Source organism: Nocardia sp. NRRL WC-3656, from assembly GCF_000720265.1.
GTDB lineage: Bacteria > Actinomycetota > Actinomycetes > Mycobacteriales > Mycobacteriaceae > Nocardia > Nocardia nova.
Genome location: NZ_JOJF01000004.1, coordinates 115344 through 172843, shown reverse-complemented (window position 1 = coordinate 172843; position 57500 = coordinate 115344). Strand labels below are relative to the sequence as shown.

Annotated in this window: 56 protein-coding genes (1 of these 56 only partly in view); 36 read left to right on the top strand and 20 right to left on the bottom strand. The window is 67.6% G+C overall.

Annotated elements, in window-relative coordinates; genetic code table 11:
- Nucleotides 1-69, bottom strand: the start of a protein-coding gene (locus tag IG65_RS0107895) for an LLM class F420-dependent oxidoreductase (RefSeq protein WP_030514182.1). It extends 726 nt beyond the left edge of the window; only the first 69 of its 795 coding nucleotides appear in the window; it begins with the start codon at nucleotides 67-69; the stop codon falls past the left edge of the window.
- Nucleotides 70-237: 168 nt separating this feature from the next.
- Here IG65_RS0107895 and IG65_RS0107890 point away from each other — a divergent pair, with 168 nt between their 5' ends.
- Nucleotides 238-1317 (top strand): ABC transporter ATP-binding protein, encoded by a 1080-nt coding sequence (locus tag IG65_RS0107890; RefSeq protein WP_030514181.1) that lies wholly within the window; start codon nucleotides 238-240, stop codon nucleotides 1315-1317.
- 97 nt (nucleotides 1318-1414) lie between these two features.
- Here IG65_RS0107890 and IG65_RS0107885 read toward each other — a convergent pair whose 3' ends face one another.
- A complete protein-coding gene (locus IG65_RS0107885) occupies nucleotides 1415-1933 on the bottom strand; it encodes a helix-turn-helix domain-containing protein (protein WP_036523644.1) in 519 nt (172 codons plus the stop codon).
- A 108-nt stretch (nucleotides 1934-2041) separates the two neighbouring features.
- Here IG65_RS0107885 and IG65_RS0107880 point away from each other — a divergent pair, with 108 nt between their 5' ends.
- A complete protein-coding gene (locus tag IG65_RS0107880; protein WP_030514179.1) occupies nucleotides 2042-3211 on the top strand; it encodes a thiolase family protein in 1170 nt (389 codons plus the stop codon).
- Nucleotides 3212-3214: 3 nt separating this feature from the next.
- Here IG65_RS0107880 and IG65_RS0107875 read toward each other — a convergent pair whose 3' ends face one another.
- The gene (locus tag IG65_RS0107875; RefSeq protein WP_030514178.1) at nucleotides 3215-3559 is read right to left on the bottom strand and encodes a hypothetical protein; all 345 of its coding nucleotides are present in this window, start codon (nucleotides 3557-3559) and stop codon (nucleotides 3215-3217) included.
- Nucleotides 3560-3652: 93 nt separating this feature from the next.
- On the opposite strand from IG65_RS0107875, the gene IG65_RS0107870 reads away from it, so the two are divergent.
- On the top strand, nucleotides 3653-4624 hold the full coding sequence (locus tag IG65_RS0107870) for an o-succinylbenzoate synthase (RefSeq protein ID WP_030514177.1): 972 nt from the start codon (nucleotides 3653-3655) through the stop codon (nucleotides 4622-4624).
- Nucleotides 4625-4746: 122 nt separating this feature from the next.
- Nucleotides 4747-5544, top strand: a complete 798-nt coding sequence (locus tag IG65_RS0107865; RefSeq protein ID WP_030514176.1) for a VOC family protein — start codon at nucleotides 4747-4749, stop codon at nucleotides 5542-5544.
- Nucleotides 5545-5586: 42 nt separating this feature from the next.
- Here IG65_RS0107865 and IG65_RS0107860 read toward each other — a convergent pair whose 3' ends face one another.
- On the bottom strand, nucleotides 5587-6099 hold the full coding sequence (locus IG65_RS0107860) for a TIGR04338 family metallohydrolase (RefSeq protein WP_030514175.1): 513 nt from the start codon (nucleotides 6097-6099) through the stop codon (nucleotides 5587-5589).
- A 64-nt stretch (nucleotides 6100-6163) separates the two neighbouring features.
- Nucleotides 6164-7003 (bottom strand): DUF2786 domain-containing protein, encoded by an 840-nt coding sequence (locus IG65_RS0107855; protein WP_030514174.1) that lies wholly within the window; start codon nucleotides 7001-7003, stop codon nucleotides 6164-6166.
- A gap of 323 nt (nucleotides 7004-7326) precedes the next feature.
- Here IG65_RS0107855 and IG65_RS0107850 point away from each other — a divergent pair, with 323 nt between their 5' ends.
- From IG65_RS0107850 to IG65_RS0107805, 10 genes are all read left to right on the top strand, one after another.
- Nucleotides 7327-8589 (top strand): extracellular solute-binding protein, encoded by a 1263-nt coding sequence (locus IG65_RS0107850; protein ID WP_030514173.1) that lies wholly within the window; start codon nucleotides 7327-7329, stop codon nucleotides 8587-8589.
- Nucleotides 8590-8675: 86 nt separating this feature from the next.
- On the top strand, nucleotides 8676-9659 hold the full coding sequence (locus IG65_RS0107845; protein ID WP_051043442.1) for a carbohydrate ABC transporter permease: 984 nt from the start codon (nucleotides 8676-8678) through the stop codon (nucleotides 9657-9659).
- Nucleotides 9659-10510 carry a carbohydrate ABC transporter permease gene (locus IG65_RS0107840; protein WP_030514171.1) on the top strand — a complete coding sequence of 284 codons (852 nt, stop codon included), beginning with the start codon at nucleotides 9659-9661 and terminating at the stop codon, nucleotides 10508-10510. Before IG65_RS0107845 ends, IG65_RS0107840 begins: the two co-directional genes overlap by 1 nt.
- A gap of 397 nt (nucleotides 10511-10907) precedes the next feature.
- Complete coding sequence (locus IG65_RS0107835; RefSeq protein WP_228796154.1) at nucleotides 10908-11267, top strand: DoxX family protein; 360 nt, start codon at nucleotides 10908-10910, stop codon at nucleotides 11265-11267.
- A gap of 52 nt (nucleotides 11268-11319) precedes the next feature.
- Nucleotides 11320-11754: a VOC family protein gene (locus tag IG65_RS0107830; protein ID WP_030514169.1), complete on the top strand. Its 435-nt coding sequence runs from the start codon at nucleotides 11320-11322 to the stop codon at nucleotides 11752-11754.
- A 518-nt stretch (nucleotides 11755-12272) separates the two neighbouring features.
- Nucleotides 12273-12740, top strand: a complete 468-nt coding sequence (locus IG65_RS0107825) for a nuclear transport factor 2 family protein (RefSeq protein ID WP_030514168.1) — start codon at nucleotides 12273-12275, stop codon at nucleotides 12738-12740.
- A 291-nt stretch (nucleotides 12741-13031) separates the two neighbouring features.
- Nucleotides 13032-13421 (top strand): hypothetical protein, encoded by a 390-nt coding sequence (locus IG65_RS0107820; RefSeq protein WP_030514167.1) that lies wholly within the window; start codon nucleotides 13032-13034, stop codon nucleotides 13419-13421.
- Between the two features lie 309 nt (nucleotides 13422-13730).
- On the top strand, nucleotides 13731-16028 hold the full coding sequence (locus IG65_RS0107815) for a transglycosylase domain-containing protein (RefSeq protein ID WP_030514166.1): 2298 nt from the start codon (nucleotides 13731-13733) through the stop codon (nucleotides 16026-16028).
- Between the two features lie 111 nt (nucleotides 16029-16139).
- Nucleotides 16140-16643: a GyrI-like domain-containing protein gene (locus tag IG65_RS0107810; protein WP_051755519.1), complete on the top strand. Its 504-nt coding sequence runs from the start codon at nucleotides 16140-16142 to the stop codon at nucleotides 16641-16643.
- 6 nt (nucleotides 16644-16649) lie between these two features.
- Nucleotides 16650-17075, top strand: coding sequence for a GyrI-like domain-containing protein (locus IG65_RS0107805; protein ID WP_030514164.1), 426 nt, complete (start codon nucleotides 16650-16652; stop codon nucleotides 17073-17075).
- Nucleotides 17076-17326: 251 nt separating this feature from the next.
- On the opposite strand, the gene IG65_RS0107800 is transcribed toward IG65_RS0107805, so the two are convergent.
- Together IG65_RS0107800 and IG65_RS0107795 are read right to left on the bottom strand one after the other, a co-directional pair.
- Nucleotides 17327-18421, bottom strand: a complete 1095-nt coding sequence (locus IG65_RS0107800; protein WP_030514163.1) for an inositol-3-phosphate synthase — start codon at nucleotides 18419-18421, stop codon at nucleotides 17327-17329.
- On the bottom strand, nucleotides 18414-18971 hold the full coding sequence (locus tag IG65_RS0107795) for a PadR family transcriptional regulator (protein WP_030514162.1): 558 nt from the start codon (nucleotides 18969-18971) through the stop codon (nucleotides 18414-18416). Before IG65_RS0107795 ends, IG65_RS0107800 begins: the two co-directional genes overlap by 8 nt.
- Nucleotides 18972-19117: 146 nt before the next feature.
- Here IG65_RS0107795 and IG65_RS0107790 point away from each other — a divergent pair, with 146 nt between their 5' ends.
- The 4 genes from IG65_RS0107790 (at nucleotide 19118) to IG65_RS0107775 (ending at nucleotide 25039) form a co-directional block, all read left to right on the top strand.
- Nucleotides 19118-19531: a DUF5318 domain-containing protein gene (locus IG65_RS0107790; RefSeq protein WP_030514161.1), complete on the top strand. Its 414-nt coding sequence runs from the start codon at nucleotides 19118-19120 to the stop codon at nucleotides 19529-19531.
- A 359-nt stretch (nucleotides 19532-19890) separates the two neighbouring features.
- Entirely contained in the window at nucleotides 19891-22545 is a 2655-nt protein-coding gene (locus tag IG65_RS34465) for a transglycosylase domain-containing protein (protein ID WP_231509087.1), read from the top strand.
- Nucleotides 22546-22574: 29 nt separating this feature from the next.
- On the top strand, nucleotides 22575-24290 hold the full coding sequence (locus IG65_RS0107780; protein WP_051755581.1) for a glycosyltransferase family 87 protein: 1716 nt from the start codon (nucleotides 22575-22577) through the stop codon (nucleotides 24288-24290).
- Nucleotides 24287-25039 carry an isocitrate lyase/phosphoenolpyruvate mutase family protein gene (locus IG65_RS0107775; protein WP_030514158.1) on the top strand — a complete coding sequence of 251 codons (753 nt, stop codon included), beginning with the start codon at nucleotides 24287-24289 and terminating at the stop codon, nucleotides 25037-25039. Before IG65_RS0107780 ends, IG65_RS0107775 begins: the two co-directional genes overlap by 4 nt.
- Nucleotides 25040-25180: 141 nt before the next feature.
- Here IG65_RS0107775 and IG65_RS0107770 read toward each other — a convergent pair whose 3' ends face one another.
- Complete coding sequence (locus tag IG65_RS0107770; RefSeq protein ID WP_030514157.1) at nucleotides 25181-26269, bottom strand: alkene reductase; 1089 nt, start codon at nucleotides 26267-26269, stop codon at nucleotides 25181-25183.
- 48 nt (nucleotides 26270-26317) lie between these two features.
- On the opposite strand from IG65_RS0107770, the gene IG65_RS0107765 reads away from it, so the two are divergent.
- Nucleotides 26318-26683, top strand: a complete 366-nt coding sequence (locus IG65_RS0107765; RefSeq protein WP_030514156.1) for a MerR family transcriptional regulator — start codon at nucleotides 26318-26320, stop codon at nucleotides 26681-26683.
- Between the two features lie 24 nt (nucleotides 26684-26707).
- Here IG65_RS0107765 and IG65_RS0107760 read toward each other — a convergent pair whose 3' ends face one another.
- Nucleotides 26708-27652, bottom strand: a complete 945-nt coding sequence (locus IG65_RS0107760; RefSeq protein ID WP_231509086.1) for a DMT family transporter — start codon at nucleotides 27650-27652, stop codon at nucleotides 26708-26710.
- A gap of 83 nt (nucleotides 27653-27735) precedes the next feature.
- On the opposite strand from IG65_RS0107760, the gene IG65_RS0107755 reads away from it, so the two are divergent.
- A complete protein-coding gene (locus IG65_RS0107755) occupies nucleotides 27736-28275 on the top strand; it encodes an ABATE domain-containing protein (protein WP_030514154.1) in 540 nt (179 codons plus the stop codon).
- A gap of 1 nt (nucleotide 28276) precedes the next feature.
- Here IG65_RS0107755 and IG65_RS0107750 read toward each other — a convergent pair whose 3' ends face one another.
- A complete protein-coding gene (locus IG65_RS0107750; protein ID WP_030514153.1) occupies nucleotides 28277-29641 on the bottom strand; it encodes a glycosyltransferase 87 family protein in 1365 nt (454 codons plus the stop codon).
- Between the two features lie 260 nt (nucleotides 29642-29901).
- Between IG65_RS0107750 and rpsF the strand changes: the two genes are divergently transcribed.
- The 5 genes from rpsF to dnaB all read left to right on the top strand — a co-directional run bounded on the left by rpsF (nucleotide 29902) and on the right by dnaB (nucleotide 35068).
- Nucleotides 29902-30192, top strand: a complete 291-nt coding sequence (rpsF, locus tag IG65_RS0107740; RefSeq protein WP_030514152.1) for a 30S ribosomal protein S6 — start codon at nucleotides 29902-29904, stop codon at nucleotides 30190-30192.
- 110 nt (nucleotides 30193-30302) lie between these two features.
- Complete coding sequence (locus IG65_RS0107735; protein ID WP_030514151.1) at nucleotides 30303-30848, top strand: single-stranded DNA-binding protein; 546 nt, start codon at nucleotides 30303-30305, stop codon at nucleotides 30846-30848.
- 58 nt (nucleotides 30849-30906) lie between these two features.
- Nucleotides 30907-31179, top strand: coding sequence for a 30S ribosomal protein S18 (gene rpsR, locus IG65_RS0107730; protein ID WP_025353551.1), 273 nt, complete (start codon nucleotides 30907-30909; stop codon nucleotides 31177-31179).
- 16 nt (nucleotides 31180-31195) lie between these two features.
- Nucleotides 31196-31651: a 50S ribosomal protein L9 gene (rplI, locus tag IG65_RS0107725; RefSeq protein WP_030514150.1), complete on the top strand. Its 456-nt coding sequence runs from the start codon at nucleotides 31196-31198 to the stop codon at nucleotides 31649-31651.
- Nucleotides 31652-32437: 786 nt separating this feature from the next.
- Nucleotides 32438-35068 (top strand): replicative DNA helicase, encoded by a 2631-nt coding sequence (gene dnaB / locus IG65_RS0107715; protein WP_030514149.1) that lies wholly within the window; start codon nucleotides 32438-32440, stop codon nucleotides 35066-35068.
- Here dnaB and IG65_RS0107710 read toward each other — a convergent pair.
- Complete coding sequence (locus IG65_RS0107710; protein WP_036523638.1) at nucleotides 35037-35888, bottom strand: helix-turn-helix domain-containing protein; 852 nt, start codon at nucleotides 35886-35888, stop codon at nucleotides 35037-35039. The genes dnaB and IG65_RS0107710 overlap by 32 nt on opposite strands.
- Nucleotides 35889-35934: 46 nt before the next feature.
- Nucleotides 35935-36519 carry a helix-turn-helix domain-containing protein gene (locus IG65_RS0107705; RefSeq protein WP_030514147.1) on the bottom strand — a complete coding sequence of 195 codons (585 nt, stop codon included), beginning with the start codon at nucleotides 36517-36519 and terminating at the stop codon, nucleotides 35935-35937.
- Between the two features lie 251 nt (nucleotides 36520-36770).
- Between IG65_RS0107705 and IG65_RS0107700 the strand changes: the two genes are divergently transcribed.
- The gene (locus IG65_RS0107700; RefSeq protein WP_030514146.1) at nucleotides 36771-38456 is read left to right on the top strand and encodes a cutinase family protein; all 1686 of its coding nucleotides are present in this window, start codon (nucleotides 36771-36773) and stop codon (nucleotides 38454-38456) included.
- Between the two features lie 54 nt (nucleotides 38457-38510).
- Here IG65_RS0107700 and IG65_RS0107695 read toward each other — a convergent pair whose 3' ends face one another.
- The 3 genes from IG65_RS0107695 to IG65_RS0107685 all read right to left on the bottom strand — a co-directional run bounded on the left by IG65_RS0107695 (nucleotide 38511) and on the right by IG65_RS0107685 (nucleotide 41294).
- A complete protein-coding gene (locus IG65_RS0107695) occupies nucleotides 38511-39530 on the bottom strand; it encodes an LLM class flavin-dependent oxidoreductase (RefSeq protein ID WP_030514145.1) in 1020 nt (339 codons plus the stop codon).
- A 33-nt stretch (nucleotides 39531-39563) separates the two neighbouring features.
- On the bottom strand, nucleotides 39564-39920 hold the full coding sequence (locus tag IG65_RS0107690) for a helix-turn-helix transcriptional regulator (protein ID WP_231509085.1): 357 nt from the start codon (nucleotides 39918-39920) through the stop codon (nucleotides 39564-39566).
- A 105-nt stretch (nucleotides 39921-40025) separates the two neighbouring features.
- Nucleotides 40026-41294, bottom strand: coding sequence for an MFS transporter (locus tag IG65_RS0107685; RefSeq protein ID WP_036523636.1), 1269 nt, complete (start codon nucleotides 41292-41294; stop codon nucleotides 40026-40028).
- Between the two features lie 189 nt (nucleotides 41295-41483).
- Between IG65_RS0107685 and IG65_RS0107680 the strand changes: the two genes are divergently transcribed.
- A complete protein-coding gene (locus IG65_RS0107680; protein WP_030514142.1) occupies nucleotides 41484-43019 on the top strand; it encodes an FAD-binding protein in 1536 nt (511 codons plus the stop codon).
- Here IG65_RS0107680 and IG65_RS0107675 read toward each other — a convergent pair.
- The gene (locus IG65_RS0107675; RefSeq protein ID WP_030514141.1) at nucleotides 43016-43606 is read right to left on the bottom strand and encodes a helix-turn-helix domain-containing protein; all 591 of its coding nucleotides are present in this window, start codon (nucleotides 43604-43606) and stop codon (nucleotides 43016-43018) included. The two genes, IG65_RS0107680 and IG65_RS0107675, sit on opposite strands and share 4 nt — an antisense overlap.
- A 78-nt stretch (nucleotides 43607-43684) precedes the next feature.
- Between IG65_RS0107675 and IG65_RS0107670 the strand changes: the two genes are divergently transcribed.
- Together IG65_RS0107670 and IG65_RS0107665 are read left to right on the top strand one after the other, a co-directional pair.
- Nucleotides 43685-44707, top strand: coding sequence for an NAD(P)/FAD-dependent oxidoreductase (locus IG65_RS0107670; protein ID WP_036523716.1), 1023 nt, complete (start codon nucleotides 43685-43687; stop codon nucleotides 44705-44707).
- Between the two features lie 26 nt (nucleotides 44708-44733).
- On the top strand, nucleotides 44734-45429 hold the full coding sequence (locus tag IG65_RS0107665; RefSeq protein ID WP_030514139.1) for a bifunctional 2-polyprenyl-6-hydroxyphenol methylase/3-demethylubiquinol 3-O-methyltransferase UbiG: 696 nt from the start codon (nucleotides 44734-44736) through the stop codon (nucleotides 45427-45429).
- A gap of 11 nt (nucleotides 45430-45440) precedes the next feature.
- Here IG65_RS0107665 and IG65_RS0107660 read toward each other — a convergent pair whose 3' ends face one another.
- On the bottom strand, nucleotides 45441-45971 hold the full coding sequence (locus IG65_RS0107660) for an NUDIX hydrolase (protein ID WP_030514138.1): 531 nt from the start codon (nucleotides 45969-45971) through the stop codon (nucleotides 45441-45443).
- Between the two features lie 96 nt (nucleotides 45972-46067).
- Between IG65_RS0107660 and IG65_RS0107655 the strand changes: the two genes are divergently transcribed.
- The 3 genes from IG65_RS0107655 to IG65_RS0107645 are packed head-to-tail and all read left to right on the top strand — an operon-like array spanning nucleotide 46068 to nucleotide 48704.
- Entirely contained in the window at nucleotides 46068-46739 is a 672-nt protein-coding gene (locus IG65_RS0107655; protein WP_030514137.1) for a class I SAM-dependent methyltransferase, read from the top strand.
- Nucleotides 46740-46751: 12 nt separating this feature from the next.
- Nucleotides 46752-48314 carry an NAD(P)/FAD-dependent oxidoreductase gene (locus IG65_RS0107650; RefSeq protein WP_030514136.1) on the top strand — a complete coding sequence of 521 codons (1563 nt, stop codon included), beginning with the start codon at nucleotides 46752-46754 and terminating at the stop codon, nucleotides 48312-48314.
- 36 nt (nucleotides 48315-48350) lie between these two features.
- Nucleotides 48351-48704 carry a VOC family protein gene (locus IG65_RS0107645; protein ID WP_030514135.1) on the top strand — a complete coding sequence of 118 codons (354 nt, stop codon included), beginning with the start codon at nucleotides 48351-48353 and terminating at the stop codon, nucleotides 48702-48704.
- A 12-nt stretch (nucleotides 48705-48716) separates the two neighbouring features.
- Here IG65_RS0107645 and IG65_RS0107640 read toward each other — a convergent pair whose 3' ends face one another.
- On the bottom strand, nucleotides 48717-49277 hold the full coding sequence (locus IG65_RS0107640; protein ID WP_030514134.1) for a dihydrofolate reductase family protein: 561 nt from the start codon (nucleotides 49275-49277) through the stop codon (nucleotides 48717-48719).
- Between the two features lie 126 nt (nucleotides 49278-49403).
- Entirely contained in the window at nucleotides 49404-50003 is a 600-nt protein-coding gene (locus tag IG65_RS0107635) for a GDSL-type esterase/lipase family protein (protein ID WP_231509084.1), read from the bottom strand.
- 114 nt (nucleotides 50004-50117) lie between these two features.
- On the opposite strand from IG65_RS0107635, the gene IG65_RS0107630 reads away from it, so the two are divergent.
- From IG65_RS0107630 to IG65_RS0107620, 3 genes are all read left to right on the top strand, one after another.
- Nucleotides 50118-50891, top strand: a complete 774-nt coding sequence (locus IG65_RS0107630; protein WP_030514132.1) for a 2OG-Fe(II) oxygenase — start codon at nucleotides 50118-50120, stop codon at nucleotides 50889-50891.
- A complete protein-coding gene (locus tag IG65_RS0107625) occupies nucleotides 50878-51648 on the top strand; it encodes an SDR family NAD(P)-dependent oxidoreductase (RefSeq protein ID WP_231509083.1) in 771 nt (256 codons plus the stop codon). The genes IG65_RS0107630 and IG65_RS0107625 overlap by 14 nt, the downstream gene beginning before the upstream one ends.
- Nucleotides 51649-51896: 248 nt before the next feature.
- On the top strand, nucleotides 51897-54269 hold the full coding sequence (locus tag IG65_RS0107620) for a lysylphosphatidylglycerol synthase transmembrane domain-containing protein (RefSeq protein WP_030514130.1): 2373 nt from the start codon (nucleotides 51897-51899) through the stop codon (nucleotides 54267-54269).
- A gap of 157 nt (nucleotides 54270-54426) precedes the next feature.
- Here the strand turns inward: IG65_RS0107620 and fadD5 are convergent, their stop codons facing one another.
- On the bottom strand, nucleotides 54427-55992 hold the full coding sequence (gene fadD5 / locus IG65_RS0107615) for a fatty-acid--CoA ligase FadD5 (RefSeq protein ID WP_030514129.1): 1566 nt from the start codon (nucleotides 55990-55992) through the stop codon (nucleotides 54427-54429).
- A 417-nt stretch (nucleotides 55993-56409) separates the two neighbouring features.
- Between fadD5 and IG65_RS0107610 the strand changes: the two genes are divergently transcribed.
- Nucleotides 56410-57381, top strand: a complete 972-nt coding sequence (locus IG65_RS0107610) for a nitronate monooxygenase family protein (protein WP_030514128.1) — start codon at nucleotides 56410-56412, stop codon at nucleotides 57379-57381.
- Nucleotides 57382-57500 lie beyond the last annotated feature (119 nt).

Sequence of the window (57500 nt, the reverse complement as noted above, 5' to 3'; positions counted from 1 at the left end):
CCGGATCAGCCCGTAGTCGGGAGCATGTTGCGGCTGTAGCTGAACTCCGATGCGAACCGGTCGAGTCATCCGATGCTCCTTCGTCTCGTGAGCTGCTCTCGCGGCCGGTCAGCGGCCCTTGACGAGGCTACTCGCCCGCTGCACCCCGCGCGGGCCGCTGGGTTACTGTGGGGCGCGCACCGACCCCTCTACTCGGATCGTCCGGCACGTTCCTGCCGGTGAAGGGATTGATTCACCATGGCCACGGTCACCTTCGACCACGCCACCCGGCTCTACCCGGGTGGGACCAAACCCGCCGTCGACAAGCTGAATCTCGAGATCGCCGACGGCGAATTCCTGGTACTGGTCGGACCGTCCGGATGCGGCAAATCCACCTCGCTGCGCATGCTGGCCGGACTCGAGGAGGTCAACGACGGCCGCATTCTGATCGGCGAGAAGGATGTCACCGACGCCGAACCCAAACAGCGCGATATCGCGATGGTCTTCCAGAACTACGCGCTGTACCCGCATATGACGGTCGCGGAGAACATGGGTTTCGCGCTCAAGATGGCCAAGATCGGTAAGGCCGAGCGCACGCAGCGCGTACTGGAGGCGGCGAAACTGCTCGACCTCGAGGACTTCCTGGACCGCAAGCCCAAGGCGCTGTCCGGCGGTCAGCGTCAGCGGGTCGCGATGGGACGCGCGATCGTGCGGCAGCCGCAGGTATTCCTGATGGACGAACCGCTGTCGAATCTGGACGCGAAACTGCGCGTGCAGACCCGCACGCAGATCGCCCAGTTGCAGCGCCGGCTCGGCACCACCACGGTCTACGTCACCCACGACCAGGTGGAGGCGATGACCATGGGCGACCGGGTGGCGGTGCTCAAGGACGGACTGCTGCAGCAGTGCGCCTCACCCCGGGATCTGTATCGGGATCCGGCGAATCTGTTCGTCGCGGGCTTCATGGGCTCCCCGGCGATGAACCTGTTCACCCTGCCGGTGTCGGACGGTTCGGTGACCGTCGGCGGACATTCGATCGCGCTGCCGCGCACGGTGGCCGACGCCGCGGGCGAGACCGTGGTGGTCGGCATCCGGCCGGAGCATTTCGATCCGGCCGGCGGTTCCGACGGCATCGCCATGGAGATCGATGTGGTCGAGGAGCTGGGTTCGGACGCCTACATCTACGGCCGCACCCTGGGCGAGGCCGGCGGAGATCAGACGATCGTCGCCCGCGCCGACTGGCGCAATCCACCGCAGAAGGGCGACAAGCTGACGCTCACCAGCGATGCGGAGCACACCTATTTCTTCGACCCGGCCAGCGGTAAGCGACTGACCTAGGATCCGAATATCGTTGCCCTCGAGCGCTTCCGGGTGCTCGAGGGCACGATCGTCACAGCCCACGCACCGGTCCGCCCGACGACCCGCGCCGATCGTCTCATCGCTGTGCGGTCACATCGCGGGCTCCGACGCGCGCCCGGCGCCAGTCCTGGTTGACCCGGACCCGGATGTCCTCGAGCGCGACCTCGTCACCGCCGGCGCTGCGCAACTCCACCCGCACCGGTTCACCGGTGGTGTCCTCGATCCGCTCGAGCGGCGGCACTCCGCCCTGCAGATATTTGTCCCCCCACTGCCACAGCGCGAAGATCGCCGGCAGCAGATCCCGGCCCATCTCGGTGAGCACATACTCGTTGCGGGTGCGCTTACCCTCTTCCCGATACGGCTGTTTGCGCAGCAGTCCCGCGTCGGTCAGTTTGCGCAGCGCCGCGGCCGCGGCGGCGTCGGTGATACCCACCCGCGCCGCGAAACCGTCGAAGCGGGTGGTGCCGTAGATGGATTCGCGCAGAATCAGCATCGTCGAGCGTGCGCCGACGATATCCAGCGCCTTCACGATGGAACAGCCGTCCGGCTTCCACGAATTCAGATCACGCAGGGGTCCTTCCAACTTCACGGGCATGACGACGATCATACCAACTCTGACTTGTCACAACTAATGCCAGCTCCTAACCTGGCTTTAGAGCGACTGAGTCAGATGTCGCAACGGCGCGATACCGGAGGAATCGCCATGAGAGACGCAGTGATCGTCGAGGCCGTACGCACCCCGATCGGCAAGGGCAAAGCCACCGGAGCGCTGCACGAACTGCATCCGGTCGACCTGTTCGCCCACAGCCTGCGCGAGGTCGTGCGACGCAGCGGGATCGATCCGGTGCTGATCGACGACGTCATCGGCGGTGTGGTCACCCAGGTCGGCGAGCAGTCGGTCAACATCACCCGCCGGGCCGCGCTCGCGGCCGGATATCCGGAATCCGTTCCGGCCACCACGGTCGACCGGCAGTGCGGTAGCAGCCAGCAGGCCATCCACTTCGCCGCCCAGGGCGTGCTGGCCGGGGCCTACGACATCGTCGTCGCCGGCGGTCTGGAGTCGATGAGCCGGGTGCCGATGGGGTCGAGCGTGGCGGGCGCCACCGATATCAACGGCGTGGCCTTCGCCGAGCGGTATCCGGACGAGCTGGTACCGCAGGGGATCAGCGCGGAACTGATCGCGGCGCGCTGGGGCATCTCGCGCACCGCCATGGACGAATTCTCGCTCGCCAGTCACGAAAAGGCCGCCACCGCAACGAAGAACGGATCCTTCGAGGCACAACTGGCGCCGTTGGCCGGGTTGAGCACCGACGAGGGCATTCGCGTCGGCAGCACCCTGGAAACCCTGGCCGGGCTGCGGCCGGCCTACTACAGCGAGGCCTATGCCGCCCGATTCCCCGAGATCGGCTGGAACGTGACCGCCGCCAATGCGAGTCAGATCAACGACGGCAGCGCGGCGGTGCTGATCATGACCAGCGAGAAGGCGGCGCAACTGGGCCTGCGGCCACTGGCCCGGCTGCACAGTTTCGCGGTCGCGGGCGACGATCCGCTGCTGATGCTCACCGCGGTGATCCCGGCGACTCGGAAGGTGTTGCAGCGCTCGGGCCTGTCGTTGGCCGATATCGACCTGTTCGAGGTCAACGAGGCCTTCGCCTCGGTGGTACTGGCCTGGGCCGCCGATACCGGCGCGGATCTGTCCCGGGTGAACGTCAACGGCGGCGCGATCGCGCTGGGGCATCCGCTCGGCGCCTCCGGTGCGCGGCTGGCGACCACGCTGGTCCACGCACTGCACGAACGCGGGTCCCGCTTCGGACTGCAAACCATGTGCGAGGCAGGCGGTTTGGCGAACGCGACCATCTACGAGCGGCTCTGAGCCTCAGACCGACACCACGACCAGCGCCGCCGCGAAACCGAGCAGCCATGCCTCGGCCAGCAGCGGCAGGATGAGCAGCGCGTAAGGCCAGGCCGGGCGGCGTTCCCGCAACGCCCGCAGGGTCCACCGCCCGGCCAGCAGCAGCGCACCGGCCAGGGACAGGAACGCCACGGCGTAGGCCAGCGGCAGATGACTGTCCCCCGGACGAGTGCGCTGCCGCGCCATATCCCGGTACGGCAGGCCGTACCGCCAGATCACCCACGCCACACCGCAACCGGCCAGATAGACCGCGGCACTCAGCACGGCATCGCCGCGCCGCAGCGGCGGGCGAGCCGGCCAGAACTCCATGGCTACTTATGGAAACTCCCTCCGGCCGGTGCTCGCAAGCACCACTGGTCGGCCGCCGGTCCGTCGCCGTTTCGCAAGGTTAGGCTGGCCCGGGTGAGCGATCTGGATCCGGCGTCGGCCCTGGTTTACGCGATTCCGCTGCGTACTCGCTTCCGCGGCATCACCGTCCGTGAGGGGATGCTGCTCGAAGGACCGCGCGGCTGGGGTGAGTTCTGCCCGTTCGTCGAATACGACGACCGCGAGGCCGCGAACTGGCTCGCCACCACGGTCGAGCAGATCGAGGAAGGCTGGCCGGAACCGGTCCGGGATCGCATTCCGGTCAATTGCACCGTTCCCGCGGTCGGACCCGAGCGCGCGCATTCCATCGTCGCCGAATCCGGTTGCCGCACCGCGAAAGTCAAGATCGCCGATCATCCCGACTCGCTCGCCGAGGATATCGAGCGGGTCGCGGCCGTCCGCGATGCGCTGGGCCGCGACGGCGCCGTCCGGGTCGACGCCAACGCGGTCTGGGATGTCGATACCGCGGTCACCAACTTGCGGCAGATCAACCGTGCCGCACAGGGTTTGGAATACGCCGAGCAACCGTGCCGGACGATCGAGGAGCTGGCGGCGGTCCGGCGGCGGGTCGACATTCCCATCGCCGCGGACGAATCCATCCGGCGTGCCGAGGATCCGCTGCGGGTCGCGGTGGCGGGAGCGGCCGATATCGCCGTACTGAAATGCACGCCGCTCGGCGGCGTCCGGCGGGCACTGCGGGTGGCGCAGGCGGCGGGACTGCCGTGCGTGATCTCCTCGGCACTGGAGACGAGCGTCGGACTGTCGGCCCAGCTCGCACTGGCCGGCGCCCTGCCGGAACTCGATCACGCCTGCGGGCTGGGCACCGTCAACCTGTTCACCGGCGACGTGGTCGCGGATTCACTGCGCCCCGTCGACGGATATCTGAGCGTTCCGCGCACCCCGCCGACCCCGGATCCCGCACTGCTGGAACGCTTCCGCCATCCCGATCCGGAGCGCACGGCGTGGTGGCGAAGCCGGCTGGAGCGGGTGCTGCGGCTCCTGGATTGATCGCGGCCTCCCACGCCTCGGCGGGTGCGGGACGAGGGTTTTCCCACCCGCCCGTCTGTGATTAGCTGATCGTGTGCCATCGGCAGTTCTCACGTGCTCGAACACACGATAGGAGTTCCGCAATGCCCACTCGTGATTCTGCGTGGCCGCAGGGTACGCCCTGCTGGATCGACTGTTCGGTCGACGATCCGCAGGCTGCCCGCGACTTCTACTCCGGTTTGCTGGGGTGGGAGATCATGGACAGCCCGCCCGAGGCCGGGGGATATCTGATGGCGATGCTGAACGGTAAACCGGCCGCCGGAATCGGCCCCAAGATGGGCGAGGCGCCGATGCCCTCGGTGTGGACCACCTACCTCGCCGCCGACGACGTCGACGCGGTCGCCGAGGCCATCGGCGCGGCCGGGGGAACCGTGTTCGTCCCGCCCTTCGATGTCATGGACGTGGGCCGCATGTGCGTGGCCGCCGACCCGACCGGCGGCATCTTCGGCGTCTGGCAGGCCAAGGCCCACACCGGTGCCGGTATCTACAACGAACCCGGCTCCTACTGCTGGAACGAACTGCACACCGGCGACTACGCCACCGCACAGGAGTTCTACCGCCGCGTCTTCGGCTGGACCTTCGACGAAATCGGCGACGGTGAGAACTTCGTCTATTCCACCTTCTCCCCGCCCGGCGCGGACGTCGCCGGCGGCGTCATGGACGCCGGCAGCGCACCCGGCGACAACCCGCCCTACTGGCTCACCTGGTTCCAGGTCGCCGGGACGGACGAAAAGCTCTCCCGCGCAACCGAACTCGGCGCCACGGCACTGATGGGACCGGACGACACCCCGTTCGGCCGCTCCGCCGTCGTCCAGGCTCCCCAGGGCGAGATCTTCGGCCTCATCGACCCGACGGTACGGGCGGAGGCGCCCGGGCAGTAGCGCTCGTGTCCCGGGCCGTGCGGTACGGCCCGGGACATCGATTCAGCCCACTCGGGCGCCACAGTCGTGCAGAGTGGCGCGCAGAAGAAGGGCGGCTTCCGGGCCGATGATCCCGTCGACCAACTCGAGGTAGCGCGTGCAGAATTCCGGGCCGTGCGGGGCGAGGTCGGCGCCGGGCGGCTCCAAGTGGTGGGCGATCTCGTGGAGTATGACCAATTCGCGCAGCGCCCACGCGGTTCCGCCGGTGTGCAGGGGTACGGCCAGGACGGCGCGGCCGGTTTCGTAGTGCGCCGCGGCGGTGCCCGCGCGGGCACGCACCGCGAGCGGCGTTTCGGCCCGAAGCCATTGCGCGCGTACCCAATTCAATGCAAGGACTCGGTCCACATAGCTCTGGACCGACTCGACCGAGGCGAACTTCCGCTCGATCGGCAGCGTGAGCTGCGATCCGTGCAAGTCGACCGTGCGAGCCCCGAATTCCTCGGCTCGTTCGAACATCCGCCGCACCAGACCCTCGGCATCGTAGACGCGGCTGCGCTGCGAATCCCGCGGCGTCACAACTGCGGCTCGCGGTGCGACGGGCACATCAGGACGGCGCCGCATTGCGCCGCTCTCGTGCGGCTCATGCTCCGGGCGCTTCGAGACGCCCTCGCCCGGTAGGCAATTCCGGGGATAGACCCAGCCGTGCGCTTCGGCCGGCACGATCCCCGGCACGTCGCGCGGCCGGCGAGTACCCCGTGGATTCCTGCGGGCCGCGCCAGGTGCCGCGGGCATCGGAGGTGCGGGAGTAGAAATCGGTGAGCTCGAGGTCCTTGTTGCGCAGGGCCAGCGCGGTGCCCGCGGCCGATTCCGCGGAGCCGGGATCGTCGCGCACCGCCTCGGCCTCCACATCCGCCTTCACCTGCGCCAGCCGGCGGCCGATCCGATCGGCGAACGCCATCTGGAAATTCAGCCGAGCCGTCACCGCTGCGACAGGGGCCTGTATGCGACGCTGCACTCTGCGACCCCAGCGCGTCTCGACCACGACCTTGTCCACGGTCGCCGATTTGTAGGCGCCGGATTTGATGTAGTGGTCCGACGCCCGCACCATCTGCACCAGCAGGCTCGTGTACAGCGCCTCGCAGGTCGCGATATCGGTGTCGAAGCCGTAGGCGTACACCTGCGTGGACGTGCGGGTCACATCGCAGCGCACATCGTTGGCCGCGGCGATCGCCACGAACAACTGCACGTAGGTGCGCAGCCCTTTCTTCCCCGCCTCGCCGATCGGGACGACCTTCTGCATCGGTGTCGGGCGGCGTTCGCGGCCGGCGATATGGGCACGGGCCACCGCCAGGTCGATCGACGAACGGGTCGCGAGGCGCTGGGCAGCCGCCATGAACGCCTCGGCCTCGTGCTCGTTGTCGGTCGACTCGGCCTGACGCAACAGCCCACCGATCCGGGTGAGCAACTTGTCCTCGGGCATCTGGGTCGACATCGAGCGCCAGGATACGAGAACGCACCGACATCCCCACACGATCGGGCGGGGGCGGACGCCGAATCCCACCCGGCGGTAGCACCCGCCCGGAGACGGCAGCTCGCGTAACCATGGAGGGTGGGGGCGGACGCCGAATCCCACGCAGCAGCCGAACAATGTATCTTGCCTTGTGCAACCGGCGCAGTGTGCGGGCGCTCACGCTTGGCACCTGTGTTCGTTACGACCCTGGAGTATCGATGGCTTTGAACAAGGCGTCCTCGAACAAGGCGCGTAAGGTTCGCGCGCGCGCCGCGTCACGACGCTCGTCCCTCGTGTCCCGCGCCGCACTGGCCACCGCGTCGGTGGCACTGCTCACCGCCGGGTTGACGAGCGCCTGTTCGAGCGGCGACGGCAGCAACCCGACCGGCCAGAACCTGGGCGGGCGCGGTCCGATCACCTACGTCGAGGGTAAGGACACCACCGAGACGGGTGCGGTCAAGCAGCTCATCGACCGGTGGAACGCCGCCCATCCGAACGAGCAGGTGACGTTCAAAGAGCAGTCCAACGACGCCTCCCAGCAGTACGACGACCTGGCCCAGCACATGCGGGCCAAACAGTCCGACTACGACGTGATGGCGCTGGACGTGCCGTGGACCGCCGAGTTCGCGGCCAAGGGCTGGATTCAGCCGCTGAAGGACTCCTTCGCCCTCGACACCTCCACGCTGCTCTCGCCGACCGTCGCCAGCGCGACCTACCAGGGCACCCTCTACGCCGCGCCGCGCAACACCAACGGCGGCCTGCTGTACTACCGCAAGGATCTGGTTCCGAATCCGCCGAAGACCTGGCCGGAACTGCTGGCCGACTGCAATATCGCGCGCGATCACGGAATCGGCTGCTACGCAGGGCAGTTCGCGCCCTACGAAGGTCTGACCGTGAACGCGGCCGAGGTGATCAACGCCTACGGCGGCTCGTTCGTCGGCCCGGACGGCAAGACCGCGACCGTGAACTCCCCACAGTCGCGCGCCGGCCTGCAGGTGCTCACCGACGCCTACAAGAACGGCGACATCCCCAAGGAGGCCATCTCCTTCAAGGAGCCGGAGAGCCAGAACGCCTTCGCCTCGGGCAAGCTGCTGTTCCTGCGCACCTGGCCCAACTTCTACGGTGTGGCCCAGGCCGACTCCTCCGCGGTGAAGGGCAATTTCGGCGTCTCCCCGCTGCCCGGCAAGGACGGCATCGGCGCCTCCACGCTCGGTGGTTACAACGCCGCCATCAGCGCCTACTCCAAGAACAAGGCCACCGCGCTGGACTTCCTGCGCTTCCTGATCAGCGAGGATGCCCAGCGCATCGTCGCCGAGGGTGCGTTCCCGTCGGTGCGGTCGTCGATGTACGACGATCCGGCGCTGATCGCGAAGTTCCCGTATCTGCCCGCGCTGAAGGATTCGATCGCCAGCGCTGTGCCGCGCCCGGTGACCCCCTTCTACCCGGCGGTGTCGAAGGCCATCCAGGACAACGCATATGCTGCGTTGACCGGTAAGAAATCAGTCGATGACGCGATCATCGGCATGCAGAAGGGCATCGAAGCCGCCGGCTCCTGACCCTGTCCGCAGTCTGCCCCGTAGGAGAGTTGAACGTGTCGAGTCCTTCGGGTGCGACCGATCTCGCGCCACCCGACGATCTGCCGGTGAGCCCGAAACCGAAGCGCGACAGTAACTCCCGGGGCTTACGGCTCCCGCAGGGGTCGGGGCGCGCGTGGTTGTTCGTCGCACCGGTGCTGGTGGCGCTCGCGGTCGTCATCGGCTATCCGGTGGTGCGCGCGGTGTGGATGTCGTTCCAGAAGGACGCCGGGCTCGACCCCGCCACCGGCATGTTCGTCGAGGGCGGCAGCGCCGGGTTCAGCAACTACACGCACTGGCTGCTGCAGCAGTGCACCCTGCCCGGCGGCGGAACCGAGCCGTGCCCCACCGGCAACCTGGGTTCGCAGTTCTGGGCGGCCATCGGGATCACCCTGCTGTTCACGGTGATCACCGTGACGCTCGAGGCGACCATCGGCCTCGGCATGGCGACCGTGATGGGCAAGACCTTCCGCGGCCGCGCGCTGCTGCGTGCCGCGGTGCTGATCCCCTGGGCCATCCCGACCGCGGTGACCGCCCGGTTGTGGGAGTTCATGTTCCAGTACAACGGCGTGGTCAACCGGGTGCTGCACACGCACATCCTGTGGCAGACCGATCCGTGGTGGTCGCGATTCGCGGTGATCATCGCCGACGTCTGGAAGACCACCCCGTTCATGGCGTTGCTGATTCTCGCCGGACTGCAGGTGATCCCGAACGACGTGTACGAGGCGGCCAAGGTCGACGGCGCCTCCGCATGGCAGCGCTTCACCCACATCACGCTGCCGCTGCTGAAGCCCGCACTGCTGGTCGCGGTGCTGTTCCGGACCATGGACGCGCTGCGCCTCTACGACCTGCCGGCCATCATGATGCAGGGCAACCCGGCGACCCGGACCATTTCGATCCTCGTGGTCGATCAGGTGCGGCAGGGCTCCAACAGCGCGGCCGCACTGTCGGTGCTCACCTTCCTGATGATTTTCGCGGTGGCATTCGTGCTGGTGAAGATACTGGGCGCCAATGCGGTGGCGACGCAGGAAGAACAGCGGAAGGCACACTGATGACCACTGCTACCTCTGGGCGCAAACCGTGGCGGTCCGCGCGGGTGTACGTCGGTGCGCTGATCGTGCTGATCTGGGGTCTGGCCCCGTTCTACTGGATGGCGGTGACCGCCTTCCGCGATCCGGGCTACACCTTCGACAACACCCCGTGGCCCACCCACCTGACCTTCGAGAACTTCCGCAACGCGTTCGACACCAGCCGCGGCAACGACTTCGGGCGGGCGCTGACCAACAGCGTCGTCATCGGCGCGACCACCACCGTGATCGCACTGCTGATCGGCATGATGGCCGCCTACGCCCTGGCGCGCATGGCCTTTCGCGGTAAGACCCTCGTCGCCGGCTTGATCCTGAGCGCCTCGATGTTCCCGGTGGTCGTCCTGGTGACGCCGCTGTTCCAGCTGTTCACCAACATCGGCTGGATCGGGCACTACCAGGCGATGATCATCCCGAACATCTCGTTCGTGCTGCCGATGACGGTCTACGTCCTGGCCTCGTTCTTCGCCGAGCTGCCCTGGGAGCTCGAGGAAGCGGCCCGGATCGACGGCGCGAGCCGCTTCCAGGCGTTCCGGCTGGTGATGCTGCCGCTGGCCGCGCCCGCGGTTTTCACCACGGCGATCCTGGCGTTCATCGCCGCGGTGAACGAGTACCTGCTGGCCAGTCTGCTCTCGGTCGACCGGACCGAACCCGTGACGGTCGCGATCGCGCGGTTCTCCGGTAACGATCCGCTGGTGCAGCCGTATGCGGCGATCATGGCGGCGGGCATCATCGTCACCGTGCCGCTGGTGATCATGGTGTTGCTGTTCCAGCGCCGCATCATCTCCGGCCTCACCGCGGGCGGCGTCAAGAGCTGAGCTCGCCCAGGCACCGGCGCTGGTCATGAGACGCGACCGTACCGGGTGATCTGTGGTCATTTGCCATCTATTCGTGAAGAAATTCGGCCCACGTGTGTCTGTGGGCCGACCGGCCGGGCCACTGCAGGGTAGACGGGCGCATGGGTGCGGCGGGCGCCGTGTTCTGGTGCGGGCGAGGCTTCGCGCGCTTGTAGGTTGAGAAAAGTCGAGGGGTGGCACCGCGTAGCGGGGTCACTCGACGTGGCAGTCCGATACCGCCGCTCATGTCGAGCCGCCTCAGATCACCGAGTTGGGCTTGCTCACCTGACATTTGCGAGGCGCGTTTCGTCGTGTTGGTGAGAGAACAGATCCGACAGGCAAAAACCGCAGCACAGAGAGCTACCCGATGAATGTCTTCTTGTGGATCGTGCAGGGACTCCTCGCCGCGATGTTCGGCTTGTCCGGCTTGGGGAAGCTACTCCAACCGAAGGACAAACTGGCCGAGAGATACCCCTGGGCACACGACTTCTCGCAACCGACCGTCTGGTTCATCGGCGGCATCGAGATACTCGGCGCAATCGGGCTGATCGCACCGGCTGCAACCGGAATCTCACCCATCCTGACCCCCATTGCCGCAACCGGACTGGCGGTCTTCGCGGTTGCGGCGGCGGTCCTTCACATCCGCCGCAACGAAGTACAAGGAGTGGTAATCGTAGCGGTCCTCTTCGCACTGTCCGCACTCGTCGCATGGGGTCGATTCGGACCCTACGGCTGGTAAACCCCGATGCAGGTTCGGTTCAACGGTTACCTCAGTACTACTGGAGATGATCATGCCCACAATCTCGCCCCATCTCGTCGTCGACAATGCCATCGAAGCCGCGGATTGGTATCGCGACGTCTTCGGTGCAGTGGAGCTCAGCCGAATTCCGTTGCCGGGCGGTGGCGTTCTGGCGATCGGCCTGCGCATCGGCGACACCGAGGTCCACCTCGCCGGCGAACATCCGGATATGGGGATCGTATCGCCGTCGACCCTGGGCGGCCACTACCTGGCGTTGCAGGTCGAAACCGACGATGTGGAGGCCACATTCGAACGCGCCCTCGGGGCCGGTGCGATCGAGTTCCATCCGCTGTCGGACACCTTCTACGGTGACCGGGCGGGGCAGTTCATCGACCCCTACGGTCACCGCTGGGGTGTATACAAGCACATCCGCGAAGTCTCGGCCGACGAGATCGCGGCCGCGGTCGCGAAGATGTTCGCAGCCTGATCGTTCAGTGATCCCCCGGCCCGCGCCGCCCGATGGCAGCGCGGGCTCGGCTCACTCGTAATCCCGGGCACGGCCGGCGATCACGGATCCCATGGCCACCCGCCCGCTGGCGACAGTGCCGGGACAATACGAGGAATAGGCGTAAGACACGACGGGTCTTTCTTGCTGACGGATGCAGGGATCGGCGTTTCTCATCCTGCCGCCGAAGCACCCGCCCCAGAGGCCCACACTCGCCGGGCGTCACCAACTTCATGACCCACACCAGGTCATTCGCCTACGCGCACCACCGACAGAAGCGCACGGCAGGGTCGGCCTCTTTCGGTCGGTGCGTCCTTCACCGAAATCGACGAATCAGCGACCCGATGTGTGGGGCGGCCGGCCTGACATTCCGGACGGCTATGTCGTCGGAATGTAGTGACCCTTTCTCACAACGCCGGATCAGCTCATCGCCTGGAGCGCTGCGCTCGCAGCGCTGCCGCCAGCGCCGAAACCACTCGTCAATTCCCGAGGAGCCAATCATGACCGTATCCAACGACCGCGGGTCACGCGCTGACCGTATCGAGCTGGATGAAGTCGAGATTCGCCGGCACATCGACAAGCTGGTCGAAGGACTGCGAGCCAAGGATCTCGAGTCCCTGAGGCATCTGTACGCAGCCGACGTCGTGTCCTTCGATGTCGAGCCGCCACTCCAGCATGTCGGGATAGCGGCGAAACTCGAGAACTGGGCGAAAGTGTTCCTGTTCTTCGAGAGCGTGACCTATGAGTTTCGCGACCTGACGCTCACCGTAGGCGGCGAGGTGGCATTCGGGCACGGCTTCGGCCGGCTCAGCGGCACGCTGAAGAACGGAACGGTGACGGACGGTATCTGGGTCCGCGGCACCTTCTGCCTCCGCAAGATCGACGACACCTGGTTGATCACGCACGATCAGGGGTCGGTGCCGCTCGACATCCGGAGCGGGAAAGGCGTGGTCGACCTCGAGCCCTGACGGGTCGCGGGATTTTTGTCGGGAGCCGTCGCTGTGCGGGCTTTCGCACTGTCGTGGGTCGTGTTTCAGAAGTCGGTGAGGGCGGGCGTGTTCCCACCTCCGCCGGTCCACCGGACCGATGTTGTCCGGACTCACCGGGGTGCAACCAGATTCGGGACCGGGACAGCCCGGGCGAACGCTCCCGCGACGCTGCCCGCACCTCCGTGCCGGGCGATCCGACGCAGCGAGTAACGGGGCCACCGCGACTGTCGCGACGATCACCGCGTCTGCGGTGACACCGAAGATGTAAGTGTGCGAAATGTCCCCCGCGACAACGGCGATCACAGCTCCGCCCAGCGCGCCGAAGGACAACGCCGCGACGGCGAGCGCGATCGGCCCCCGGCAGATGCCGACCAACGCGAGGCTTACGGCAAGACCGACTCCACCGCCGGTCAACAGCTGGGACAGTCGAGCACGTCCGGCGAGTCGACCGTCCGCCCGAAGACCGACGACCACGCCGAGCGCCGCGGCGTGCAACACCGCGGTGCCCAGCCCAGCGGACTCCTGGACAGCCGGGATCAGAGTTCCCCAAACGGCCATCACAACGCCGAGGCCGGCGAAGTAACCCGTCAACAAGCCACGACTCCGTACGACGTCGTCGGGTATTTCGACGACCCGCGTATCGGCGGCAGACGGATATGACAATTCCCGCCTCTTGCCAGGCGGCAGAGGCACACGGACTGCGGGGTAATCGCTATGGGTATCCCGGCAGTCGTCGCCGTGTGGACCACTTGTTGTGTTCGGTCCCCCGGCGAGGAAGCCGGAGTGGCCACGATGCGGTTGCGGTCACGGTCGGTCGGCTCACACCGATGTGCCGTCGGCTGGTCCTGCGAGGTTTTCAAGGGATACCACGGTTTACTGGGTAGTAGCTGATCTGGTTGACCGCCAGTGCGGGCCGTAGTCTGGTTGCGATCGTTGTTTCTCGCTGGTTCGCCGACGCTCCGGGAGGAGATGATCGTGAGCTCGACCCGCAAACCGCGGCGCGGCCGCCCGGAAACGGCGCCTTATGCCTCGATTGCCGGGTGGAAGCAACTCGACGGTGTGTCCCGGCCGAACAGCGGGCGTCCCCGCCGCCGCGAGAAACCGGCCGGCGCCCGCGAACGCCCGCCGCGCACACGCGGTCAGCGGATTCGGCGTCTGCTGCTGGCCCTGTTCCTGATCTTCGTCGCGATTCCGTCGTTGCTGTTGGTGCTCGCGTACTGGAGCGCCGAGATACCCGATCCGAGTGCGGTGCAGACCAATCAGATCGCCACCGTAACCGCCGCCGACGGAACGACCGTCCTGGCGAAAATCGTTCCCCCCGAAGGCAATCGCACGCCGGTGCCGCTGTCGGAGGTACCGCAGACCATGCGCGACGCCATGCTTTCGGCCGAGGATCGCGACTTCTACCGCAATCCCGGATTCTCGGCGTCGGCCTTCCTGCGCGCGGCGCGCGACAATCTGCTCGGCCGCGACGACGCGGGCGGTGGATCCACCATCACCCAGCAGTACGTCAAGAACGCCTTCCTCAGCTCGGAGCGCACCCTGTCGCGCAAGATGCGGGAGCTGGTGATCTCGGCGAAGATGGCGCGGCAGTGGAGTAAGGACGACATTCTCGCCGCGTACCTCAACACCATCTACTACGGCCGGGATGCCTACGGGATCGCGGCGGCCGCGCGCGCCTACTTCGACAAACCGGTCTCGCAGCTGACCCTGGCCGAGGGCGCGGTCCTGGCCGCGGTGGTGCGCACGCCGTCGATCCTGGACCCCGAGACGCACCTCGACCAGCTGAAAGCCCGGTGGAACTACGTGCTCGACGGCATGGTCGGGATGGGCGTGCTGACACTCGGCGAACGCGACAAGGTGCAATTCCCGACGATCGCGCCCGCACCCAAACCCGACGACGACGCCGCCCGCGGCCCCGCCGGGCTCATCCGCACCCAGGTGCTGAAGGAGTTGCGCGCGGCGGGGATCAGCGATCAGGAGATCAACACCGGCGCACTGCAGATCACGACGACCATCGACGCCAAAGCGCAGCAGGCCGCGCTGGACGCGGTGCACCGCACCCTCGACGGCCAGCCGCCGCAGCTGCGCAGTGCGGTGGTGTCGATCGATCCGCGTTCGGGTGCGATCCGGGCCTACTACGGCGGCGAGGACGGAGTCGGCTACGACTTCGCCCAGGCTCCCCTGCAGACCGGGTCCTCCTTCAAGACCTTCGCCGTGCTGGCGGCGCTGCAGCAGGGCTTCACACTGACGTCCCAGCTGGACAGTTCGCCGGTCGTGGTCAACGGGGTGCGGGTGACCAACGTCGAGGGTGAATCCTGCGGAACCTGTAGTCTCGCCGAGGCCTACAAGCGTTCGCTGAACACCAGCTTCATCCGGCTCACCCAAGCCATCGGGCCCCGGGCGGTGGCCGATGCCGCCCACCAGGCCGGTATCCCCCAGCAGATCCCGGGCGTACCGGGCACCTCACTGTCGGAACCCGACGGGCAGCCGGCGCCGACGGTCGTCCTCGGCGTGTACTCGGTGCGGCCCATCGATATGGCGTCGGCCTATGCCACCATCGCGGCGTCGGGCAGCTATCACCAGCCGTACTTCGTGCAGCGAGTGGTGGCCGGTGACGGCCGGGTACTGCTCGATCGCGGGGCCCCCGGGGGCGGGCAGCTGCCGCCGCCGCAGCAGCGCTTCCCGCGCGGGGTCACCGATGCGGCCACCAAGGCGATGCAGCCCATCCCGGCGTATTCGAACGGCCACACGCTGGCCGGGCGTCCGTCGGCGGCCAAGACCGGGACGACGCAGCTCGGAGACACCGGCGAGAACAAGGACGCCTGGATGATCGGTTTCACCCCGTCGCTGTCCACCGCGGTGTGGGTGGGTACCGATCAGCCGGAGCCGATCCGCACGGCGGGCGGCGGCATGATCTACGGCTCCGGGCTGCCGTCCGACATCTGGAAGCGCACCATGGACGGCGCGCTCGCCGGCACTCCGGTCGAGCAGTTCGCGAATCCCGATCCGAGCGCCGCGGCCGGGCCGTTCGCGGCGCCCCCGCCACCGAATTCGGCGGGGCCGTTCACGGAGCCGGAGCCCCAGACCGCGGCGCCGCAGCCGACCGGGAACGCGCCGTTCGACGTCCTGCAACCGCCGTCGCAGTCGGAGCGGCAGCCACCGCCGGTGATCGTCATTCCGCCCGCTCCGCCGCCACCGCCACCACCCCCGCCGCCGCGGCAGGTGGAGATCTTTCCGGGGCTGACCGTCCCGGTTCCGGGATGACGGTCCGATCCGGCACGCTGTGATGAAACGAATTGGAGTAATCCGGCCATCACCCAGCACACGCCGATAGGGTGGAACGGGGTTGAACACGAGACATTAGGGGCGACACGGGTGGATTTCGAAGTGGTGGAGCGCCACGAGACACTGGTGGCGGGCACGGTGCTACGCAGTCCGGCGCTGGCGGTCGAGGGACCGCGCCGGCAGAAGGTGGAAGAGGCGTGGAAGCGAACTCTGGCGCGCCGGTTACCCGGCCCGCCGGCGACCGCATATGTCGACCACGCGCCCGAGATCGGTTCCTATCTGACCCATATCGTCGGCTACCGGTGCGAGGGCCTCGACGATCTGCAGCCCGGTGATGTGCTGGCCCGCGTCCCCGCGGCGAAGTTCGCGCGCTTCCTGCGCACCGGCGACAACCTGGGCGACACCATCGTCTCGATCTGGCGCGCGGTCTGGGATCTGGAAGCGGCCGGCGCGCTGGTGCGGGCCTACACCGGCGATTTCGAGCACTACCCGGAGGCGCGCACGGTCGAGGTGTTCGTCGCCCTGCAGAGCGATCCGCTGACCGACGCGTTGAACAACGGCGTGGCCCAAGCCGATTCCGGCGAGAACAGGTAGGGACTCGTGGACTTCGAAATCGTCACCCTGGAACCGAGCCTCGTCGGGGGACTCACCGTCCCGCTGGCCGGGCGCGAGGTGACCGCACGAGATCTGGATTTGGTGAACTTCACCTGGGACCGCTACCTGTCGCGGGAGAAGAACGTCCCGCGCGTCGCGGCCTACATCGGCCAGGACGACCACGCCGTCGCGGTCCTCGGCTACGAACTCGGCGGACTCGACGAACTCGACACCGGCGACGTGATCACCCGCATTCCCGCGGGCCGCTACGCCAAATTCGTCGTCTCCGACAAGCCCTACGACCTGCTCCGCACCGCCTGGGCCAAGGTCGCCAAGGCCGAAAGCGCCGGCACGATCACCCGCTCCCACACCGCGGAGATCGAACGCTACACCGGCCCCACCTCGGTCGAAGTGTACGTCTCCCTCGACTGACCGCAGGACGAAAAGCAACGAATCAGGCTGGGCCCCCGCGATTTCCGCAGGGGCCCAGCCTGATTTCGAAGCCTGATATTCACAGCGGCATTCGCGCCTGACGCAACCCCGCACGGGCCGACCTCGAGGAGGCCCCGTTCGCGGCCGGCTCGCCGATGCGGTGCCGTGGCGTACGCGACGAAGGAGCAAGCCACGGTGCCGCATCGGCGAGCCCTAGGGGCCGCGAACCCGCCGAGCGAAGCGAGGCCGAACTACTCAGCGCCGATGATGAACGCTTCCAGCTGGGTGCGCGCGACGTCGTCGGCGAGCTGCTTCGGCGGGGACTTCATCAGGTAGGCCGAGGCCGGGATGACGGGTCCGCCGATGCCGCGGTCCTTGGCGATCTTGGCGGCGCGCACGGCGTCGATGATGATGCCGGCCGAGTTCGGCGAGTCCCACACCTCGAGCTTGTACTCCAGGTTCAGCGGCACGTCACCGAAGGCGCGGCCCTCGAGGCGCACGTAGGCCCACTTGCGGTCGTCGAGCCAGCCGACGTGGTCGGACGGGCCGATGTGCACGTCGTTGGCGCCCAACTCCTTCTTCAGGTTGCTGGTGACCGCCTGGGTCTTGGAGATCTTCTTCGACTCCAGGCGCTCGCGCTCGAGCATGTTCTTGAAGTCCATGTTGCCGCCGACGTTGAGCTGCATGGTGCGGTCCAGCTGCACGCCGCGGTCCTCGAACAGCTTGGCCATCACGCGGTGGGTGATGGTCGCGCCGACCTGAGACTTGATGTCGTCACCGACGATCGGCACGCCGGCGTCGACGAACTTCTGCGCCCAGGCCGGGTCGGAGGCGATGAAGACGGGCAGCGCGTTCACGAATGCGACGTTGGCGTCGATGGCACACTGCGCGTAGAACTTGTCGGCATCTTCCGAACCGACGGGCAGGTACGAAACCAGCACGTCGACCTTGGCATCCTTCAGCGTCTGCACGACGTCGACCGGCTCGGCCTCGGAGAGCTCGATGGTCTGCGCGTAGTACTTGCCGATGCCGTCGAGAGTCGGGCCCCGCTGGACGGTGACGCCGGTCGGCGGCACGTCGGAGATCTTGATGGTGTTGTTCTCGCTGGCGAAGATCGCATCGGACAGGTCGAATCCGACCTTCTTCGCGTCGACGTCGAATGCGGCGACGAACTTCACATCGCGCACGTGGTACTGGCCGAACTTGACGTGCATGAGGCCGGGCACAGTCACGTTCTCGTCTGCGTCCTTGTAGTACTGCACGCCCTGGACCAGCGAGGAGGCGCAGTTGCCCACGCCGACGATGGCCACGCGAATCTCATTGGCAGCCGGGTTGACATCACTCATGGCCGACATTTCCCTCTTTCTGTGGTGCCGCCTTCATTGATTGCTCCGCTGCAATCAACTCGTTGAGCCAGCGCACTTCGCGCTCGCTTGATTCGAGACCGAGTTGATGGAGCTGGCGGGTGTAGCGATCCAGTGTTCCGCTGGCGCGTTTGATCGCCTCCCGCAGTCCTTCTCGGCGCTCCTCGACCTGCCGTCGTCTGCCCTCGAGGATCCGCATCCGCGCCTCGGCGGGGGTGCGGCTGAAGAAGGCGAGATGAACGCCGAAGCCGTCATCGGTGTAGTTCTGCGGTCCGGTGTCGGCGAGCAGTTCACCGAACCGCTCGCGACCCGATTCGGTCAGTTGGTAGACCCGGCGGGCCCGGCGGGTGACCGCGCCGGCCGGACTCTCCTCGGCGATCAGACCGTCGGCCTGCATGCGCCGCAGCGTCGGGTACAGCGACCCGTAGGAGAAGGCCCGGAACGGCCCCAACAGGCCCGTCAACCGTTTGCGCAGCTCGTAGCCGTGCATGGGTGACTCCAGGAGCAGCCCGAGAATCGCGAGTTCGAGCACGGGCCTCACCTCCTGACTGTATTGAACAGACCTAACCGATGGATGCGATTACAAACTATATCGGACCGATATAGTGAGTGGAAAGGAACGTGTGGCTTCTCTCGGTGGCATGCCGTGCCCCCGCCGACGCAAGTACTCTGGGACCCGTGCGAATTCAGCGGCAGGTGGTCGACTATGCGCTCCGGCGCAGGTCGCTGCTGGCCGATGTCTATGCGGGCCGTGTGGACGTCGCCGAGGTATGTGATGCGAATCCGTACCTGCTGCGTGCGGCGAAATTCCACGGGCGGGGGAGCGAGGTCACCTGTCCGATCTGCCGAAAAGAGCAGCTCACGCTCGTTTCGTGGGTCTACGGCGATGGATTGGGACCGATCGCGGGTTCGGCCCGAACCCCCGAGGAACTGGTGCGGCTGGCCGAGACTCGGGAAGAGTTCTCGGTGCACGTGGTCGAGGTGTGCCGGACCTGTAGTTGGAATCATCTGGTGCAGTCGTATGTGCTGGGGCACACCCCGGCACCGCGGCGCCGTCGTGGTGGCGGCGCTCGTCGGACTGCCGCCGAATGACGGGCACACTCGACTGATATGTGGAGCGGTTCCCATACCGGCCGACGACGGCCGCGCACGCCCGCACCGAGCTATCCGGACCGTATCGAGTTATGGAGATCCAGGCTGTGACTTCGCCTTACGACGATGGACCGAACGGCGGTCGGCCCCCGCGCGGCCCGCAATCCGGACCCGGTGGTCAACCACCGCGTCCGGCAGGCGGCAACCCGCCCGGCGCCCGGCCGCTACCGCCGCGTCGCCAGGCACCGCCCCCGGGACCGGGCGGTCCCCGCGGCGGCCAGCCGGGCGGACCGCCGAATCCGGCCGGTGGCCCACCGCGACGCCCCGGCCCGCCGCCCGGCGGTGACCGCACGCCGCCGATGCGCGGCCCGGCCGGTGGCCCGCCACGCACGGGCGGACAGCCCACGGTGCGCGGCGGTCAGCCGAATCCGGCCGGTGGCCCGCCGCGGCGTCCCGCGAACCCGGCACCGCGTCCGGGTGCGGGGGCAACGCAGAAGATCGCCAAACCGGGCGAGCAGAAACCTCAGGCCACCCAGAAGATCGCGGCCGGAACCCTCGGTGAGGCGATGGCGCAGCGCGGCCCGCGCTCGACCGCGGCCAACCGGTCGGCTCCGGGTGGCGCCGGGACGCGCCCCGGATCCGGTCCGGGCACCGGCGGACGCCGCGCGGTCGCCGGAGGTACGCCCCCGTCGGGTCCGCCGCCGCGCAAGGGCAACGGCGGCGGTGACGGTCCGGGTGGGTCGGCGGGCAGGGGCCCGAAGACCAAGAAGAAATCGCCGTGGCGCATCGTGCGCCGAGTGATCTATGTCCTGGTGGCATTGGCCATCGTGGTGCCGAGCGCGGTCTTCCTGATCGCGTACACGACGGTCTCGATACCCCAGCCGGGCGACCTCAAAACCCCTCAGGTCGCCACGATCCTGGCCTCCGACGGCACCACGCAGATCAGCAGAATCGTTCCGCCGGAAGGTAACCGGACCGACGTCACCATCGACCAGATCCCGCCGCACGTGCGCAATGCGGTGATCGCGGCCGAGGACCGGGACTTCTACTCCAACCCGGGCTTCTCCATCAGCGGTTTCGCCCGCGCCGCGCGCGACAACCTGATGGGCAAGGACACCGCCGGTGGTGGTTCGACGATCACCCAGCAGTACGTCAAGAACGCGATGGTCGGCAATCAGCATTCGCTGAGCCGCAAGATGCGCGAGCTGGTGATCTCGGCGAAGATGGCGCGGCAGTGGAGTAAGGACGACATCCTCACCGCGTATCTGAACACGATTCCGTTCGGTCGCGGCACCTTCGGCATCGACGCCGCGGCCAAGGCCTACTTCGGCAAGTCGGTCGAACAGCTGACGGTCGAAGAGGGCGCGATGCTGGCCGCCACCATCAACCAGCCGTACGGCCTGGACCCGGAGAACAACCCGAAGGGCGCCGAACAGCGCTGGAACTACGTCCTCGACGGCATGGTCAAGGCCGGTTCCGTACCCGCCGCCGAACGCGCCAAGATGGTGTACCCGAAGGTTCTGCCGTCCAGCGCCAACAGCGACGACAGCGAGAACAAGACCGCGGGCCCCAACGGCTTGATCAAGCGGCAGGTGCTCAGCGAGCTGTCCGAGGCCGGCATCAGCGATACCCAGCTGAACACCGAGGGTCTGCAGATCACCACGACGATCGATCAGAAGGCCCAGCAGGCGGCGATCGATTCCGTGCACAAGAACATGCAGGGTGAACGCGACGAGGTCCGGACCGCGGTCGTCTCGGTCGATCCGAAAACCGGTGCGGTGCGCGCCTATTACGGTGGCGACAACGCGACCGGCTGGGACTTCGCCAATGCCGGGTTGCAGTCCGGCTCGACCTTCAAGGTCTTCGGCCTGGCCGAGAATCTCGAACTCGGCAAGCCGCTGTCGACGATGTACGACAGCTCCGATCTGACCGTCAACGGCATCAAGATCACCAACGCCGAAGGCGAAACCTGCGGTACCTGCACCATCGCCGAGGCACTCAAGCGGTCGCTGAACACCAGCTTCTACCGCATGGAACTCGATATGCCGGACGGCCCGGCCAAGATCGCGGCGATGGCGCATCGGATGGGCATCCCCGACACGATTCCGGGTGTTGGCCAGACCCTGACCGAACCCGATGGTTCCGGGCCCAACAACGGCATCATCCTGGGTCAGTACCAGGTGCGGCCGCTGGATATGGCCTCCGCGTACGCGACCATCGCGGCCTCGGGTGTGTATCACAAGCCGCATTTCGTGCAGAAGGTCGTCACGGCCGACGGTCAGGTGCTGCTCGACCGCGGACAGGTCGCCGGGGAGCAGCGGATCTCCGCAGCGGTCGCCGACAACCTCTCGTCGGCGATGCAACCGATCGCCGCGTCCTCCCGCAACCACGGCCTGGCCGGCGGCCGGCCGTCCGGCTCCAAGACCGGTACCACCCAGCTCGGTGACACCGGTCAGAACAAGGACGCGTGGATGATCGGCTTCACCCCGTCGCTGTCGACAGCGGTCTGGGCGGGTACCGCGGACGGTGTCGCGCTGAAGACGCCCGGCGGCTCGATCATGTACGGCTCCGGCCTGCCGTCGGATATCTGGAAGGACACCATGGACGGCGCGCTCGAGGGCACGCCGAAGGAGAACTTCCCGAAGCCGGCCGCGATCGGCGGCCAAGCCGGTGTGCCGTCCTTCTCGGCGCCCTACACCGCGCCGAGCACCACGCAGCAGGAGTATCAGCCGCCGGTCGTGGTGAAGCCGTCGCAGGTCGAGATCCTGCCGGGCATCACCATTCCGGTGCCGGGCATCCAGCCGAACCCGCGCTCACAACCGCAGCAGAACCAGCCGCAGTCGCAGGACACGGGGCCGCTGCCGGGGCAACCGGTGGCGCCCGCCGACGGCACGTCACCGAGCACCTCCAACTCCGGTGACACCAGCGGCAATTCACGGTCCCAGCGTCCGGGTGCGGGCGTCGGCAACAGTACCGACGGGACAGGAGACGGGTACACCAACAGTCACCGGTAGCCTCGGGTGGCGTGAGTGAACAACAGCCGGTGGCGGCCTCGACGTTCGGTGACGAAGGTGTCGAGACCGCCACCGGTTTCGTTTCCGCGGCGCCCCTCGCGGCGGATCGGAGGTCGGCGGCCCGCCGGGACAAACCCAGCCGCACCGATTCGATGACCGCGCAGTTGAGCAGCACGATCGGTGGCCCGGTCGGCGACCACGCCCTGATCGGCCGGGCCCGCTTCTGGACTCCGCTGCGCATCCTGCTGGCCTTCGCGGTGGTGTTCCTTGCCTTCGGCTGGGCCGGTAAGGCCGGCTGCATCCAGCAGACGACCACCTCGGAGGGCCATCTCACCCTCGACTGGAACAACGGCCGCCAGTACGTGGCCATGTGCTACTCGGATACGGTGCCGCTCTACGGCGCCGAACATCTCGACGAGGGCGCGTTCCCCTACAAGAAGAAGTGGACCGAGGTCGGTCCCGACGGCAAGCTGCAGACCCGGTACATGGAGTATCCGGTGCTGTCGGGCCTCTACCAGTACCTGGCGATGGAGGTCGCCAACATCTGGATGTCGCTGCCGTTGCCGAAGGCGCTGTCGGTGGTGGTGTATTTCAACGTCGTCGCCGTGGGACTGGCACTGGCCTGGCTGGTGACGGTGTGGGCGTCGGCGATGCTCTCGGGCCGCCGCATCTGGGATGCCGCGCTGGTGGCCCTCTCACCGCTGGTGCTCGTGCACATATTCACCAATTTCGACGCCCTGGCAACGGCTTTCGCGGCCACGGGCCTGCTGGCGTGGGCCAGGCGGCGACCGGTCCTGGCCGGAATCCTGCTCGGGCTGGGCGGTGCGGCCAAGCTGTATCCGCTGTTGCTGCTCGGTCCGATCGTGGTGCTGTGCCTGCGCGTCGACTGCCGCGACCGCTTGCCGGGCCTGCGAGAACAGCTGCGGCGCAACCGCAACAACGTGATCGGCGCGCTGCGCGACTATCTGGCCGGGGCGCGGATCAGCCCCCTGCGCGCGGCGCTGGTGACGGTGGTCTCGGCGGTGCTGGCCTGGCTGGCGGTGAATCTGCCCATCGCCGTGCCGTTCACCGAGGGCTGGTGGGAATTCTTCCGGCTCAACAGTGAACGCCATGCCGATCCGGATTCGCTCTACAACGTGGTCACCTCCTTCACCGGCTGGCAGGGGTTCGACGGTCCACTCGCCTCCTCCGACACTCCGACCGCACTGAATATGGTGTCGCTGGTGTTGTTCGCGGCCGCCTGCGCGGTGATCGGCTACATCGCGCTGACCGCCGCCCGCCGGCCCCGGGTGGCACAGCTGGCTTTCCTGGTGGTGGCGGCGTTCCTGCTGACCAACAAGGTGTGGAGTCCGCAGTATTCGCTGTGGCTGGTGCCGCTGGCGGTGCTGGCCCTGCCGCACCGGCGAATCCTGCTGGCATGGATGACGATCGACGCGCTGGTGTGGTTCCCGCGCATGTACTACTACCTCGGCACCGAGGACAAGGGCGTCCCCGAGCAGTGGTTCACCAGCGCGGTCCTGATCCGCGACCTCGCGGTCGTGGGCCTGTGCGCGTTGGTGGTCCGCCAGATCTACCGGCCCGACCTGGACCTCGTGCGAAGCGACGGCGCCGACGATCCGGTGGGCGGAATTCTGGACCGCGCGCAGGATCCGGCGCTGCCGTGGCTGCCGTCGGCCCTGCAACCCAAGGCGCCGTATCCGGCCTCTGGCGCGAACACCCGCTCATGGGCCAGGATCGACACATGACCGCATTGAGCGAGCAGGCGACCACCTTCCTCGAGTTGCACCGCCCCGGCGACCCGGCGATTCTGCCGACCGTCTGGGACGCGTGGTCGGCGAATCTGGTGCAGGCGGCCGGTTTCGCCGCACTGACCGTCGGCAGCCATCCGCTGGCGGATTCGCTGGGCAAATCGGATCAGGAAGGGATGACCTATCCCGAGTCGATGGCCCGGGTTCGCGAGATCACCGCGGCGGTGGACATTCCCGTCTCGGTCGATATCGAATCCGGCTACGGCCTGAAGCCCGCACAACTGATCGACGGACTGCTGGAGGCGGGCGCGGTCGGCCTCAACATCGAGGATTCGGTGCACAGCGAGGGTGGCCGCCTGCGCGAGCCGAGCGAGCACGCCGACTTCGTTGCCGGACTGCGGCAGGCGGCCGATGCCGCCGGTGTGCACGTGGTGGTCAACGCCCGCACCGATCTGTTCCTGCGCGAGGACCAGAACACCCCGGATCGCGTCGAGCGGGTGCTGGAGCGGATGCGGCTGGCGGCCGACGCGGGTGCCGACGTGCTGTATCCGCTGGGCCAGCGTGATCCGGAGATCCTGCGCCGGCTCTGTGCCGAACTTCCGTTGCCCGTCAACGCCATCGGTCTGCCGGATCAGGGCGATCGCGCCTGGTTCGCCGAATTGGGTGTTGCCCGAGTCAGTTTCGGGCCTTTCCTGCAACGCGCACTGAGCACCGAGGCGAACCGGTTGCTGGCGCGCTGGCAGTAATCCCGGAACCCCGGCACCGAACCGGGTGCGGTTCTGTGACAATGGAACACGCCGATGCCCGTCGCAACGCATGCCACGAAGCCCGAGATGAGCGAGCCGACGGCATGCGAACGGGGCGGTCATCGGCGCTGTGATCACCGTTCAAGCGACCCGCTCGTCGCGGTCGGTCCAGGACGGGTAGTCCGTGTATCCGATCGGTCCCCGGCCGTAGAGACCGTCCTCGCGCACCGGTGCCGGCGCTCGCCCGTGCCGAATCCGCGACACCAGATCGGGGTTGGCGATGAAGGCGCGCCCGAAGGACACCAGATCCGCTCGGCCCTCGGCGAGTACCCGCTCGGCCGCCGCCGGTGTGGTCGGCGCGCGGTTCTCGCCGACATTGGCGATGAGTGTGCCGTTCCAGCGCGGGCGCAGATCGTCGAGCGCCGGATAGTCGTCGTTGTCGGTGAGGTGCAGATAGGCGAGATCTCGCCCGGCGAGTTCACCCACCAGGGCGCGATAGAGCGGCGCCGGATCTGCCTCGCGCATCCCGAACTGCGGATTACCGGGGGACAGCCGGATCCCGACTCGATGCGAACCCGCGACCGCGGCAACGGCATCGGTGACCTCGAGTGCGAATCGCATGCGATTGGAGATCGTGCCGCCGTATTCGTCGGTGCGCAGATTGGTGTTGTCGGCCAGGAACTGATGAACGAGATAGCTGTTCGCCCCGTGGATTTCGACACCGTCGAATCCGGCCGTGAGCGCGTTGGCGGCGGCATCGGCGTAATGCTGGACGGCCTGTGCGATCTCGGCGCGGGTCATGGCACGAGGGTGCGGCGCCGGGGCCTTCCCGCCGTCGAGCAGGTGGAGCGGATCGGATGCCGGCACCGCGGACGGACCGGCCGGCAGGGTGCCGTCGATCCGGGCGAGCGGATGGCCCCACCGGCCACCGTGCATGAGCTGGGCGAAGATCCGGCCGCCCGCGCCGTGGACGGCCTCGGTGGCCCGGCTCCATTCGGCGATGTGCGTCTCGGTGGCCAGGCCCGGCACCCACGCCTCGCTCTGCCCGCTGGAATGCGGCCAGATGCCCTCGGTGACAATGAGTCCGGCCTCCGCACGCTGGGCGTAGTAGGTCGCCACATCGGCGGTCGGTGAACCGTCGGGACGAGAGCGCAGCCGAGTCATCGGCGCCATCACGATGCGATTGGGCAGATGCAGGTGGTGTGCGTGATAGTCGGTCAGCAACAGCATGCGCGTACCGTAGAACCTGACATCAATGTGAGGTGCAAGGAGAAACCGGTGCGCATCGGTGAACTGGCACGACGCACGGGCGTCAGCGTGCGGTCGTTGCGGTACTACGAGAGCCAGGGCCTGCTCGCCTCGACCCGGACCTCCGGCGGTCAGCGCGAATACCGTGAGCAGGCGGTGGACCGTGTCGTTCGCATTCAGGAGATGTTCGCCGCGGGACTGCACAGCCGCACCATCGCCGAACTGCTCCCGTGCATCAACGACACCGATGGCACACCCGCGGCGACCGCGACACCGTGGCTCACGGAAACCCTTGCCGCCGAACGCAAGCGCATCGAGGCGTGCATCAAGGATTTGGTTCGCACCCGCGACGTGCTCGACGGCGTGATCAGCGCGGCGCAGGGCGAGCCGCAGTAACGCCCGGTCGGGCGCGCCCGCACGTCAGGCGGCCACGCCCGCCCGATGCTCCCGGACACCGCCCGGTACCGGCGATGTCGGCTCCCCGACGGGCGCGGCATCCCGCCGGGTTCCGGACCGCAGCGAGGCCAGCACCATCCCGATCAGGCCGACGCCGAGGCTCGCAATCGTCAACGGGCGCAACGGTTGTGCGATCAGCAGCCAGGCCAGCACCGCCGTGACCAGCGGGGTGACGAAGAACAGCTTGCCGACACGCGTGGCGTCCCAGCGCCGCAGCATGGCGTTCAGCAACAGGAAGCACGCGACGGCGTTGATCGCCACCATCCACACCAGCGAGCCGGCGAACCGAAGGGGATCGGCGATATGGGTACTGCCGCTCGCGAGCATGAAGATTCCGGCCACCGGCGCGCTGACCAGAACGTGCACAGCGGTATTGGTGCGAGGGTCGACCTGCGGCACGAAACGCTTCTGATGGACCGTGCCGAGACTCAGTCCCAGCAGACCGACCACGCACAGCACCAAACCCGTTGCGGAGAAATGGGATTGATCGAAGACGGCCAGTCCGACGCCGATGCCGCCGACACCGAATCCGATCCATTGCCGCACGGTGACCGACTCCCCGAGCACGGTCCCGGCGAACAGTGCGATCACCACCGGATTCAATCCCTGCACCAGGGAAATCACCGCCGCGGACACATGATCGGCCATGGCCGTGTAGAAGGCCCCGAACTGCACCATTTGCATGAGCAAGCCGGCGACGGCGACATGCAGTAGTTCCCGGCCGCGCGGCCATGTCGCCCGCACGGCAACGGCATACGCGGCCAAGGCCACCCCGGCGAAGGCGAAGCGTGCGAACAGCACCATCATCGGCGGCGCCGCGCCGACGCCGATGATGCCGGCGATGAAGGCGCTGCTCCACATCACGACGAAGGCCGCGGGCGCGGCCGTCTCCATCAGTCGGTTCCGCACGACGCCTCCCAAGTAACCGCTTCAACTGGTTATCAACCCTGACATCGGCACAACTAACCTGTCAAGGGGGTTATGATGGGGAGGTGTTCACCTTCGTCAGCGGCAACCTGGCCCTGGATTTCGCCGGCACGGTCCAGGAGCGCAACGCCGGTTTCATCGATCTACTGACGGCTCCCGCCGCACTCGACGAATGGCTGATCGCGGCCGGACTACTGGACTCCGCGGCACAGTGCGACGCGGCCGCGCTCGCGCGGGCGGTCGGACTGCGCGAAGCGGTGTACCGCCTGGCCCTGGCCACCAGCGTCGGCGAGCCGTGGCGCGATGCCGACCGGGTGCTGGTGAATCGGATCGCCGACGGGCCGAAACCCTCGATCGCCCTGCGTGCCGACACCGGCGTGACCCGGCGCGGCGATTGCGATCACGCCCTCGCCCGGATCGCGACCGAGGCGATCGAACTCCTCGGCGGACCCGATCGCGATCGGATCAAACAATGCGGCCGCGACAGCTGCACACGCCTCTACCTCGACACCTCCCGCGCGGGTTCGCGACGCTGGTGCGATATGACGCTGTGCGGCAACCGCGCCAAGAGCGCGTCGTTCCGCGTTCGCCACGGCAAGCCGTAAGTCACCGCGCGGGAACGAGTTCGCGCGCTACCGGCGACACCATCGGCCGGTATCCGCGCGGGCGGGCGCGGACGAACGCGAAGAAGAAGAACACCAGCAGTATCGCGCGTCCCCACACCCCGAACTGCACGAGCTTCTCGTAGAAGTCCGCACCCGTCCCGCTGCCCAGGGCATGGAAGTAGCGGAAGACCCCGATGCCGAGCGCCAGATCGGCCAGCAGATAGGCGCCGATCGCCGCCCACGGCACCTCGAGCAGGACGAAGAACGGCAGTATCCACAGCGTGTACTGCGGTGAGTGCACCTTGTGGAACAGCAGGAATCCACACAGCATCGCCGCGCTCACACCCACCCACGGGTAGTAGCCGAGTGCGGGAAAACGCTTCCACCCCAACCAGATAGCCAGCGCGAACGAGACGACCACCAGGATCGGCGAGGCCGTCGCCACGACGTCCTGGAACGACGCTTCCCCGCTCTGCCCCTGCGCGAACATCGGCCGCAGTCCCCAGTACCAGACGGAGTTGGTGGTGATGTCGGCCTGGCGCATCTGCTGGAAGGTGAACGAGGCCCGCCAGCCGTCGTAGCCGAGCAGCGCGAAGGGCAGGTTGATCGCCACCACCGTCGCGATCGCCGCACCCGCGGCCGCGAGCGCACCGACCGGGTCGTAGCCGCGGCGGGGGGTATCCGGCTCGCCGAGGTCCGGCTCGCCGAGAAATATGTGGAGCATCAGCGGCAGCACGAAGATCCCCGGATACAACTTCAGGCAGAACCCGATGCCCAGCAGGACCGCCGCGACAATTCCCCTGGTGCGCAACGAATATCGAGTCAGCGTCGTCATCACGTAGACCGCGCCGACGGCCGTGCACACCACCGGGAGTTCCCAGTTGTGGAAGGCGTAGAGCACCAGCGGCGGGCCCACCGACCACAGCAGCGCGACGGCTCCCGACATCCGGCCCAGCATCCAGGCGGTCAGCAGGGCGAACGGCGCCAGCAGCAGGGCCGAATGCAGCAGGAAGCCGGCGTCGTCGTGCACCCCGGCCGCGCCGAGCCACATCAGCAGCCCGCTGAGCACCGGATATTCCACGGCGCCACCGGTCAGCGTGCCGTCGGGGGTGATGCCGCCGCCGACGTACGGAAACAGATGCTCGTCGATGCCGCGGCCGAGCCAGAGGAACTGGATGTCGGAATAGCAGACCTCGGCATCCTTGATGCGGTCGAAGATCAGACTGCGCCCGTCGCCGTCGAACGGCGCGCCCGCGCAGCGGGCCTTGTTGAGATAGGCGAAGATCAGCGTCACCGCGCAGGCCAGCACCGCGGCCGCGGCCGCGACCCGGCCGGTGGCGCGCGCCCGGACTACGGCATCGGCCACGCGGCCACCTCCGCGGCCACGCCGTCGCCGCCGCCGCGGTCCCAACGATCGGCGGGTCGAATCGGCATATGCACCACGATAGGTGGGCTACCCCGCGGACGGCGTTATTCCCCGGGAAGGAGACCCATTTCGCACCCGGTGCCCCGGATTCGGGTCCGGACCGGCCGTTCATGTAGCCTTACCGGGTTGCTGACGCAACGACCCCTCCTGCCACGGAAAGTCCGTGGCCGTTCACAGTCCACAGGAGGTGATGGGTTCCCGTGCGTCATTACGAAGTGATGGTCATCCTCGATCCGAACCTGGACGAGCGCACTGTCGGTCCGAACTTGGACAAGATGCTCAGTGTGGTCTCGCAGCAGGGCGGCAAGATCGACAAGGTCGACCTCTGGGGCCGCCGCCGGCTGGCCTACGAAATCGAGAAGCGCGCCGAGGGCATCTACGCCGTCGTCGACCTGACCGCCGAGCCGGCCACGGTCAGCGAGCTCGACCGTCAGCTGGGCCTGAACGAGTCGGTGTTGCGCACCAAGGTGCTGCGGCAGGACAAGAAGTAAGACCCCTGGCATACCTGCCGGAAAGCAAACCGCACTTGTCGTTGCCTGGCCTTAGGCTCTAGCGCAACAGGCGAGTGCACAGCTGATCGCACCGGAGACCAGGAGGAACCATGGCAGGCGACACCGTAATCACCGTCATCGGCAATTTGACGGCAGATCCGGAACTTCGATTCACACCCGCGGGCGCGGCGGTGGCCAATTTCACCGTCGCCTCGACTCCCCGGGTGTTCGACCGCAACGCCAACGAATGGAAAGACGGCGAGGCCCTGTTCCTGCGCTGCAACATTTGGCGTGAGGCCGCGGAGAATGTCGCCGAGAGTCTGACCCGAGGCGCTCGCGTGATCGTGAGCGGACGGCTCAAGCAGCGCTCCTACGAAACCCGCGAGGGTGAGAAGCGCACGGTCGTGGAACTCGAGGTCGACGAGGTCGGTCCCTCCCTGCGCTACGCGACCGCGAAGGTCAACAAGACCTCGCGCGGCGGTGGCGGCGGTGGTGGTGGCTTCGGCGGCAATTCCGGCGGCACTGGTGGGGGCTTCGGCGGCTCCAACGGTGGCAGTCGCGGCGGACAGGGTTCCGCCGGCGACGATCCGTGGGGCAGCGCTCCCGCGGCCGGCTCCTTCGGAGGCGGCCAGATGGACGACGAACCGCCGTTCTGAACGGCTCACATATCGGGGCCCGCGCTGTGCGGCTCCCAGGCAAACGGAGTGAAGACCCATGGCCAAAGCACCGGCACGCGAAAAGGTGCTGAAGAAGAAGGCTTGCGCGTTCTGCAAGGACGACAAGAAAGCCAAGAAGGACGGCTCGGGCACCGGGGCCGTCATCGACTACAAGGACACGGCGTTGCTGCGCAAGTTCGTCAGCGACCGCGGCAAGATCCGCGCCCGCCGCGTCACCGGCAACTGCGTGCAGCACCAGCGGGACATCGCCGTCGCGGTGAAGAACTCTCGCGAGGTTGCGCTGCTGCCCTACGTGTCCACGGCTCGCTGAGAACGGGAGGCAGACGATGAAGCTGATTCTGACTGCTGATGTGGACAACCTCGGTGCGCCCGGCGACACCGTGGAGGTCAAGGACGGCTACGGCCGCAACTACCTGCTGCCGCGCGGCCTGGCGATCGTCGCCACCCGTGGCGCCGAGAAGCAGGTCGAGGGCATCCGCCGGGCGCAGGACGCTCGCCGCGTGCGCGACCTGGACCACGCCAAGGAGCTCAAGGCCGCGATCGAGGGCCTGGAGGGCGTGTCCCTGTCGGTGAAGACCGCCGGCACCGGCAAGCTGTTCGGTTCGGTCACCACCGCCGACGTCGCCGGTGCGGTCAAGGCCGCCGGCGGCCCGGTGCTCGACAAGCGCAGCATCGAGCTGCCGAAGTCGCACATCAAGAGCACCGGCAAGCACAACGTCACCGTGCACCTGCACCCCGACGTGATTGCCAAGTTCGATCTGCAGGTTGCTGCCGCGGAGTGATATCCGCTCCGCCGTCCGGCGGGGTCCCGCATCGGTTCGCCGATGCGCTCGCTCCGGACGGTGGATCACAGTTCTTCGAAGACCATCCCCGTAGTCACTGCGGGGATGGTCTTCGCCTGCGCGCGTTCGCCCTGGCCGGACAGGCCCGTCAACGGCTCTTGTCGCATTTCGGGGCGGAATCGGATCCGACACGATAGAGTTGCGAGAGATTTGCTAGATGGTGACGGCAGGCACCGGATCCCGCCGCCGACGCATCCTGCGCACTTTTTACCCAGCTCCTGGGGATTTGTGGACAAGTAGCCGAACCGACCGTCTGGAATGTGATCTGCGCCATAGCGTGAGAGAGCGGTGTTTACCCAACACGCCCGGCTGTTCATCTTGAATGACACGCCGACGGGATTTCGATCCACATGTGGGAAATCGAAAAAACGTGGTTCCACCTGGTCATAGCCACTGCGCATACCGGGTTATCCCCAGTTGATGCACAAGGCCTACACAACGGCGGGTGAACTGTGCCCAGTTTATCCACAGTTGTTTCCACAGGACGGTTTGGCGATCCCCAACTCGGTCCCTTAGGTTCTTCCAGGCGCCGTCATCACGCGCCGGGAACGCCGCGGTTCTCGCTGCGAGAAGTCGTTAGCTACAGCGGGTTTCCGATCATGTGGTGGCCGCGCCGACGTCCGGTGTGCCATGTTCCGACGTGTCGGTACCCGGGCGTACAACAAGTCATCAATAGGGTCGAAGCCGGGTGGGATCAGGCCGGGTGCGATGAGAGAGGACGGTCGAGTGGCAGTCGTCGACGATCGCGGGCACTCGGACTACAACGATCAGCACGGCGAGGATTTCGGTCGGCAGCCGCCGCACGATATGGCCGCCGAACAGTCGGTTCTGGGCGGCATGTTGCTCAGCAAGGACGCCATCGCCGACGTCGTCGAGGTCATCCGTCCCGGCGACTTCTACCGTCCGGCGCACCAGGCGGTCTACGACGCGATTCTCGACCTCTACGGCCGTGGCGAACCCGCGGACCCGGTCACCGTCGCCGCCACCCTGGATCGCCGCGGCGAACTCAAACGCATCGGCGGCCCGCCGTATCTGGTCACCCTGACCCAAACCGTGCCGACGGCGGCCAACGCCTCCTACTACGCCGAAATCGTCGCGGAGAAGGCGATTCTGCGCCGCCTGGTCGAGGCCGGCACGCGCATCGTCCAGTTCGGCTACGCCGGCTCCGAGGGCCAGGACGTCGCCGAGGTCGTCGATCGCGCCCAGGCCGAAATCTACGAGGTCACCGAACGCCGCTCCAGCGAGGACTTCCTGCCCCTGGAGGAACTCCTCCAGCCGACGATGGACGAAATCGACTCCATCGCCAGCCGCGGCGGCATCTCCCTCGGCGTACCCACCGGCTTCACCGAACTCGACGAGGTCACCAACGGCCTGCACCCCGGCCAGATGATCATCGTCGCGGCCAGGCCTGGCGTGGGTAAGGCGCTCGCACTCGATACCCCGCTGCCCACTCCGGCCGGCTGGACGACCATGGGTGAGGTGGCGGTCGGAGACCAACTGCTCGACGCGCACGGACGACCGACTCGGGTCGTGGCCGCCACCGAGACGATGTACGAACGCCCTTGCTACGAGGTGGAATTCTCCGACGGCACGGTGATCGTCGCGGATGCCGAACATCAGTGGCTCACCGAAACACGCGCCTCACGGCGCTCTGCGCAGCAAGCCGCGGCCGGACGCAATCGGTACCGGAATCAGCGGACATTCGCCGAGGTTCGGACCACTGCGGACATCGCCGGAACGCTTCGCTGCGCGACCGCGGACGGGCGTCTCAACCATTCGGTCACCAACGCGGCGCCGCTGCAGCTGCCGGAGCGTGATCTGCTGGTTCCGCCGTATACCCTGGGCGCCTGGCTGGGCGACGGCACCTCCGCCTCCGCCCAACTGACGACCGCGGACCCGGAAATCGTGCTGCGCATCGAGAACGAGGGGCTGATCGCAGTCCCATCGGCGAGCGCCCCGCTGCGCTACAGCCTGCGGTTGCCCGAACCCGACCCCATCGCTACTCGCAACTGCGTTGTGTGCGGGACCGAGTTCGTGCCGTTCACCTCCGAGGTGAAGACCTGCGGCCGATCCTGCGGTGGTCGATCACGATTCGTATCGGCACCCTCGCCCCGGCCGACCTGCCCGCAGTGTGGCCGACCCTCGACCGGTCTGCGGATGTGCCAGAGCTGCCGCGATACCACCGGCACGGTGCAGGCACGGTTGCGCACCATCGGGGTCCTGGGGAACAAGCACATCCCCAGCGCCTATCTGCGTGCCTCCGAAGCACAGCGGCGGGCGCTGCTGGCCGGTCTGCTCGACACCGACGGCACTGTGACCCACGGCGGTTCGGTGCAATTCACCGTGACGAACGAACGACTGGTCTCCGACGCGGAAGAACTGATCGCCAGCCTCGGATATCGATGCCACCGATCGACCAAGAGCGTTCGCGGACGCACCGCGGACAGTTCGGTGGCGTACACCCTCACGTTCGCCACCGACGACGAGGTGTTCGGTCTGAGCCGGAAGAATCTGCTGCACAAGCAGCGTCGGCGCGCGGCCGGGACAGCCCGCTCGCACTCACGGTTCATCGTCGACGTCCGGCCGATCCCCAGCGTCCCGGTCCGCTGTGTCGAGGTCGACAACGCCGACCACCTCTACCTGGCCGGGCGCTCGATGGTCCCCACGCACAACTCCACCCTCGGAATGGATTTCATGCGGAGTTGTTCGATCAAGCACGGCTTGGCGAGCGTTATTTTTTCGCTGGAAATGAGTAAGACCGAGATCGTGATGCGTCTGCTGTCGGCGGAGGCGAAGATCAAGCTCGGGGATATGCGGGCCGGGCGGATGAGCGACGACGACTGGACCAAGCTCGCGCGGCGGATGAGCGAGATCAGTGAGGCGCCATTGTTCGTCGACGACTCGCCGAACCTGACCATGATGGAGATCCGGGCCAAGGCGCGGCGGCTCAAGCAGCGCCACGATCTGCGGCTCGTCGTGGTGGACTACCTGCAGCTGATGACATCCGGTAAGAAGGTCGAGTCTCGCCAGCAGGAAGTCTCGGAATTCTCCCGAAGCCTGAAACTACTGGCCAAGGAGCTGGAAGTTCCGGTGGTCGCGATCAGTCAGCTGAACCGTGGTCCCGAACAGCGGACGGACAAGCGCCCCATGGTCTCCGACCTCCGCGAATCCGGTTCACTGGAACAGGACGCCGACATGGTGATCCTGCTGCACCGCCCCGACGCGTTCGAACGCGACGACCCGCGCGGCGGCGAGGCCGACCTGATCCTCGGCAAACACCGAAACGGGCCCACCGCGACGATCACCGTCGCCCATCAGCTCCACCTCAGCCGCTTCGTGGATATGGCTCGCGGGTAGCGGGCAGCCGCCGCGGCCAGGCGATGTGGTCGACCGAGAGCCACGGTGCGGCCGCGAGGGCAGCGGAGGTCATTCCCGCGAAGTCGACGATGTCGCGATGGAGATGGGACTGATCGACGAAACCGGCATCGGCGGCGACCCGAGCCGGGCGGTGGCCGGCGGCGAGGCGATGGGCCACGTGGTCGAACCGGACCAAGCGGGCGCACTGTTTGGGCGTGATCCCGATCTGGGCGCGAAAGCGCGACCACAGCCGCTGACGGCTCCAGCCGACCTCGGCCGCCAGCGGTTCGATCCGCGCCCGGCCGTGGCTGTATGCCAGTCGCCGCCAAACGAATTCGACCTCCGGATCCACCTCCGGACCGGTGGCGAGTCGCCGAGCCAGCGCGGCGTGCGCGAGCGCGAAGCGCGTATCCCACGACCGCGCGGCCCGCAGTTGCTCCTGGATTCGCGGGGCCTCACCACCCCACAGTTCGCCGAGCCCGACCACCATGCCGTTCAGTTCCGCACCCGCACCGAGCACCGCGTGGGCGATCACGGGTGAGAGCCGGATCTGCAGCAGGTCGACCCCGCGGCCCGATCCCCGCAACGCGCCGCGAGGCAGCCCGACCACCAGAGCACCGCCCGTGCGCTCACCGTCCACGACCAGCGCGTCACCGACATCGATGAAAACCGTCAGCGCCGGATACGGAATCATCTGCAACGCGACCGATTCCCCGGCTCTGCCGCGGAACCCGGCCATACTCACTCCCGGCATACCCCGCCCCGCCGGCACCGCGACATCCATCGCGGCACCGGCCAGCGACACCGGCTGAACAGGCATGACGCCATGGTACGAGCGATTCATCGATCCGCCGCGGTTGGCGAATTCAGTTCGGACGGTAGCGCGCTCGCAGGTGGAAACGTTCGCCCTGGGGACCGAGGATGCTCAAGAATTCCACCGGGCGGGCATCGGCGTTGCCGAACCAGTGCGGGAGGTGGGTGTCGAATTCGGCAACCTCGCCGGTGCCGAGTATCAGGTCCTGGTCGCCGAGCACCACGCGCAACCGGCCGTCGAGCACATACAGCCAGTGGTAACCCTCGTGCGAGCGCGGCGCCGGCTCGCGGTGGCCGCCTCCGGCGGGCAGGATCTGGCGGAATACCTGCAGGCCACCGAGATTGCGAGTCAGCGGGATGACGGTCATGCCGTCGCGTCTGAACGGTTGTGGATAGACGCGGGGGTCACCGCTCGCCGGGGCGCCGATCAGTTCGTCCAGCGGAATCCGGTAGGCCCGGGCGAGTGCCAGCGACTGTTCGAGTCCGGGTTTGCGCTGCCCGGACTCGAGCCGCGACAGGGTGCTGACCGGAATCGCTGTTCCGGCCGAAAGCTCGGCCAGCGTCCTGCCGCTGCGGCGGCGCAACTCACGCAGCCGTGGTCCCAGCGCTGCCACTACCGGTTCGAAGCCGTCGTCCACGCCCTCACCGTGACCGGTGCCGCGCCCCGAATGCAAAGAAATTTGCCGGATCGTCAAAGCGGTCCTCTTCGCGGCGGAGAAAAGGGCCTTATCGCTGCGGCGGGGCTTCGTGTTTACAGGTCGCGGTTCAGATCACAGAACTGTTCCGGCTGGTAACACCAGGCCTGTGGTTCCCGACACCTCTCGTGACACACACGGCCCGTCGGGGGGCCTGTCCCGCTTTCTTGTCGGACCGAATTGGGGATCAGGACATGGCTCTTCGCGAGTTCATCAAACGGCACCGCATCGCCTCCGCGGCCGCCGGACCAGCAGTTTTGGGGGTGGCGGCCATTGTCGCGGCCTCGTGGGGCCTGATGGCGACGCCCGAGACCCGCGATACGCGGCTCACCTCTTCGGTCACCGAATGTCACGACATGGTGACCATCTCGGTGGCCGGTCGCAACGACAGCCCGGACCCGAACAAGACGGCCATGCTGGTCGACGCGAACGGCAATGCGCTGCCGGCGGCGCTGTCGAGTGATTACAGCAGCCACTGGGTCGATCCGGTGGTCAACGCACCCGCCGACAAGGTCGATCCGGGTTCCTATGCCGCGGTCTACATCGCGTATCCGGCGAATATGAGCACCTACGAGCAAGCGGTCGACACCGGTGTGGCCAATGCCGAGAAGGTCATGCACGACATCGCGCAGGCCTGCCCGGACACCAAGTTCTCCATCGTCGGCTACAGCGAGGGCGCCGACGTCGCGCGCCGCGTGGCCATGGGCATCGGCCACGACCAGCCGGGCGCCGACGGCAAATACGATGTCGTCGACCCGAAAAACGTTCTGGGCGTGGTGATTCTGGCGGATGCCGGTCGTACCGCGGGCGATGGCCCGTTCCCCGGCGCCCAGGATCCCAACCATCCCGACGGCTTCGATCAGAACTACCAGAACGGCAACAAGCCGATCTCCGGACAGGGCGCGCTGCCCGACCAGGCCGGCGACTTCGGTGCGCTGAACGGCAAGGTCGCCTCCTTCTGCTCCGAAGGCGATCTCACGTGCGCTGCGCCGCAGAACATTTCGCTGCTGCAGCTGGCCGCGAACGTGGGCCGGCAGTTGAACGTCGACGCCTTGCAGAACGAGGGGCTGACGCCCGCGACGGGTCAGGACGTGGCGGTCACGCTGGGCCGGATCGCGATGAACGCCTTCTCCTACATCGCGTCGCAGCCGAATTGGATGGCCAGTAACGAGACCTTCCTGCAGGTGCTGCTGAAGGTGTCCGAGCCGGGCTACAAGCCGGGCGACAATCCGCCCGCACCCGCTCCGGCACAGTCGATTTCGACCGATCAGATGGCGCCGCTGGCCTATCTGCCGCAGAAGGTGCTCAACGAGATCATCGGCCTGATCGTCACCAACCAGAACACGATCCCGGTGATCATGAGTGATCCGTACCAGCTGACCCTGGGCCCCAACGGCACCGGTCACCACTTCGATTACTGGCGCGATTCGGATGCCGCGAACGGCAAGCCGATGACCTCGGCCGAGTATGCGGCGGCGTGGCTCACCCATCTGGCTCAGCAGGCGCAGGCGGGTCAGCAGATCGACCCGAAGTCGCAGCCGACGCAGGCCGACGTCCAGGCGGCGTACAAGACCGTCCAGGACACCAAGGCGGCGGACGCCAAGGCGGCGACGACCACGAGCCCGGCACCGACCACCACTCAGCCCGCGCCGACGACCGCGACGCCGACGACCACCAACAGCAGCACGGCGCAGACCACCACGCAGGCCCCGGCCACCACGACTACCACCGTCGCGCCGGCCGAACCGCCGGCTCGGACGCAGGTCGCGGCCCCGGTCGAGACCACGGCACCGCCCACCACCCAGTCGACCACCACCGAGCCGACGACGACGCAGCCGACCACCACGTCGGCGGCGCCGACCACGACGGCCACGAAGTAGCCGACCCCAGGTGAGCCGACAACGGCCGGGCCCGTAGCAACGGGCCCGGCCGTTTCAGTTGGCCGCTCGCTCGGCGAGCATCGCGGCCGCGGTCAGTTCGACCGATCGGACGCGGTCGGCGATATCGGTGGCGTGGTGGACGAGGATCAGCTCGTCGGCGCCGATCGAGGTGGCGAATTCGTCGAGGTAGTCGCGCACTTCGTCGGCGGTGCCGGCGGCGGTGTAGCGCGTCATCGAGGACAGCTGGGCGCCGTTCGGGGAGGCGAGGAAGGCGTCGATCTCCGCGTCGGTGAAGGTCGCCGTGCCGGCGCCGCGGGAGATCATCATGCGGGCGCGGGCCCGGTAGGAGACGGTCTTCTGCGCGATCGCCGCGTCGTGGGTCTCGGCGGCGAACACGTTGGCGCCGGCCATCACATACGGTTCGGAAAGCTGTTCGGAGGCTTGGAACTTCTCGCGGTAGACCTCGACCGCCTGGTGGAGTGCGTCGGGTGCGAAGTGCGATGCGAACGCGTACGGCAGGCCGAGATGCGCCGCGAGCTGGGCGCCGAACAGCGAGGAACCCAGGATGTAGAGCGGCACGATGCCTTCCGCACGCGGCACGGCCTCCACACCGGGGATCCGCGACCGGCCGCTCAGATATCCCTGCAGCTCCAGAACGTCTTGCGGGAACGAGTCGGCCGAATGCGGATCGCGGCGCAGGGCAAGCATCGTCTTCTGATCGCTGCCGGGCGCGCGGCCGAGGCCGAGATCTATGCGGCCGGGGAAGAGCGTTTCGAGGGTGCCGAACTGTTCGGCGATGACCAGCGGGGAATGGTTGGGCAGCATGATGCCGCCCGCACCGAGCCGGATGGTCTCGGTGTGTTCGGCGACGTGGCCGATGAGCACGCTGGTGGCGCTGGATGCGATCGAGCGCATGTTGTGGTGTTCGGCGTACCAGACGCGCCGATATCCGCTGCGCTCGGCGACCTGGGCGAGGGCGACGCTGTTGGCGAAACTCTCGCGCGCGGTCGCGCCGGGTGCCACCGACGCGAGGTCGAGGATGGACAGGGCGGTGGGCTCAGTGGCGGTAGGCATGGTCGCTGCCTTTCGTACTCGGGGGTGCGTGGATCAGAGCACGCGGTGTAGTCGGTCGGTGAAGTGCCGGATGCGGGCCTCGTCGCGGCGGTAGTACGTCCACTGCCCGCGCCGGGTGGCGGTGAGGAAGCCCGCGCGCTGCAGTACCGCCAGATGGGCGGAGACGGTCGAGGCCGACGTTCCGGCCCGCCGCTGGATCAGTCCGACGCAGACGCCGAGTTCGGCCGAATCCTGGTCCAGTTCAGCGAAATTCGCGTGCGGGTCTTTGAGCCAGTGCAGGATCTGCAGCCTGGTCCGGTTGGCCAGGGCCTTGCATTCCTCGAGCATCTCGCATTCGGCCTCGCTCACCTCGGCGAGGTCTCCCGCGCGGGCCGATCCGCTGTCGCGCACATCCACCATCCTTCGGCATTTCGCTAATTAACGAATTTAGGCGCCGGACAGCGGCACGGCACTGTGTCGCTCATCACCCGGGTCGCTCATCACCCGGGTCGACGGTCACCCCTGCCGCATCGGCTCCGGCGCCGGCTGCGACGGTTCCACCGCGGCGTCCGCGTCGACGTATCCGCCTCGGAACAGCAGCAACGGCGTGGCCAGCAACAGCACACCGGCGACGGCGAGTGCGGTGCGCGGGCCGGTGAGTTGAGCCAGCACGCCCCACAGTGCGGTCAGTATCGCGGTGGTGGCCTTTCCGGTGATCGACCACGCCGTCAACATGCGTGCCACCACTCCCGGATCCGTGCGCTGCAGGCGGTAGGTCGCCATCACCGGATTGAAGATCCCGATGCTCGCGATGAGACCGGCCTCGACGAGAATCACCAGCACCAGACCATCGAGCCCCGCGGTGATCCCTGCCAATCCGATCGGCCAGCAGGCCCTCAGGCTGCCGGCGACCAGGACGATCCGGCGTTCCCCGTACCGCCGGACCAGCCGAGGCGACAGCCGGGAGCCGAGCAGGCCCGCCAGGCAGGGGATTCCGAATGCCAGCCCGTACTGCCAGGTCGGAAAGCCGAGGCGACCGAGCATCAGCACGGCCAGCACCGGCGCGGTCGCCATGATCAGCCCGTTCACGGCGACGGAGTTGAGAAGCAGCGGCCGCAGACCGGGATGGGCCAGCAGATAGCGCCAGCCCGCGAACAGATCGGCGGCGCGGGTGCGCGCGGCCTTCCCGCGATCCGGACGCGGTTCGCCGGCGCGGATCGAGCCGAGCGCCGCGGCGGACAGCAGATAGCTGCACGCGTCCGCGAGGACGGTCGTGACCGGACCGAACAATCCGATCGCGGTACCGCCCAGCGGCGGCCCCAGCGCGGTCGCGGTCCAGGTGGTGGATTCGAATCTGCCGTTGGCGGCGAGCAGATCCTCGTGCGAGACAACGCTTTTCAGGTAGGCGCCACTCGCCGCGCGGAAGGCGATATCGGCCGCGGCCACCACCACGGAGACGATGAGCAGTTGCGCGTAACCGAGTACGCCGAAGGCGAAGGCGAAGGCGACCGGAATACTGAGCATGGCGGCGAAGCGCAGTAGATCGGTCGCGACCATCACCGGACGTTTCGGCCGGTACTCGACCCAGGGGCCGAGCGGCAGGGCGAGCACCACGCCGACCGCCGGACCGGCGGCGGCCAGTGCCGAGACCGCGCCCGGTCCGGTGTGCAGCACGCGGATCGCGATCAGGGGTAGCGCATCCAGAGCCAGGTAGGTGCCGAAGGTGCTCACCGCGTAGGCGGACCAGAGCCGGGTGAACGAGGTGCCCAGCGAACGATTCATCATCGAGGGGATCGAAGCAATCGGCCCCGGCGGCGCGCAAACAACCGACACGCGCGCGGCCACAACCGCCGGTTGTATCGCGGTGACACGGATCGGCCGCGGCGACCACCCCGTTCCTGACCATCGGGATCATCGGTGACGCGTGGGCGCCGAGCGCTTACCGTGAGCACAGACGAGTGCTGGGAGTGTGCGGTGACGGACTGGAACGAAGAAGTCGATGTACTGGTCGCGGGTTCAGGCGGCGGTTTGGCCGGCGCCTATACCGCTGCGCGGGAAGGACTTTCGGTGGCCGTGGTGGAGGCGACCGAGAAATTCGGCGGCACCACCTCGTATTCGGGCGGCGGCGGAGTGTGGTTTCCGTGCAACCCGGTGCTGCGGCGGGCCGGTGTGGACGACACCTTCGAGGACGCGCTCACCTATTTCCGCGCGGTCGTCGGTGATCGCACACCCGCCGACCTGCAGGAGACCTATATCCGCAACGGCGCCCGGGTGATCGAGTACCTGGAGAGCGACGACAGTTTCGAATTCCAGATGTTCCCGTGGCCGGACTACTTCGGGGCGGCGCCGAAGGCTCGCACCGACGGTAAGCGTCATATCGTTCCGGCGCCCCTGCCCGCCGCGACGCTGGGGGAACTCGCCGCAGCCGTGCGCGGCCCGCTGGGGACCGATCGGCTGGGCGAGCCGCAGCCGAAATATCTGATCGGCGGCCGCGCCCTGGTCGGGCGGTTCCTGCTGGCGCTGTCGAAGTATCCCCACGTCTCGCTGCAGCTGAACACCCCGCTCGTCGAGCTGGTCACCGAGAACGGCGCGGTGGCCGGCGCGATCGTGGAACGCGAGGGCACGCGGGTCGCCATCCGGGCCCGCAAGGGAGTTCTGCTGGCGGCGGGTGGTTTCGAAGGCAACGACGACCTGCGCCGGCGCTTCGGCGTCCCCGGACAAGCGCGGGACACCATGGGGCCCTGGGGAAATCAGGGCAGGACGCACGAGGCCGGAATGGCGGTCGGCGCCGATACCGATCTGATGGATCAGGCGTGGTGGTCGCCGGGAATGATTCATCCCGACGGCCGTGCGGCGTTCGCGCTGTGGTTCACCGGGGGCATATTCGTCGACGGGGCGGGACAGCGTTTCGTCAACGAATCCGCACCCTACGACCGGCTGGGCCGCGACATCATCGCCCGCCTGGACGAGGGTTCCATGACACTGCCCTTCTGGATGATCTACGACGACAGCGCCGGCCCGGTACCACCGGTGCAGGCCAGCAACGTGCCGATGGTCGAGCACGAGGAGTATGTGCGCGCGGGGCTGCGGCACAGTGCGGCGACCCTGGACGAACTCGCCGAGAAGATCGGCGTTCCGGCGCAGGCGCTGGCCGACACTGTGAACCGATTCAACGACTTCGCCGACCGCGGCGTCGACGAGGATTTCGGGCGCGGTGACGAGGCCTACGATCGCGCCTTCTCGGAAGGAAAGTCACCGCTGGTGCCGATTCGGAAGGGACCTTTCCACGCCGCCGCCTTCGGCATCTCCGACCTGGGCACCAAGGGCGGGTTGCGCACCGATACGACCGCTCGGGTGCTGAACGAATCCGGCACCCCGATTCCCGGGCTGTACGCCGCGGGTAACACCATGGCCGCGGTGAGCGGAACCGTCTATCCCGGCGGCGGTAATCCGATCGGGGCATCGGTGCTGTTCAGCCATCTGGCCGCGCTGGATATGGCCGGACGCTAGTCCCCGCCGGCTCTGGGGCGGGCGCGCACGTGGGCGCGCTCGCCCTGTTTGCCGAACAGGCTCAGGAATTCGACGGACTGTTCGTCGGCCGGGCCGAACCAGTGCGGGACGCAAGTATCGAGTTCAGCGGCCTCGCCCGGGGCCAGCACGAGGTCGTGTTCGCCGAGGATCAGGCGGAGACGTCCGTTGAGGACGTAGAGCCACTCGTACCCCTCGTGGGTCTGCGGATCCGGTTCGCCGCGGCGGTTCTCGGGGTGGATCACCATCTTGTAGGCCTGAATGCCGCCCGCGCGCCGGGTCAGCGGCAGCATCGTCATCCCGTGCCGGGTGATCGGTCGCAGATGGATGCGCGGGTCGCCGGTGGGCGGGGCGTCGACGAGTTCGTCGAGCGTGACGCCGTGGGCCCGGGCCAGCGGCAGCAGCAGTTCGAGGGTCGGCTTGCGGTCGCCCGATTCCAGGCGGGACAGGGTGCTCACCGAGATGCCGGTCGTCGTGGACAGATCGGCGAGCGTGGTCTGGCGTTGTTGCCGTAGTGCGCGCAGCCGCGGGCCCACGGCGTCGAGCGCTCGGTCCAGGTTCTCGTCCATGAACCCAGTTTGCCATTTCAGCAAAGATGTTTGCCATATTCTCGGTGTATCCGGCACGGTGGACGCCAGGAGGTGGTCATGGTGACCGATGAGCTGAACAGCAACTACGACGTGGTGATCGTCGGCGGTGGGGCAGCGGGGTTGAACGGCGCGTTGATGCTGGCGCGAGCCCGCCGATCGGTGGCGGTGGTCGACGCCGGCGCACCCCGCAACGCCCCGGCCGACGGGGTGCACGGACTGCTCGGCCGGGAAGGGATGCCGCCGGCGGAACTGCTCGCCCGCGGCCGCACCGAGGTGCGCGGCTACGGCGGGCACATCGTGTCCGGTGAGATCACCGGCGCTGTCCGCGAGGACGGCGAATTTCTCCTGGAACTCGCCGACGGGCGGACCGTGCGAGCGCGCCGCCTGCTGGTGACCACCGGCTTGGTCGACGAGATTCCGGATATCGCGGGCCTGCGGGAACGCTGGGGCCGCGATGTCGTGCACTGCCCGTACTGCCACGGATGGGAGGTCCGGGACCGCAGGATCGGGGTGATCGCCAACGGCCCGATGTCCGTCCACGGCGCGCTGCTGTTCCGGCAGTGGACCGACGATGTCGTCCTGTTCACCCACACCATGGACGCACCCGGCGGCGAGGAGGCGGAAAAGCTTGCCGCGCGGGGTATTCCGGTGATCACGGGGGAAGTGGCGGCGCTCGAGGTCGCCGGAGACCACATCACCGGTGTGCGGCTCGCCGACGGAACGGTGGTGGCACGCGAGGTGATCACCGTCGGCCCGCGCATGGTCGCGCGATCCGAGATCCTTCGCAAACTCGGCCTCGAGCCTGTCGACCATCCGTCGGGCGCAGGCGAATACATTGCGACCGATGCGATGGGCCGCACCGACGTTCCGGGCGTGTGGGCGGCGGGCAATGTCACCGACCTGAGCGCACAGGTGGGTGCGGCGGCCGCCGCGGGCGCGTTCGCGGCCGCGCAGATCAATGCCGATCTGGTGGAGGAGGAGACGCGCCGGGCGGTGGAACGGCATCGACGCGGATTCTCCGCCGACGATGAGAGGGAGCTCGCCGACCGCGTGCTCGGCGATCGGCGCCACGGCCTGTGAACTCGCACCCCACCGAAGGAGCCGACATGAGCGGCAGCCATCCGACCGGCGGCGACACGACCGGTGATCACGCACACCACGAGCATCGGCACGGCTCCGCCGGACGGGAATTCGACCGGCACTATTGGGATCAGCGTTATCACGGCGCCGGTTCGGCCTCCGAGAGCGAACCCAATCCCCACCTCACCGGCGAACTCGCCGGCCTGCCGCCCGGCACGGCCCTGGACGCCGGCTGCGGTGAGGGCGCGGAGGCGATCTGGCTGGCCCGGCAGGGCTGGCGGGTCACCGCCGTCGACATCGCGACGGCGGCCGTCGCGCGCGGCCGGGAGCGCGCCGATCGGGCCGGCCGCGACATCGCCGGTCGAATCGATTGGCACGCAGCGGATATGACGCAGTGGGACGCGGGCGAGAACCGCTTCGACCTGGTCTGCGCATGCTACGTACACCCGGTCGATTCGAACGACGCCCTGTTCGAGCGCCTGGCCGCCGCCGTGGCGCCGGGCGGAACGCTGTTCATCGTCGGCCACGCCCCCGGTGATCACGAGTCGGCCGCCCACACCTCCGCTTCCCACGTGCACGTCACCGCCGAGCAGATCGCCGCCGGATTGGTGCCGGATCGCTGGGATATCCAGCTGGTCGAGAGCCGGACGCGATCCGTCGTCCGTTCGAGCGGGGAGTCGATCACACTGCGGGACAGCGTTTTCCGAGCCCGGAAGCGCTGACCACCGCCGGATCAGCGGCGCTCGTGGAGCAGGAGCAGACCGTAGGCGGCGATGGTCTGGGAGTCGGTGATCTCGCCGGTGCGGATCATCCGTTCCACGACGCCGCGCTCGAACCACTGGGACCGCATGTCCTGTTCTTCGGGTTCGCGTTCGGGTTCGCCCGCGGTGAGACCGGTGGCCAGGTAGGCGTGGCCGCGTTGGGCCAGCGTGGCCGGTGCGGCGTCGAGGATGCCGAGGTGGGTCAGGTCGCCGGCGCGCAGACCGGTCTCCTCGCGCAGTTCGCGGCGGGCGATCTCGACCGGGTCGTCGGACTCGCCACCCGGCAGCGCGCCCGCCGGGAACTCCCAGCACCGTTGTCCCAGTGGGTATCTGAACTGCTCGACCAGATGCAGGCGGTCGCCCTCCAGCGGCACCACCACCGCGAATTCCGCCCGGTGGACCACGCCGTAGATGCCGGTGGAGCCGTCGGCGCGGCGAATACTGTCCTCGCGGACCTCGATCCAGGGATTTCGATACACGATACGGGAGGTGAGCGTTCTCATCCGTCCGCCTCCCGGTGCTGCGTCGAGGTGGCCATGCCGCGACCCTACGCGCCGAAACCCGGAAGGGTCCGGGCTCGGCGTGGGTAGGCTGCCGGAGTGAGTGCGAATTCCGATGCGGTCGCGGCCGCATACGACGGGGTGGCGGAGCTCTATACCAACCTCTTCCGGGATGCGATGGTGAACGCGCCGGTCGATCGGGCGATGCTGGGGCTGTTCGCGGAGTTGGTACAGGCCGAGGACCGCGGTCCGGTGGCAGACCTGGGATGTGGTCCGGGCCGGATCACCGGATATCTGGATGGGTTGGGGCTGAACACCTTCGGGCTCGACGCCTCGGCAGAAATGATCCGGATGGCCCGCGAGGTCCATCCGCATCTGCGATTCGAACAGGGCTCGATGGAGAAGCTGGACGTCGCCGACGGCGGGTTCGGCGCAATTGTGGCCTGGTACAGCATCATTCATATGCAGCCGGAGCAATTGCCGGATCTGTTCGCGGAATTCGCTCGCGCACTGGCCGCCGGGGGTTATCTGATGCTGGCGTTTCAGGCGGCCGACGACGGCGCCGACCGGCAACCGTACGACCACAAGGTGGCGCCGGTGGTGCGGTGGTCTCCCGAACGCCTCACGCAGATGCTGCGGCCGCACGGGTTCGTCCCGGTGACCCGGATGGTGCGACCCCCGGAACCCGACGAGCGGTGCCCGCACGGATATCTGCTGGTGCGCAAGTCCGCGACACCCGGCGGATCGGAAGCGGGTCGCGCGGATTCGTGATATCCAGGGCTGATGCGCGACTCCTATGACGTCGTCATCGTCGGCGGCGGGCACAACGGGCTGGTGGCCGCGGCGTACCTGGCGCGCGCCGGACTGTCGGTACTGGTCCTCGAGCGGCAGGACCACACCGGTGGAGCGGCGGTGTCGGAGCGGGTGTTCGCCGGGATCGATGCGCGACTGTCGCGGTATTCGTATCTGGTGAGTCTGCTTCCGGATCGGATCGTCCGGGATCTGGATCTGCGGTTCCGGACCCGCGAGCGGCGGATCTCGTCGTACACGCCGGTCGGCGACACCGGGTTGCTCGTCGATACGGCCGATGCCGGACGAACCCGCGAGAGCTTTCGCCGGGTCACCGGATCCGATGCGGATTTCGAGGCGTGGCAACGGTTCTACGCGACGACCGCGCGGGCCGCGCAGCGGATCTTTCCGACCATGCTGCGGCCGCTGCCCACCCGTGCCGAACTACAGCGAGTGCTCGACGATCCGGACGCCTGGGAGATGCTGTTCGAGCGGCCGCTCGGCGAAACCGTCGAGGCGCGATTCCGGGACGACACCGTGCGCGGCGTGGTCTTCACCGATGCGCTGATCGGCACGTTCACGCACGCGCACGATCCGGAGTTGCGGCAGAATCGCTGCTTCCTCTACCACGTGATCGGCAACGGGACCGGCGAGTGGAACGTGCCGGTCGGCGGGATGGGCGCGCTGACCGATGCCCTCGCCGATGCGGCGCGGCGAGCGGGGGCGCGGGTGCGCACGTCGTGCACGGTGACCGGGATCGACACCGACGGCGACACAGCGCGGGTCCGGTTCGACACGCCGGACGAATCCGGTCTGGCCGATGCCCGCCACATCCTGGTCAACGCGGCGCCCGCGACCCTCGCCCGGCTGTTGGGCGAGCCGGTCGACGTGCTGCCCGAGGGCAGTCAGTTCAAGGTGAACATGCTGCTGCGCCGGCTCCCCCGGCTACGCACCGAGATCGATCCGCACGCGGCGTTCTCGGGCACGTTCCACATCGCGGAGGGTTACGACCAGCTCGAACGGGCCTATCGCGAGGCGGCCGGTGGGCGATTCCCGAGCGCCCCGCCGTCGGAGATCTACTGCCATACGCTGACGGACCCGTCGATTCTCGGTTCCGAGGCCGCCGAACAGGGCATGCATACACTGACCCTGTTCGGTTTGCACACTCCGGCAACCCTTTTCGAGCACGGCTCACGCGACGAACTGCTGGCTTCGACGCTGCGGCAACTGGATGCCGTTCTGGCCGAGCCGCTTTCCGGCTGTCTCGCCACGGATGCGAACGGCGATCCGTGTATCGAGGCCAGAACGCCGTTGGAATTGGAGGCCGAACTCGGCCTGCCACGCGGCCATATCTTCCACGGCGACTTGGATTTTCCGTTTCGCACCGACGACGATTCCGCGCCCGCCGCTCGCTGGGGAGTCGGCACGGGCCATCGCAACATCTTCCGGTGCGGTGCCGGCGCGGTCCGCGGCGGTGGCGTGAGCGGAATCGGCGGTCACAACGCGGCCATGGCGGTACTGGAGATTATGGGCCGCACCGCCCCCGCGGCGGACTAGCATTACCGACCGATGCCCGGCGGACAGGAGGACCGCATGCGCACCCATCGCATCTTGGCCAACCTTCGAGTGGCCGATATCGAGGCCGCCCGCGATTTCTACACCGAATTCCTCGGCCTGAGCACCGAGGAATTCGATCTGGGCTGGGTTGCCCGCTACACGTCCCCGGATACGGGCGCCGCCGTCCAACTCGTCACGCAGGACGCGGCCGCGCCCGCGGACTCCGTCGCGTCGGTGCTGGTGGACGACGTCGACTCCGCCTATGCGCAGGCGCAACGCCTCGGCTACGAGATCGTCCATCCCCTCACCACCGAGCCCTGGGGAGTTCGCCGGTTCCTGGTCCGCGCCCCGGACGGCAACGTGCTCAATATCGTCCGCCACCGCGAATGAGTGGCGGGCCGGTCAGCCGAAGCTGGGTCGCACCACCGAATTGCCGGTGACCCGATAGGTGGTGAGGACGACGCCGTTGTCGAGCACCTCGGATTCGGCGAGGGCGAGGGTGGCTTCCGGCTCGACGGACTCGAACAGCCGCAGGCCGCTGCCCAGCAGGACGGGGTAGACGACCAGGCGGTACTCGTCGACCAGTTCGTGTTCGCGCAGGTACTTCACCAGCGAAGCGCTGCCGAAGACCAGCAGGTTCTGCTCGGTCCGCAGTTTCGCGATGCCGGCGGCGAGATCGCCCTCGATGCGCTGAGCGTTCCACTCCAGATCACGCAGCGAATCGGTCGCCACATACTTGGGCATGCCGTTCATCTTGTCCTTGTACGCACCCTCTTCCGGGTGGTCCGGCCAGGACGCGGCGAACATCTGATACGTGGTGCGGCCCAGCAGCAAGGCGTCGACCGCCTCCAGCTCACCGGATTTGTATTTCGCGATGCCGTCGCACCAGAAGGGTGCGGTCCACAGCGGATCCTGGATGAATCCGTCCAGCGAAACGAACTCGGCGACAACGATCTTCCCCATGATTGACCTGCTCCTCTGCAACCTGTCACCGGCCCGGTCGGCCGATGCGTTCGAACCATGAAGACGGGACGAACAACGCTAACTAATCGGTGCGGAGAAAAACGCGGTGCGGAGGAATACGGCGGATCAGCTCACCGTGGGGAGGCGGGTGCGAGGTTCGGTCAGCCATTGCAGCCAGTGCGGGCCGATCATGGCCGCCAGTTGCTCGTAGCCCGGCGCGCCGGGATGGTAGCCGTCGCCCACGCGCAGTTCGCGCATCCAGATGTCGTTGTGGCGCAGCGGTTGGTGAACGCGAAGATACTGAACCTGTTCGCCCGAGCACATTTCGGTGAACCGATCGTCCAATTCGATTGTGCGCGTGTTCTGTTCGTCGTCGATACAGGGCGGCGGGGCGACCACCAGGACGGTCCAGTCGAGTTCGGCGCAGCGGCGCAGCATGCGGCGGAGATTGGCCGCGGACTCGTCCGCCGGCACCCGGATCGCCCCGTTTTCCCACAGCGTGTCGTTGACGCCGAAGGAGAAGACGATCCGCGCGTCGACCTCGCCGGATAATCGCTGTCCGCATTCGGCCTCCCAGCGGGCGGCGATATCGGAGGAGGTCTGGCGTCGCACCCCGAGGTTGTAGTAGGTCAGCGGTATTCCGGCCGCTGTCGCACGCCCGGCGAGCCGGCCCGCCCATCCGAGACACTGTGGATCTCCCAGTCCCGCAACCAGAGAATCTCCCACGAAACAGACCCGAACGTCGCGCACCACCGGGTGATGGTTGCACAAACCGGGACGAACTCGGCGCGGTACCGGGAAGGCAATAAGATCGGCGGGGTAGTCCGGGAGGGAGCTTGTATGTTGTCCGAGGCGCCGTTGCCGCGCTGGTTCATCGATCTGCTGGCACATCGGCGATGGATTCGCCGCACCCGCCCCTTCCCCCACGTCTACGTCCGCGACGTCTTCGTCGCCGAGTTCTACCAGCGGCTCGCGGTCGAATTCGAACGAGTGCGCACCGATCGCCAGGACCTGTTCGGTCCGGTTGCCGCGGGCTACGGCGCCTCCGGCGCGAGCCTGACCCGGATGCGCAACGGCCCGCTCGAGGTCTTCCTGTCGCGCGCCTGGCACGACCTGATCGAACGGGTCGCGGGCGTCCCGGCCAGCGGCGACGTCGAGGGCTCACTTCACCATCACCCGCCGGGGAGTCCGCGCGGCTGGCCGCACCACGACCTCACCCCGGCCTGGTTCCCGGGGGCGGCGCCCGGGCCGGACACGGTCGGCCTGCCGGGCGACGATATCGATCTGAAGTCCGGCGCCCGGCCCGCGGAGGTGCCGGCCCGTGAAATGGTGCGCGCGGTCGCGGTGCTGTTCTATCTGGGCAACGGCGAATGGCAGCCGGGCGACGGCGGCGAGACGGGACTGTTCGCCGATATCGGCGCCGCGGAGCCGACACCCACGGTGGTCGTTCCGCCGCTGAACAATTCGATGGTCGTCTTCGAATGCACGCCGCGGTCCTGGCACACCTTCCTCGGCGCCAACACCGCGGCCCGCAACAGTGTGGTGATGTGGTTGCACCGGCCCAAGAAGCAGGCGGCGAGCCGCTGGGGAGGGGACCGCATTGTCCAGTGGTGACAGCCGTCGAGTGTGCCTGCTCACCGGGGCGGGTGGGCGATTGGGCGATGCGTTCTGCCGCGCGTACTACCGGGACTACGACATCGTGGCCGTCTGCCGCAATCGGGTTCCGGCCGCGCCCTCCCAGGAGGAATGGTTCATCGATCCGCTGGAACCCTGGCAGCCGGTTCCGGAGAACGACTCCCGCATCTTCGTCGTGCGCGCCGATCTGCGCCGCGAGGGCGAGGCCGAGCGAGTGGTGGATCTGGCACTGGCGAAATTCGGCGGGGTCGATCTGCTGGTCAACAATGCGGCGCAGCTGGATCTGGAGCCGAACGGCCTGGTCGACGGCGACACCGCCCTCGACGCGCTCGCCCCGCAGTTCGCGATGAACGTCGAGGTGCCGCTGCGACTGGCGACGCGGCTCGCGCAGCGTTGCTGGCTGCATCGCGGCGACGAGAATCGGGCGCGCAATCGCAATATCGTCAACGTCTCGAGTTTGTCCGGATCCCGGGTCTACTCCGGCGGGCAGGCCGTCTATTCCGCGACCAAGGCCGCGCTCGACCACCTGACCAGGCATATCGCCGCGGAATTCGCCGAATTCGGGGTCCGCGCGAATGCCGTCGCCCCCAATTCCTTTCCCGCGCTGGTGCCGACGGAGCTGGTCGCGGCCGCGATCGCCGAACTCGACACCGGCACCATGACCGGCGGTATCTTCAGCGTCGGCGACGCCGACGCGCTCGAACCCGTCACGGTCGGCTCGGGACCGCCCGGGTGACGCTGCGCCCTGCCGGTCCGCGAAGACCCGGGCGCTCGCGCGGTGGCCTCGGCCCGAGCGAGCGGAGATCCGGACGCGGAGCAGCCACCCGAGTTCGGTCGGCTCGTGTGGAGTACGCGCACGCCCACCTGCGCGAACCCGGGGAACGGCGTGTTGCCGACGGGCGCTCGGACGGCCTCCTGCATACTCACACCCGAGCCGACCCAGGGACCGACGCAGCTCCCTCGATCCGAAAGTTTCGATACGACATGCGAGTAGACGGGCGGGAGATCCCCGTCTCCGGCAGTCTGCTGCAGCCGCGGATCAGGCGGACCAGCGACATCATTCGCGTGGTGCTGTCCGCCCTGCTGGTAGCGGTGGTGGTCGCCGGATCGCTCATCACCCGGCCGCGCTGGGAAGCCCTGGAGCGATCGGTCTCCGACATCGTCGGCTTCCTCACGCCCGAACAGTCCAACCTGGTCTATCTGCTCTACGGCATCGCGATTCTGGCATTGCCCTTCGCGATTCTCGTTCGCCTGATCTTCCGGATGCAATGGAAACTGCTCAGCGGCTACGTCACCGCGGGCCTGATCGCGGTCCTGGCGCTGTCCATCACCGAATCCGGAATCTCGGCGCCGCAGTGGCATCTGGCGGTGCCACGCCAGCTCGACACGTTCCTGTCGCAATTTCTCGACGATCCGCGCTGGATCGCGATGTTGGCCGCCGGATTGACCGTGGCCAGTCCCTGGCTGCCGGCATCCTGGCGACGGTTGTGGTGGGCGCTGTTGATCGCGTTCGTGCCGCTGCACCTGTTCGTGAGTCTGGTGGTGCCCTCGCGGGCGATGTTCGGGCTCGCGGTGGGCTGGTTCGTCGGTGCGGTGATCGTCCTGCTGGTCGGCACTCCGGTATTGGAGGTGCCGCTGGAGGCCGCCGTCCGGGTGCTGGCCGGCCGCGGATACACCGTCACCGGGTTTACCGTGCTGCGCCCGGCCGGGCCAGGACCGCTGCTGCTGAGCGCCGACACCGGGCCGCATCGCCAGCTGATCGTGGAGATGTACGGACAGAATCAGCGCAGCTGGGGAATGTTGCGGCAGGTCCGGCGCTGGCTGACCTTCCGCAGCAGCGAACGCACCCCCGCCTTCGCCTCGATGCGCCGCGCGGTCGAGCATCGCGCACTGATGGGTATCGCGCTCGGCGATCTGGGACTGGCCAGCAACAAACCGCTGACGGTGGCCGCGCTGAGCCGCGGCTGGACCCTGTACGCGCACACCGCGCCCCGGGGCCGGCAGCTGGCCCCCGGCGACAGTGAGGTGGTGCTGACCAACGTCTGGCGGTCACTGCAGAACATGCATCGCGCCCAGATCACCCACGGCGATCTGCGGGTCGAGGAAATCCGCATCGCCGAGGGGCGGGTGCTGTTCGGCGGCTTCATGGCGGCGGAATTCGGCGCCTTCGACTCCCGCTTCTCCGCCGATATCGCGCAGTTGTTGCTCACCACGAGTTCCCTGTTCGGGGCGGAAACGGTGGTGGCCACCGCCATTCACGTGCTGGGGGAACAGGCGGTGCTCGACGCCTCGCGCCGGCTCACCAAGAACGGAATCGGCACCCAGGTCCGCAAATCGGTGCCCGACAGCGGCGAACTGATGAAAACGGTCCGCGCTCAAGTACTCCAGCAGACCGGTAAGGATCGGATCGAGGCCGCGCGGATCACCCGCTACTCGCGCAACCAGATCGTGCAGCTGGTGCTGCTGATCGCGCTGGTGTACGTGGCCTACCCGTTCATCAGCCAGGTGCCGACCTTCTTCACCGAACTGCGCACCGCGAACTGGTGGTGGGCGCTGCTGGGGTTGACGATCTCGGCCGCCACCTATGTCGGCGCGGCGATGGCGCTGTGGGGATGTGCCGGGACCTCGGTGAATTTCCGCAAGCTGCTGGGCATGCAGGTCGCCAACACCTTCGCCGCGACCACCACGCCCGCCGGGGTCGGCGGGCTGGCGCTGAGTGTGCGATTCCTGCAGAAGAGCGGCCTGGGCACCGTGAAGGCGACCGCGGCAGTGGCACTGAACCAGGCGGTGCAGGTGATCACGCACGTGGTGCTGCTGATCGTCTTCAGCGTGGCCGCCGGTGTCTCGGCGAACCTGGAACATTTCGTGCCGAGTGCGACCGTGCTGTATCTGCTGGCCGGTGGTCTGCTGGGAGCGGTCGGTGCGGCCACGTTCGTGCCGACGGTGCGGCGCTGGCTGCGCAACGAGGTGCGACCGCAGCTGGCGGAGGTGGTCGCGGAACTGCGCACGCTCTCGCGTGAACCGAAACGGCTGCTGATGATCGTCGGCGGCTGCGCGACCACCACACTCGGCGCGGCGGGCGCGCTGTGGGCGGCCATCGAAGCATTCGGCGGCGCAACGACATTCGTGACCGTGACGGTCGTGACGATGATCGGCGGGACGCTGGCCTCGGCCGCACCCACGCCCGGTGGTGTGGGCGCGGTGGAGGCGGCGCTGATCGGTGGTCTGGCCGCCTTCGGCGTGCCCGCGACGATCGGCGTGCCGGCGGTTCTGCTGTACCGGGTACTGACCTGCTGGTTGCCGGTCTTCTGCGGCTGGCCGCTGATGAACTGGCTCACCAAGCACGACATGATCTGAGCCGCACGCCGATTCGCACCGGTCGCGGGACGAAACACCCGGCCGCGGGGCCGATACGGCGACGAGCCGCCGAGTGTCGACTCGGCGGCTCGTTCACGACCGGATATGCGGCGCAGGCCCGTTCTCGGCCGTGCCGGGCAGATCCCCTGCCCGAAGGTCAGCCCGCGTATTCCTTGCGCAGCTGCACCTTCACCACCTTGCCGCTGGCATTGCGCGGCAGCTCCGGCACGATCACCAGATCCTTCGGATGCTTGTACCGGGCGAGGTTCTCGTTGAGGAACGGGGTCAGCTCCTCGAGGGTCAGCGTTTCGCCGTCGAGCAGCGCGACCACGGCCACCGGCACCTCGCCCCACTTCTCGTGGGTCCGGCCGACCACCGCGGCCTCGTGGATCTTCGGATGCGCGAACAGCACATTCTCCACTTCGGCACAGTAGATGTTCTCGCCGCCGGAGATGATCATGTCCTTCTTGCGGTCGACCACCCAGACGAAGCCCTCCTCGTCCTGGCGAACCAGGTCACCGGAGTGGAACCAGCCGCCGGCGAAGGCTTCCGCGGTCGCCTCGGGCTTGTTCCAGTAGCCCTGCATCATGGTCGGCCCGCGGTAGACGATCTCGCCGATCTCGCCCGGCGCGACATCGTTCATCTCGTCGTCGACAACGCGGCCCTGGATGGTCGGGATGGGCTTACCGACCGAGCCCAGTTTGCGCAGCGCGTCCTTGCCCTCGAGTACGCAGGTGATCGGCGACATCTCGGTCTGGCCGAAGACCGCGACGTTCTGCGCGTTCGGGAAGCATTCGGCCATCGCCCGCAGCACGGTCTCCGAGGCGGGCGCCGCTCCCCAGCTCAACGTCTCCAACGCCAGCTTGCGCTCCTTGACCGTCGGATCCTCGCAGATCAGCTGCCACTGCGCGGGGACACAGAAGGCGGTGGTGGCCTGTTCGGCCTCGATGGCGTCGAGGAATTCGGTCGCGTTGAACGCGCCGAGCGGATGCAACACGGTCTTGGAGCCGAGCATGAACGCCGGGGCGAGGGAGCCCAGTCCGGCGATGTGGAACAGCGGCGAGGTGCAGAAGCCGATGCTGTCGGGGGTGGCGTTCATCGCCCGAATGCAGGTCAGCGCCTGGGCATTCAGATTCTCGTAGGACAGGATCGCACCCTTGGGGCTGCCGGTGGTGCCCGAGGTGTACATGATCAACGCCGGAGTGTCCTCCGGAATATCCTGCGGCACATGGGGTTCGCCGGTCTCGGCGAGGAAGTCGTCGTAGCCGATGACGCCCTCGCCCGTGGTGCCGCCGATGACGACGCAGGTATGCAGCGCCTCGCTCTGCGCCATCACACCGGTGGCCAGCGGCTGCAGCAGCGAGTCGGTGACGATCGCCGCGGCCCCCGAATCGGCCACGATGTAGGCGACCTCGGGCGGGGTGAGCCGGAAGTTCACCGGTACCGCGATCGCGCCCAGCGCGTTGATGCCGAACACGGCCTCGAGGTACTCGGTGTAGTTGAGCGCCAGAATCAGCACCCGGTCGCCGAAGCCGACACCGCGCCGAGCCAGAGCATCGGCGAATTTCAGTGACCGCTCGTGCAGCTGTTTCCAGGTGGTGTCCTGCCCGCGGAACCGGATCGCCACCGCGTCCGGGCGCATCAGCGCATGCGTGGCGAGCTGGTTGTTCCAGTGGTTTCGACGCGACCGGATCGGTTCGTCGGTCTGGACACCGGTGGTCATGCAGGAACTCCTCTCGGACCGTCGGAGTTCGCCACCGAATGGGCCCGGCGGCGTCGACGGCTGAACCAACAGCGAGAATAGCAACTAACTTTTTGCCGTGACAAGGGTTACATACGAGAATCCCGGTTCACCGCACCTTCGCACGAACGCGCCAACTCATGGCGATAACCTGGGTTTTTGGCTGAGTTCACAGTGACCTCAGTTCGCGACCTTTCGAGACTTTCGCAGCAAACTGCCGCTCACATCCTGTTGTCTCCGACGCGGTCGCCATGCCAGTATCGAGCCATCCGGGCAGGCCCGGCTCGCACGCGGCCAGGCACCCGAGGGGCGGCAGTCTGTGCACACACCGGCATCGAGGGGTGCCGGAGATGTCGGGCGCGTCGCCCCGAGTCGTACCGCGGCCAGGAGGACAACCAGATGTTGCGCACCAGATTCACCGAGATGTTCGGTATCGAACACCCGATCGTGCAGGGCGGCATGATGCACGTCGGCCGCGCCGAACTCGTGGCGGCGGTCGCCAACGCCGGGGCGCTCGGTTTCATCACCGCGCTCACCCAGCCGACCCCCGACGATCTGCGGCGCGAGATCGAGCGCACCCGGCAGCTCACCGACAAGCCGTTCGGCGTCAACGTCACCATCCTGCCGTCGATCAACCCGCCGCCGTACCAGGAATACGTTCAGGCGATCATCGAATCGGGCGTGAAGATCGTCGAGACCGCGGGCAGCAACCCGGAGCCGTTCCTGCCGTACTACAAGGAAGCCGGAATCAAGGTGCTGCACAAGTGCACCAGCGTCCGGCACGCGCTCAAGGCGCAGAAGATCGGCGTCGACGGCGTGAGCATCGACGGTTTCGAATGCGCCGGCCACCCGGGTGAGGACGACGTGCCCGGCCTGATCCTGATCCCGGCCGCCACCAAGGCGCTCGACATCCCGGTCATCGCGTCGGGTGGTTTCGCCGACGCCCGCGGCCTGGTCGCCGCGCTGGCTCTGGGCGCCGACGGCATCAACATGGGCACCCGCTTCCTGTGCACCGAGGAGTCCCCGGTGCATCGGAAGGTGAAGGAGCAGATCGTCGCCCACACCGAGCGTGACACCCAGCTCATCTTCCGCACCATGCACAACACCGCCCGGGTCGCCGACAACGAGATCAGCCGCAAGGTGGTCGAAATCGAGGCCGCCGGAGGCAAATTCGAGGATGTGCGCGATCTCGTCGCCGGAGCCCGCGGCCGCCGCGTCTTCGACGAGGGCGACCTGGACGCCGGCATCTGGTCGGCCGGACAGGTACAGGGTCTGATCGACGACATTCCGACCTGCGCCGAGCTGATCTCGCGCATCGTGGACGAGGCCGAGACGCTGATCAACGCGCGACTGGGTTCGCTGGTCGTCTGATTCGGCGTGCGGGGCGAGCCGCGACCGGCATGGGTCGCGGCTCGTCTCGTCACTCTCGCCCCTGTGGCCTCAGCTGTCTCGACCTCTTCACCGGGCCCCGACTTGTCGGCATAATCGCT

Coding starts and splice junctions, on each gene's coding strand:
- IG65_RS0107890 (WP_030514181.1), top strand. CDS start 238: ATGGCCACGGTCACCTTCGACCACGCCACCCGGCTCTACCCGGGTGGG.
- IG65_RS0107885 (WP_036523644.1), bottom strand. CDS start 1,933: ATGCCCGTGAAGTTGGAAGGACCCCTGCGTGATCTGAATTCGTGGAAG.
- IG65_RS0107880 (WP_030514179.1), top strand. CDS start 2,042: ATGAGAGACGCAGTGATCGTCGAGGCCGTACGCACCCCGATCGGCAAG.
- IG65_RS0107875 (WP_030514178.1), bottom strand. CDS start 3,559: ATGGAGTTCTGGCCGGCTCGCCCGCCGCTGCGGCGCGGCGATGCCGTG.
- IG65_RS0107865 (WP_030514176.1), top strand. CDS start 4,747: ATGCCCACTCGTGATTCTGCGTGGCCGCAGGGTACGCCCTGCTGGATC.
- IG65_RS0107855 (WP_030514174.1), bottom strand. CDS start 7,003: ATGCCCGAGGACAAGTTGCTCACCCGGATCGGTGGGCTGTTGCGTCAG.
- IG65_RS0107840 (WP_030514171.1), top strand. CDS start 9,659: ATGACCACTGCTACCTCTGGGCGCAAACCGTGGCGGTCCGCGCGGGTG.
- IG65_RS0107830 (WP_030514169.1), top strand. CDS start 11,320: ATGCCCACAATCTCGCCCCATCTCGTCGTCGACAATGCCATCGAAGCC.
- IG65_RS0107825 (WP_030514168.1), top strand. CDS start 12,273: ATGACCGTATCCAACGACCGCGGGTCACGCGCTGACCGTATCGAGCTG.
- IG65_RS0107815 (WP_030514166.1), top strand. CDS start 13,731: ATGATCGTGAGCTCGACCCGCAAACCGCGGCGCGGCCGCCCGGAAACG.
- IG65_RS0107800 (WP_030514163.1), bottom strand. CDS start 18,421: ATGAGTGATGTCAACCCGGCTGCCAATGAGATTCGCGTGGCCATCGTC.
- IG65_RS34465 (WP_231509087.1), top strand. CDS start 19,891: ATGCGCGGCCCGGCCGGTGGCCCGCCACGCACGGGCGGACAGCCCACG.
- IG65_RS0107775 (WP_030514158.1), top strand. CDS start 24,287: ATGACCGCATTGAGCGAGCAGGCGACCACCTTCCTCGAGTTGCACCGC.
- IG65_RS0107770 (WP_030514157.1), bottom strand. CDS start 26,269: ATGCTGTTGCTGACCGACTATCACGCACACCACCTGCATCTGCCCAAT.
- IG65_RS0107735 (WP_030514151.1), top strand. CDS start 30,303: ATGGCAGGCGACACCGTAATCACCGTCATCGGCAATTTGACGGCAGAT.
- rpsR (WP_025353551.1), top strand. CDS start 30,907: ATGGCCAAAGCACCGGCACGCGAAAAGGTGCTGAAGAAGAAGGCTTGC.
- rplI (WP_030514150.1), top strand. CDS start 31,196: ATGAAGCTGATTCTGACTGCTGATGTGGACAACCTCGGTGCGCCCGGC.
- IG65_RS0107710 (WP_036523638.1), bottom strand. CDS start 35,888: ATGCCTGTTCAGCCGGTGTCGCTGGCCGGTGCCGCGATGGATGTCGCG.
- IG65_RS0107700 (WP_030514146.1), top strand. CDS start 36,771: ATGGCTCTTCGCGAGTTCATCAAACGGCACCGCATCGCCTCCGCGGCC.
- IG65_RS0107695 (WP_030514145.1), bottom strand. CDS start 39,530: ATGCCTACCGCCACTGAGCCCACCGCCCTGTCCATCCTCGACCTCGCG.
- IG65_RS0107685 (WP_036523636.1), bottom strand. CDS start 41,294: ATGATGAATCGTTCGCTGGGCACCTCGTTCACCCGGCTCTGGTCCGCC.
- IG65_RS0107675 (WP_030514141.1), bottom strand. CDS start 43,606: ATGGACGAGAACCTGGACCGAGCGCTCGACGCCGTGGGCCCGCGGCTG.
- IG65_RS0107670 (WP_036523716.1), top strand. CDS start 43,685: ATGGTGACCGATGAGCTGAACAGCAACTACGACGTGGTGATCGTCGGC.
- IG65_RS0107665 (WP_030514139.1), top strand. CDS start 44,734: ATGAGCGGCAGCCATCCGACCGGCGGCGACACGACCGGTGATCACGCA.
- IG65_RS0107660 (WP_030514138.1), bottom strand. CDS start 45,971: ATGAGAACGCTCACCTCCCGTATCGTGTATCGAAATCCCTGGATCGAG.
- IG65_RS0107650 (WP_030514136.1), top strand. CDS start 46,752: ATGCGCGACTCCTATGACGTCGTCATCGTCGGCGGCGGGCACAACGGG.
- IG65_RS0107645 (WP_030514135.1), top strand. CDS start 48,351: ATGCGCACCCATCGCATCTTGGCCAACCTTCGAGTGGCCGATATCGAG.
- IG65_RS0107640 (WP_030514134.1), bottom strand. CDS start 49,277: ATGGGGAAGATCGTTGTCGCCGAGTTCGTTTCGCTGGACGGATTCATC.
- IG65_RS0107630 (WP_030514132.1), top strand. CDS start 50,118: ATGTTGTCCGAGGCGCCGTTGCCGCGCTGGTTCATCGATCTGCTGGCA.
- IG65_RS0107620 (WP_030514130.1), top strand. CDS start 51,897: ATGCGAGTAGACGGGCGGGAGATCCCCGTCTCCGGCAGTCTGCTGCAG.
- fadD5 (WP_030514129.1), bottom strand. CDS start 55,992: ATGACCACCGGTGTCCAGACCGACGAACCGATCCGGTCGCGTCGAAAC.
- IG65_RS0107610 (WP_030514128.1), top strand. CDS start 56,410: ATGTTGCGCACCAGATTCACCGAGATGTTCGGTATCGAACACCCGATC.